Raw genomic sequence first — 54,962 nt, 5'->3', positions numbered from 1 at the left:
GATGTTTCGGGGCGGCAGTCCTCTCTCAAAGGTGCTTGTGTTTTCAAGCTGGGAGATGGTCCCCCGTATGATTGCCAGTATGCTTTCTTATGAGGCGGAACGGCTGAACTGTGTAAAAATCAATGAGAACAAAGGAAATAAGACCAAACGTTACTTCGCTGCCGACAGCCTCGAAGCTGATAGTAAGCGCAAGCGCCGTGCTGTTGTTGTGCGTCTAAGGGACTATGCGGAAAAGGTTGTTTCGTATCCCTGCAAGAAGCTGAGTGAGCTTTATGACCCTCTTGAATATCTTGGGCGCGGCCTTGATTCCGTTCAAAAGGATGTCGCTAAAAAAGTACACGCACTGCTTGGGCAGATCAAAACCAAGTATGGGCTTTCTGAGGGGCGCGGCAGCGCAAAAGACTATTTCAACGTTATGTACCACCTGTTTGATGGTTTTGAGGGAGAAATGCCGTCCGTCCTCCCCTATAATGCGGAGGCTATTTTTACCAACATAGCCATTGCTTCGCCTGCTGTATGCGCCTATCGGCTGTTTAAAAACGATGAGCAGGCCGATACCTTAGCGGAGAACTTTGTATCGCTTTTCAACAAAACCGAGTCGATGGACATTGTGGATGTTCTCTACGGAAAGAACGATGATTTTTATTATGAGGATGTCCTTCGTTACTGTGCGGAGGGAAATTTGCAGGCTGTCCTTGATGAGTGGGCGTATGTCTTGGGCGAGAAGAGTGATGACCTATTAGAATCTATGCAAGGCTCGTTTCTCGGCACAGCATCTGTTCAGGTGGATACCTACGAATCGTTTTCCAGCCAATCGGCAAAGCCGAGGATGAGAAACCATTTTGCCGTAGGCTATTTTAACGCTCGGTTGGATGATAAAAATGTCCAGCGGACGGAAAGCATACGCTTAGCTTTCAATTCACCGTTCAGGCCCTTTGTTCTTGCAACTACATCAATCGGGCAGGAGGGCTTGGACTTTCACCTGTACTGCCGGAAAATATGTCATTGGAACTTGCCCTCAAATCCTGTTGATCTGGAGCAGCGCGAGGGGCGCATCAACCGCTATCTGTGCCTTGCGATCCGTCAAAGCATTGCGAAGAAGTATGGAAGCATAGCGTTCCACACCGACGTCTGGGACGAGATGTTTCATGCGGCCAGGGAAGCAGAAAAGCAAGACCTTTCCGACTTAGTCCCCTTTTGGTGTTTGCCTGACGACGGCAGTAACACTGTGAAGATTGAACGCATCGTACCGATGTATCCGCTCAGCAAGGATCGCCTTATATACGAACGTCTGGTAAAGGTTCTTACTCTTTACCGTCTTACATTGGGGCAGCCACGCCAAGAGGAACTCCTTGACGCGATTCACGCCGCGGAGCTGGATGACGAGACCCTCGACAAACTGTTCATAAACCTCAGTCCGTATTTCAGAAACGGACAAGCTTGCGGAGAGAAAGTGGAGGCGCTGATATGAAGGGTGATTACATTACCACCTATACGAAGCTATCCTTCTCGCCGCTTGACCCAAAACCGGAGGACATACGCATTGTCGACATAGCCCATGCCCTGTCTTTGATGACACGGGCAAACGGCCATTTTAAGCGATTTTATTCCGTTGCCCAGCACTCCATTAACTGCGCCCTTGAAGCGCGAGCAATGGGATGTGCCAGAAAGGTACAGCTTGCTTGCCTTTTGCATGACGCAAGCGAGGCCTATCTATCTGACATAACGCGCCCAGTCAAAAAGCACCTGCCGTCATACCTTGAAATTGAAAACAAACTGCAAGGCACGATTCGTCAGGTATATGGACTTTCTCCAACGGATGCGGAACACGCTGTTGTAAAGCAAATTGATGATACGATGCTGTGGCATGAGTTTTTTGTGCTGATGGATGAACTGGTTTATGAGCCAAAGCCTATCATACATAGCAAGCCAGATTTTTCGGAACGTCCATTTCGGGATGTGGAAAATCAGTTTCTTTGGCTGTTTAACTCGTTGACCGGCGAGGGCAAAACGCACAAATGCGTTGGGGTTGATGGAACCAAGGGCGGTTGGCTTGCAGCGTGTATGAAGGCTGATGCAGTCAGCATTCAGTTGTATCGCACAATCCATGAACTGTGTGCGGAGTATTCCGATACCGATAGTATTCTAATCGACATTCCGATTGGGTTGCCGGAAAGCGATACGGATATTCGTCCTGACAATGTGTTGAGGAACAATCTAAAAGGTAAAGCATCAAGCGTCTTTAATACCCCTTGCAGACAGGCTGTATATGCCTCCAACTACGAAGGCGCTAACGCCATAAACAAGGATGTGATGGGAAAAGGGCTCAGCAAACAGTCCTTTGCCATTTGCGAAAAAATCAAGGAAGTGGATGCGTTTTTACAGAGCAATCCCGATTGGAAAAACAGACTTGTAGAAAGCCACCCTGAATATGGGTTTGCCCTACTCAATGTCGGCGCCCCTGTCGTGGAGAGCAAAAAGAAACAAGCCGGGGTAAGCGCCCGAATCTCTTTGCTGCGTCCGCACATCACCCACCTTGACACCCTTCTGACCAAAGTATCCGGCGATTCTGCCGTTAAAAATCGTCTCGACGATATTCTTGACGCGCTTTGTCTTGCTGTCATCGGAGAATTGGGGATGGCATATGGATTCTTTACATTGCCTGATCTGCCCCCAACAGACAGCAAGGGTTTAAAAATGCAGATTGTTGGCTCAAAAGTAGAGTAGATATTGGTTTGAATGGTGGGATAAAAATGATTGGAGCAATCATCGGCAACATTGTAGGGTCGCGGTTTGAGTTTAATAATCACATAAGCAAAAATTTTGAACTGTTCGGCAACGGCGCAGCCATGCGGGACAGTCCTGCGGGATTTACCGCCACTACGGAGCTGGAGGCGGAAGCTCTCTCAGAAACCGTGACCGCCGTAATCCACAACCACGACGAGGGAATCAAAGGCGCAAACGCAGTGACGATTGCGATTTATTTGGCTTGCCGCGGCTTACTACGGCGTTCCCGCCGACATGAAAGGAAAACCCCTCGCCTATTTAGACAAGGAGCTTTGCACGATTTATGCTGAATGGATGGCGTTTGTCCCTGTGGACGATGAAAAGTTCAAGGTGCTTACAAAGTATATCAGGAAGCTTGATGTGGCTGATTTATTCGGCAATTGGATAAAAAAGAATTGCAGAAGAATCGACATCCTGTTAGATGCTGATTTAGGGATTTTCACATTGGAGCTGATTGAGGCGACTCTCCATTATAAGTACGAGCCAAAGTATGAGGGCTTTTTGGCGCAGCGGTAAGCCGCATCATAAAAACTATCGAGGAACGGGGTGAAATGCCATGATTGGTACTACTGATCTTCAAATCGAAATCATGTCCTATGACAATTTTGAAAAATCTGTTGCGTATGACTTGGACAGGATACTCTTTGATTTGAATAATAAAATAGAGTTCTTGTCGAGCCAAGCGGATAAACTCGACTACCTGATTGCTATCGGCAGCGGAGTGCTGTGCAGTTTGCTCGACATTCTTTGGGTTGGCGATTTCAGTTTCGAGCGAGGTCGTGGCATTGCGAGCGATGAAATAGATAGCCTTGTCACAAAAACGGCGAAACTATTGGGTTGCAAAGACGATGACGTAAAGTCAGCCGTAGAATTTCTTGAAAAGAAATTTCCGATACCAAGCGATGGCAACACGCCGGGCTTTGGTGGCGGCTTGCAGCATCATCTCCGTGATTTTGCGCATCACCCTACTATTGTAGGACTGATATTTTCGCTCCTTACGCAGTTTACTTATAGGTCATACGGCACTGACGTCAACGGAGTATTTAAAATTGCAGATGTTACAGAAGTGAGCAGACAGTTCATCGGCGAGGATGTCCCATCAAAAATACTCTTTGGAACAATCACTTGGTTCTTTCACCTTGTAAGCGATGTGGCCGGTTCAAGCAGTTCTGTTGGCAAGAGCGGCGGCACCGGAATACCCGGGCCCCTACTTGCTTTGGCAAAGGAACTGTCCGCGCTTCCTTTTTTTAAGAACATAAATGTCGGCAATAATTCACTATCCGTTTTTTTATCAAAACTCTTTAACGGCACTTTGCTTGCAAAGCATGACGAATCCGGCACGATTATCAAAGATACTGTGTTGAAGTTTGATTTGCGGGGTGAACTCGGCATTGGAATCGAACTTGGCCGACAGGCGATTCCTGTTGTCGCAAATGAATGCATCGTGAGAAGTTTCTATTTCATTCGCCGCCTTGCAATGGAAATACGCGAAAACGATATTCGCTCTGTCGCAGGCTTAAAACAGATTGAATGGAGCAAAGTTAAGCCGCTGAAGAATCCTACCATAAGCAGAATGCTTACGATTTCAACAGGCGTATTTACTACCGTCGATGTCAGTGAAGCAATTATTACTCAAAAATACTGGGTGTCTATCAACTACGTTGGCATTGGACGGTTCGCCGTTGCTATCGGCGAGGATGTTACTTGGTATTTGAAGGCCAGAAATGTCCAGAAAATAAAGCAAATGTATGAGGACATCAAACGGTTTACATATGCGCAATCCGATGAAAACATTTATAAAAGAATGGGTGCCGATATGAATATAGATAAACTTGGCTTAACCGTTGAGCAAACAGAGATTCTATACAATCTCGAATACCACAAAACTCTAAACGACATACAGTCCGCCAAATTACTTGTTAACAATGAAGGCGTAAAGCGTCTAAAACAGGACTGGCTTTATGAGTGGAAAGGATACATCTCAAAGGGTTTTTCAGGCTTCTTGCAAATTGAGGATGCTGAACTTCACTGGTATACGGAGCAAGAGCTGATCCGGAAAGTTGAGAAAAATGAGCCGCAGAACACATGGTTCCGACTGGTACTTCTTGAAACAATGCTTTTCGAACCTTATTATCCTTTGGAGCTTGAAAAAGACAAAAAAGGCAATGACATACCGAGCAAAAAATTTAAAGATTTGCAGAACATCATTAACGGCTATAAAAAAGGCATCGGTGACGACTACCTTGATTCGTTTTTCTCTAGAAGTTATTATTCGAAAGGCTACATCAAGAGGCTTCGGAAGTGCTATGACAAAGTGCTGCGAGAACTGAATGAGGTTCTCAAAACAGTAATTACTTCGTTATCCATTACGGCGGTGATAGCGATTGCCGCTATTGCAACAGCAGGGGCATTCGCTCCAACGATTGCCGTTGCGTTGGTAGGTTCGAATTTTGTGGGACTTAGCGGAGCCGCCTTAACAAGCGCTTGTCTTGCCTATCTTGGCGGCGGTGCGATTGCTATCGGTGGTGCCGGAATGGCTGGCGGTACGATAGCTGTTGTCGGTGGCGGTGCGGTTTTGGGATTCGGTGTCGGTGCCGGTATCGGTGGTGCTGTCGGTGCCGTCGGCTTGCTTGGAAAGCAAAACACCATTTTACAGTCTGCAAAACTCCTCGTTTCAGTCAGAGAAATATTTCTCAATGACGAACATGATACCGTGTATTCAAACAGTGTATATGAGCAGTATGTGCAGAACATTATGGATATCGAAAAAGGTGTGGTCGAATTGAAACTTCAAGCAGATGTGGCAAGTGGCAAAGAAAAGAAAGACCTAAAGAACAGGATAAAGAAAGCCGAAGAGTCCGCTGAGGCTATGAAAATCGCAAGGAAAAGCTTAAGCAAATTCATGAGCTCATTTGAAGTTGGATTGTCCCAAGAATAAATTGAGCTACTGAATCCTTGTGAGATTGAAAGAGAGGTTTGTCTGATGAAGATTGAGATGGGAGCTAAAAAACAAAGATATCCTTGCCGATCTTTTGAAATGCTCCGATGAAGTGGCTGGCACTTCGAGGATCGAAGGAAACTCGTGAGAAATAAAAATTATACCGCTAAGCGTCACAAAGAAATTGGCAGTATTTCAACCGTTGGTAGATAAAGAGTTGGCTGAACTACAAGTATAGCAGTATAAAAAAGCAACCGCAAAGGATTTTCTCCCATGCGATTGCTTTTTTTGTATTCAGTTTGCCTTGAACCTCGGTTCACAAGTTGTCTTTATGACTACTCGTATTTTTTCCTATGGACTTCTTTTTTTGCAGCAAGTCTTATAACAGCTATTATGTAAATGATTTGCTTCCTGGCAAAGCATATGTTTTCTTTTGGTTTAAATCATGAAACCGGTTGACTTTGCCGTAATTTTAATATATATTTATTTTATTACTTATTATAACTGTTATAATAAGTAATAAAATAGCGGATAACCTTATTAAGCAGGTATCCGGCAACCTTTTGAGAGGAGGAACTATTTATGGATTTTCATATGCATTCCTGCTACAGCGAAGATGGCGAGTACACGCCCTCTGACCTCATTCAAATGTGTATTGATGCAGGTCTTACCACAATGGCTATATCAGATCATAATTGTGTAAAAGGGGCTAAGGAAGCAGTCAAAGTGAAAAGCGCAATTGAAAAAGCAAATAATACCCGTATCTATTATTACCCGGCCATAGAAATTGACTGTACCTTTGAAAATGTCAATTTTCACGTCTTAGGTTATGATATTGATCTTGAAAGCCCTGACTTTGAGGCTATTGAACAAAATGTAAGAAAACAGTGCGTTTATTCTTCAAAAGAACGGTTCCGGCTGATTAATCAAATGGGCTTTGACCTCACTGCTGCGGAGCTTAACGCGATAACTGCCGGGGCATACTGGAGTGAACATTGGACAGGAGAGGTTTTTGCCGAAGCCCTGCTGAAAAATGATAAATATAATCAAAAGGATCTTTTGCAGCCCTACAGAGAGGGCGGTAATCGAAGCGATAACCCTTATGTGAATTTCTATTGGGACTACTGCTCACAGGGAAAGCCCTGTTACGTTCCAATGACATTTCCTGATATGAGGGATGTCATTAATATAATACATAGAAACGGCGGTAAAGCTGTTTTGGCCCATCCGGGGATCAATCTAAAAGGAAATTTTGATATGATAGATCAATTAATTCCGTTAGGCTTTGATGGAATCGAGGCTTACAGCAGCTATCATTCCGCTGAAACGGCCAAGTGGTTTTCAGAAAAAGCCAGACAATTTGATTTATTTGTTACATGCGGAAGTGACTTTCACGGAAAAACGAAACCAATGGTTAAGCTGGGCCATTGCGGCTTATAGGATATTACTTAAATTTTAAGGCAGGTGATTTTATGGGTATTAACATGCTGGACATGAAGCAAAGCAATGCGCAGACTGTTCTTTGGAAGCTATGTTCCTGCAGGACCTCCACAGTGAAGGACCTGGCTCAATTAACAGGACTTAGCTATGCAACTGTAGGAAACATATTAACTGATTTTGTGAACAGCGGAGAGGTGCTGCTTGGAGAAATGCTTTCTGCCACCGGCGGAAGGCCGTCCCAATTTTATACATTCAATGCAGAACATGCTCACGTGCTTGCGCTGTCGGCACGGACACGAGAAGGAAAACATATGATTCGTGCCTGTGTAGGAAATTTATACGGCGAGTTGGTATGGCAGGCGGAACAATGTTTTGATGATATCCAGCTTGCGAGTTTTGAACATATGATTGACTCTGCTTTGCATACTTATCCGTCTATCAGAATTTTATCTTTTTCCCTGCCTGGTGTAGAACGGGACGGAGTCATTATAACCAATGATTATGCCAATCTGCGGGGAGTTTCTTTTACAAAGCATTTTCAGGAGAAATACCATTTACCAGTCATAATTGAAAACGATGTCAATGCGGCGGTATCTGGATATGGGAAAAATGTAGAAACCGATTCTGCCATTGTAGGAATTTATTTTCCCAGGTATTTCGGCCCCGGTGCAGGTATCATCATTGACGGTAAGGTTTTAAAAGGGGCTTGTGGATTCGCAGGGGAAATATCCCTGTCACCCATTGGCATTGACTGGCTTTCTATGGACTATGAAAAGCCCCGGGAAATAGGATATGCCATATCCAGGCTCATAAGTATTTTCTGCGGTATCATCAACCCCAAGCATGTAGTCTTATACGGGGATTTCTTTACGGAATCGGTAAAGGAAACGATTATGGAGGGGATTCCTACGGAAGATTTGCGCAATATTTTTCCCACGATTATTTATCAGAATGATTTGGATTTTGACATTATCACCGGATTGATTTCGCAGGCAGTATCCGTTTATCAGTCCGGGTTAAAAGGAGATTTTATATGATTTTTTTAGCATTGATTTATTTGGCATTTATTAGTTTAGGGCTTCCCGACTCCTTGCTTGGTTCCTCATGGCCTTTGATGTACGGGGACTATGGGGTTCCGGTGGGAAATGCGGGGTTTATTTCTATTATTATATCCACAGGCACAATTATTTCCAGCCTTTTTTCGCACCGGGTAATCCGGCGGTTCGGCACAGGTAAGGTGACTGTTGTCAGTGTTACCTTTACAGCCATTGCGCTGTTGGGCTTTTCGTTATCTCCCTCTTTTCTATGGCTGATGGCATGTGCCATACCCTTGGGAATTGGCGCAGGGGCGGTGGATTCAGGGTTAAATGAATTCGTTGCGGAACATTACGAAGCAAAACACATGAACTGGCTGCATTGTTCATGGGGAATCGGAGCTATGCTGGGGCCGATTTTGATATCAGCTTTAACTCAGTCCAGCTTTAGCTGGCGAAGCGGATATAAAAGCATATCTGTCATCCAGTTTATTTTAGTTGCATTGTTGTTATTTTCCCTTCCCATGTGGCGTAAGTTTGAAAATCCAGGTTTAGAGGCCCAGGAAGTTGAGAAACAGGCAAAGAATAAAACCCAGGGGGTGTTCGCTCCTCTGCAGGCAAAGGGTGCTATTTTTGCTATGCTGACCTTTTTCCTGTACACATCGGTTGAAAACTCCATGATGCTTTGGGGAGCCAGTTATTTGGTAAACATAAAGGATATCAGGCCGGAGAGTGCGGCGGGCTGGGTATCGCTGTTTTTCCTGGGTATTACGGCTGGGCGCGCACTGAGCGGTTTCATTTCCATGAAACTGAGCAATGAAGCTCTCATTCGCATTGGCAGTATTCTTTTAATCGCAGGGCTGGTTATTATGCTTCTGCCTCTGCCTGCTTCGTTTACGATGATAGGATTTATTGTTGTGGGGCTGGGTCTCGCGCCTATTTTTCCGTGTATGCTTCATCAAACACCTATTTATTTCAAGAAGGAAAATGCACAGGCAGCCATGGGGCTGCAAATGGCCTTTGCTTATTGCGGTACTACATTGATGCCTCCGTTGTTCGGCCAGATTTTTGCACACGTTTCGTTTTCTTTGATGCCTTATCTGCTTTTGTTCAGCGGCATAGCAATGTTTGCCTGTACGGCACGTCTTACTATGAGTGCAAAAAAAGGTTTTGCTGCTCAGGAATTGTAAGGCAGAGGCAGAAGCCCGACAGACCGTTTTTTTCAAGTTTTTGAAGATGAACGGTCTGTTTTCATTTTTAAATTCAATACTATATTTTTTCTCTTTTATTTGCTATAATGAATCGGATTAGATTGTGAAGTACATAGATGAACAGAGCGTATTAAAAAAATAAAATAAACAGGGGATTTTTGTTATATGAACAGTCATAAACCGATTCATGCAGTGATACCAGGCCTTGGGCAAAGGAGTTTAAAAACTGCTTTAGCGACGGCAATACTTGCCCTTATGTACCTTCCATTCAGGGGAAATCCTACCTTTGCCTGTATTGGAGTTATATTCGGAATGGGAAACGGAATTGAAGATTCTAAAAAAAGCGGCGGAAACAGGCTGGTGGGAACAATTATCGGCGGCCTTTTGGGAATAGGTATATTTTGGATAGAACACAGGATCTTTCCCAAGGGAGATTATTATCTGAGAGTTGTACTTATCTTTTTCGGGGTGATCCTCTTGGTATGCTTATCAGTTATCTTTAAGTGGCCCGGTGCGGTTCAGCCCGGAGGAGTGGTGCTTTGTATAATCCTGTTCAATACTCCGGCAGATCATATTGACTATGCTTTGCACAGAATGCTTGATACTGCTATTGGTGTTATCTTTGCCATAGCAGTCAACGCATTTTTCACAAGGGAAAGAGTTGACAAATGGCTTAAAAGAGAAGTTGCGGTGGAAAAAATGGAATAAGATTTATATTTTTGAAAGGGCTTTTATTTAGTGGATGGAAGCCTTTTTGATTTTCCCCCATACTGCAAACCCCTTTATAGCAATATAATTTCAAGTTATACGAAAGATTCTTTATTTGTATTATTGTTATACCAGCGGATGTGATAAAATGTGGCATATAACCATGAATTGAGGAGAGGTAAAGATGAGTCAAGGTAAAATCTATAAATTTCAGAATGATTTAGATACAGACCAGATTATTGGTTCACAGTATTTGTTATTGCCCAGCATTGATGAAATGAAAATCCATGCTTTTGAATCACTTGATGCAGACTTTGCAGAAAAGGTCCGCCCTGGTGATTATGTTGTAGGAAGTGAAAACTTTGGCTGCGGCTCCTCCAGGGAACAGGCTCCTGCCGTGTTAAAGGCCTTGGGAGTAAAAGCAGTGATTGCAAAGTCATTTGCCCGTATTTTTTATAGAAATGCCATTAACATCGGACTTCCGGCCATTGTCTGTAAGGAACTGCCGGACCATGTCTCCACTGGTGATCTCATGGAACTGAAATTAAGTGATGGTGTGGCCGTGGTGGGAGATCAGGAATACTCCTGCACAAAATTGCCTGAATATATGCAGAATATTTTAAATAAAGGCGGTTTGATTTCATTTCTGAACGAAGAGGAAAAGGAGGAGAACTAATTATGGGAATGACAGTTGCAGAAAAGATCATTGCAGAGGCAGCAGGAGTTTCATTTGTAAAGCCCGGAGATATCCATACCGTGAAGCTTGACCGGATGATGAGTAATGATGGAACCACCCATCTGACCATAGATATGTATCATAATAAATTGAAGAATCCCAGGATTGCGGATGTGAACAAGCTGGTTTTTATTGTGGACCACAATGTGCCGGCTGACAGCCCGAAAACAGCCGCTTCCCAAAAGAAGATGAGGGATTTTGCAAAGCAGCACAAAATCGATTTCTGGGAAGGAAAGGGTGTCTGCCATCAGATCATGATGGAAAACTATGTGAATCCAGGCGAGTTGATTTTCGGTGCGGACAGCCATACCTGTACTTACGGCGCTTTGGGTGCTTTTGGAACCGGTGTGGGCTGTACAGACTTTTTATATGGTATGGTAACAGGTACCTCATGGGTGCTGGTTCCGGAAACCATTAAATTCAATCTGGTTGGTTCTCTGCCTGAGGGCGTTTATGCCAGAGATTTGATGCTTGCCATTATCGGTGAAGTAGGCGCTAATGGATGTAATTATCAGGTTATGGAATTTACCGGCGAAGGTGCAAAGTCTTTAAATATCAATGAGCGTATGGTACTTTGTAATCTTGCGGTGGAAGCAGGAGCAAAAACTGCTATATTTGAGCCGGATGAGGTTGCCCTTGCTTACTTAAAAGACCGGGGAAGGGAAGCAAAAAAACTGTTTTTCAGTGATGAAGATGCCAATTATGTGAAGGAATATATCTTTGATTTATCAAAGATAAAGCCGGTGGTTGCAAGGCCTGATTTCGTCGACGATGTTGTGGTTGTGGATGAGGCAAAGGGCGTGAAAATTGATGAAGCATTCCTGGGCTCCTGTAATAACGGACGGATTGATGATTTACGGGTTGGTGCTCAGATTATCAAGGGCAAAAAGGTGGCAGACCATGTCAGATTTTTAGTTGTTCCCGCCAGCAATGAAGTGTATCAGCAGGCCATGGATGAAGGGCTGATCCAGACATTTATGGAGGCTGGTGCCATTGTGATGAACAGTAACTGCAGCGTATGCTGGGGAAGCTGTCAGGGAGTTATCGGAGAAAATGAAGTGTTGATCAGTACCGGAACCAGGAACTTTAAAGGCAGAGCCGGGCACCCAAGTTCCAAAGTTTATCTGGGGTCTGCGGCTACGGTAACTGCCTCCGCCATTGCGGGATACATTACAGAAAACAGGTAAATGAGAGGGCAAGTATGGATGCAATAAAAGGAAAAATCTGGACTTTAGGAAATGATATTGATACGGATATTATTATTCCTACGGAATATCTGGCATTAAAAACCATTGAAGAAATGAAAAAATATGCATTTTCACCATTGCGGACAGACCTGGCAGCAGAAATACAGCCGGGAGATGTGATTGTGGCCGGTAAAAACTTTGGCTGCGGCTCCTCCAGGGAGCAGGCTCCTGAAATCATCAAAGCTCTGGGAGTTTCCTGCGTTATTGCAAAGTCTTTTGCAAGAATATTTTACCGCAATTCCATCAACAACGGACTTTTGCTGATTGAACAGTCTGACCTTTATGACGATGTAAAAGAGGGAGATCAGCTCACTGTTTATAAAAATGAAAAGATCGAATACAAAGGAAATTCGTACCCCATTACAGCTTTACCCGATAATTTGTTGGAAATTATAGAGGCAGGCGGCCTTGTAAAGGCTATGAGAAAGAAAAATGGACTGGAGTAGGGGAAATATGGGATTAACAGCAATTGAAAAGATCATAAAACATAATGTAAAGAAAGAGTCGGTGAAAGCCGGTGACATTGTTACCGTTTCTGTAGACCGGGTCATGATTCATGATATCTTTATTCCGTTTGTAGCCAATAAATTTGAAGAAATGGGATTTGAAAAGCTATGGGACCCGGATAAGGTGGTACTGATTTACGATCACCTGGTTCCTGCAAGCCAGTTGGACGATGTTCGCCATTTTAAAATCGGAGATCAGTTTGCGGCAAAGTACGGTATGAAGAATGTCCATAGAAGCGACGGAATCTGCCATCAGTTGATGACAGAAGCCTTTTATGTGAAGCCCGGTGATGTGGTATTTGGTACTGACAGCCATACCACAACTTATGGTTGCATCGGGGCATTTTCTTCCGGAATCGGATATACGGAGATGGCCAGCATTTTAGGCACCGGAAATATGTGGGTAAAGATTCCGGAAACCATTAAGGTTGAGATTAACGGAACATTGCCGGAAGGCGTTATGTCCAAGGATATTATACTTACTTTGATTGGAGATATCGGCGCTGACGGTGCTTCTTACTGCGCGCTGGAGTTTACAGGGGATACCATTTCCCGGATGTCTGTAGCCAGCCGTATGGCTATGGCTAACATGGCGGTGGAAGCAGGTGCAAAATGTGCGGTGTTTACACCTGATGAAAAAACAGAGGAATACTGCCAGATTGAGCTGGATGAATTCCAGAGGTCTATTTACGGGGATGAGGATGCAGAATATAAGAAAGTGATCACTTATGACGCAGCGGATTTTGTTCCGGTTATGGCATGTCCGTCATCGGTTGATCTCATCAAGCCTGTTTCAGAATTAAAGGATATTTCCATTGATCAGGTGTTTATTGGTTCCTGCACCAATGGGCGATTAGAGGATTTAATGGCTGCGGCAGAGGTTTTAAAAGGACATAAGGTGGCGGAATACGTGAAACTGATTGTCACTCCGGCCAGCAGGAAAATATACCAGCAGGCTTTGGAAAATGGAACCTTGTCTGTGTTGTCGGAAGCAGGGGCTATTATCACCCATCCGGGATGCGGGCTGTGCTGCGGCAGAACCGGAGGTATATTAAGCGACGGAGAGCGAGTGGTTGCCACCAATAACAGGAATTTCCTTGGAAGAATGGGAACATCTAAGGTTGAGATATACCTTGCTTCACCGGTAAGTGCTGCCAAGTGTGCAGTGGCGGGGAAGATTGCGTTGTAAAATAGAATTGGTTCATTATAAAAATACTGTGGAGGGTTTAAAAACACCTTCACAGTATTTTTATATTTAAGCGGATTCTTGTGAAATGTATGGTTTATTTAAAAGTTAAATGATTTTATGTATGTAAAGGAATGCATGCAAAGGGCGGGTAAATAATTGACGAGCATATGTTCCAATGTTATAATTTGATTTAATAAACGGATACCCCAATCTGGTTTAGGAATGTATTTATGAAAGGACATATGACAAAAATGAAGGTTTGCATCAGGAAATGCGGTGAATGGTGCAAGTCAATGACGGAAGCTGTTGCACACAGCAAAATAGAGTAAGGTCAATGTATCAAGTTACAGGTCAATTTATTGATTCTACAAATGTGGAGGGATTAAAAAATGCGAGGAGTCGAAACAAGAATACAGGAAATACGTCATAAGATTTTTACAGAGGTTGCAAGTCTGGCATATGAGTTGGAGGGTTCTATTGATAAGAGAATTGAAGAACTTCCATATAAAATCATACCGGGAGAAGTAGGGACTTTTAGAAATAATGTATTCTGGGAAAGAGCAATTGTTGGAGAACGTCTCCGTCTTGCCCTGGGACTTCCTTACCGCAGTGCGGCTATTCACGCTCCGCTGGCGGAAGGAATAGAAGAAGCAGATAAGCCTGAGACTTACTATACTCCTCCTCTTATTAATGTGATTAAGTTTGCCTGCAACGCATGTGATGAGAAGAGAGTATTTGTTACTGATGGATGTCAGGGGTGTCTGGCACATCCTTGTGTGGAAGTCTGTCCCAAGTCTTGTGTCAGCTTAGATCATTTTAATGGCAGGGCACATATTGATCAGGATGCCTGTATTAAATGCGGCAGATGTGCGGACGTATGTGCTTATAATGCAATTATTATTCAAAAGCGTCCATGCATGGTTGCATGCGGTGTAGACGCAATCGGCAGTGATGAAAATGGAAAAGCTGATATTGATTATGATAAATGTGTTTCCTGCGGTCAGTGCCTTGTCAATTGCCCATTTGGTGCAATCGCGGATAAGTCACAGATTTTTCAGGTCATCCGGTCCATTCAATCCGGAGAGAAAGTATATGCAGCAGTAGCACCTGCCTTTGTTGGACAATTCGGTCCCAAGGTTACTCCGGGCAAGCTCAGGGCGGCTATGAAAGAACTGGGATTTGCTGATGTATTTGAAGTTGCAATCGGAGCAGATCTCTGTGCCAACCAGGAGGCAAATGACTTTCTTGCAGAAGTACCGGAACACCTTCCGTTTATGGCAACTTCCTGTTGTCCGGCCTGGTCAATGATGGCAAAAAATATGTTTCCGGAACATGAGAAATGTATTTCCATGGCATTGACACCAATGGCGTTAACTGCCCGCCTTATTAAACGTTATCATGAAAATGTCAAGGTTGTATTTATAGGCCCGTGTGCAGCTAAGAAGTTAGAGGCAATGCGGAAGTCTGTCAGAAGTGAGGTGGATTTTGTGCTCACATTTGAAGAAATGTCAGGGATTTTTGCTGCAAAGGATCTGGATTTAGAGACTATTGAAGAAGATATGAACGGCGTCAATGATGCTTCCACAGACGGCCGGAACTTTGCAGTGGCAGGCGGTGTTGCAAAAGCGGTAGAGTCCGTCATTAAAAAACAGTATCCGGACAGAGAAGTCAAGATCGCTAATGCAGAAGGCTTAAGAGAATGCAGAGACTTGTTAAAAAAGGCAGTTGCCGGAAAGTATCCTGGCTATCTGCTGGAAGGAATGGCGTGTCCGGGAGGATGTGTTGCTGGAGCAGGAACCATGCAGCCTATTAAGAAGTCACAGGCAGTTGTTAACCAATATGCTTTAAAAGCGACTCATAAGGTGGCTGATGAAACAGAGCATGTAAAGGAATTAGATAAGTTAGTTAATTAATTGGAAGAGGCTGAGCCTTTTAGGAGATATAAAACGAAATTTCATGCCAAACGGCGGTTCATTTTGAACCGCCGTCTTTTATTTGCATGACATACAAGGAAAGGAACTGTCTAAGGTGCCATTTCTTCAATCAGCTGTTGCGCCCTCCAGAGTGTTTCATTAACCGGCCGCTTTTTACCGGCTGCATCGATTACCAGCTGACCCAGTGAAACTTCAAATTTTCTCATATCCAGCCGGATTCCCTGGTTGGTATAAATACTTTTTCTGCTGCCCATCTGTAGGTTTTTTTCAAAATCCTGGAGCCAGGGATAGGTATTCAGTACTTCCACATGCTCGTAACCGGAACGGCAGGGGGAGATACCTCCCATGATCATCAGGCGGGCTGCTATTTCATCGCTGGTGGCCCACTGGATAAACCGGTAAGCATCGTCTTTGCGGGACGAACCGGAGTAAATTCCTAAAGTGCCTCCGCCGTGGAGGGGACGGGCACCGGGAACAGGGGCAAAGCCCACTTGATTGGAAGAGAGAGCATTCTGAGTCCGGATAATGCCGGAAGCGTAGTTGCTAAACAGAATAGCCATAGCGGTTTCACCATGGATGAAGTTTTCAGTCACTGCATTCCAGCTATGGATGACAGCGGGATCTGCATATTCGGCGGTTTCCAGATAGCTCTTCAATGCCTTTTTTGCCTTCTGGGTAGAGAGATATAAAAGGCCCCGCTCGTCCAGCTTATGGCCGCCCATTCCCAGAAGCCTCACCAGATATTCGCTGGCAGTGGAAGACGCTGTACCCAGGGCGATGCTGGAACCGTAAGCTGTCGGTGAATCCGGCCTGTATTTCCGGGTGAAGAACCGGGCGGTCTCGTTATATTCTTCAAATGTTTCCGGTACTTTCAGTGAGTGTTTGGTCTGTTCAAAGTAACTGCGCATCTGCATGGAATCTTCGAACAGATCTTTTCTGTAAAAGAGCATCTGGATGCTGATGTCAAAGGGCAGGGCGTACAGAGTTCCGTTCACATAGCCGTAATTATCAGTCAGTCCGGGGATAAACCGTTCCAGCTGCCGGGTAACGTCAGAATCCAGGTTATTCAGCGGCTCCAGAATACTTGGGGCCAGATAATCAAAGCTGGAGACATCCAGGCGGATAATATCGCAGTTTAAAGCTTGATTGGTATGGATGTTGTCATAAAAAGTGCTCAGCGGGTGGGTTTCCACCTCCACCGGTATTCCGGTATGGCGGGTAAATTCAGGAATCAGACATTCCAATGCCGTGGAGGTAGGAGAAGCCAGAGTCAGCAGGCGCAGTGGCGCAGAGGTTGATTTTTTGCTTTCGCTGTGCTTCGGATAAAACTGGGAGGAATAAAACTCCCGCGAGGTCAGTTCCGCTTTTTTCTCCACGGAATCAAGCAGGGCATTGGCTGCCTCAGCCCCCATATTGGAATAGTTCAGCGGAAGATTATGGTACCGGTAATCCAGTATGGCCCGCAGTGAGGTTAAGGTATAAAACGCAGGTTCCGGCTCCCTGCCCACCGTGTGGCAGGCACTATAGAGCTGATCTGCAAATTCGGCTCCCTGAACCAGAAAACTGTCAAATACAGCCCCTTCCTTAAACGGGAGATAGGCGTCTGTAGAATATTCTCCATATTTCATTTCTAATATATCTTTTGCTTTTAAATCCGGGTAAATCTGCCTGATTCCACTCAGAAAATCTTTGTTCGGTGAATAGTATTGATTTCCCGTCACGACACAGGGATTGGTACAGCCCTGTTTTCTGGCATGTTCTGCAATGATTCGTCCGGCTTCTTCGTAGTTAAATGAATAATGGGCCAAAGAGGAGGAATCGGGATTGCGGTCCAGAAATAAAATCGGTGTCTGCTCCAAACTGGGAATCCGGTAATAGGAAGATGCATATTCCAGGCTGGTGACAGCCAGAATTGCACAGGCCTTGGCGGCGATTGCGCTGTCAACGGCCTGTTTTTCCCGGTAAGGCATGTTGTCGGTCAGATACAGCCGGGCCGAGTAGCTGCGGTTTTCCAGGCTTTTTAAAATACCGACATATAAATCACAAAAGCTGTTGCTGCGGATATCCGGAAGAATCACTGCGACGGTCCGGGTAACTCCTTTGCGCAGCAGACTGGCCTGTTCGTCTATGCGATAGCCCATAGCACGTGCCGTTTCCTGCACCAGACGGATCTTTTCGCTGCTGACGCCGGATTTTTTATTCAATACGTTTGATACTGTGCTGTGGGAGACCCCGGCAGCTTTTGCAATGTCTTTAATCGTAGGCATATATGATAATCCTTTCCGTGCCTCTGACAGGCAGTTAACCTGGTTAATATTATAGGAAATATTGCTGGAAATTGCAAGGAAATACTGGTGGAATGGGGAAATGACCAGTATTTTAACACGTTTCAAAATAATATAAAATATAATAACTAAAATATTGACACGTTCTAAAATATATTATATACTAAGTGCATGAAAAGTAAAACAAAGATGTGGAATATGTGTGCAAATAGTACAAATAAAAAGGGGAGAGACTTATGGAAGCAGAATATGGATTGCAGATTGGAGTAAAATTTGATTTGAATGGGGCTCCTCTGAAGTACCCGGGAAATACGGTTATCGCTGATGTCAGAAAGGGCAATCCGGCTTATGCTGTTTTGGATCAGACCAGCAGCCGTCTGAGACAGACGGATTTTAGTGACTGTTTTATTTTTCTGCCGGAGGACAGTTATCATGTGACCATTATCCGGGGCATGAATGATCAGGTGAGAAAGCCGGGATTCTGGCCTCCCAAATTGCCGCTGGACACGCCTATGGATCAGGTCGATGATTATTTTGAGGCAGCGGCAGGGCCGGTTTCGGTTCCGGAAGGCATCCGGATGAAATTTGTCAGACTTCAGATCAATGAAGACGATGTAAGAGTATGCGTGAAGCCGGCTGATACGGAGCAGGAGCAGATTCTTAAGGACTACCGCAGCCAGGTGGCACACAGCCTGGGCTTTCAGCTGCCGGGGCATAATGAATATGTGTATCACATTACACTGGCCTATCTGCTGAAGTTACCCGGTGCAGAATATCAGCAGGAGCTTCACCGGATTGAGGAAAGTATCAATAGCTGTCTGAAAGGGCAGGACTGTTTTTATTTATCCCGTCCTTATCTGGCTTATTATAATGATATGATGCAGTTTCACCCGCAAAGGTTTCCCAGAACATAAAGGAGGTACATACCATGGGAGAAAAAATTGTCAACGGATTTTTGCTGATGCTCAGCCTGTTTTATACCGTAAATGCCAGGCAGTATTCCTTCGGCAGACCCACTGCTCCAAAGACCGGTTTTCTGCCCCAGCTGATCGGATATTGTGCGGTGGCGGTTTCTGCATACCTGTTTATCCAGTCTCTGAGGGGAAAAGGAGATGCCGGAAATGTAAAGCTGAACTGTGACGGCAGGCGTCTGGCGGGACTGATCGGGGTGATGGCCGCCTATATCCTGGTTTTTAAATCAGCGGGGTATCTTTTGAGCACCGTTATTCTTCTGTTTATCGTCATGAAAATCGGAAGAGTGAAAGGCTGGAAGGTTCCGGCGGCGGTATCTATCATTACCTCCGGTTGTTTCTATCTGATATTTAAAGTCTTTTTGTCGGTGCCGCTGCCGTCAGGAATCTTATTCTGAGAGGAGGAGAACTATGTTAGATACATTTCAGGCGTTATTTCAGGGATTTGCCGTAAGTTTCAGCCTCCAGAATATTCTGGCCTGTATTGCAGGGGTTATGGTAGGCACCCTTACGGGAGTGCTTCCGGGAATTGGTGTAACAGGTGCCATGGCATTGCTTCTACCTCTCAGCTACGGTATGGATGCGGTTCCGGCTACAATTATGTTTGCCGGTATTTACTACGGTGCCATGTACGGCGGTTCTACCACTTCTATTCTGGTGAACCTTCCCGGTGAGGCGGCATCGGTGATTACCTGCCTTGACGGCAACCAGATGGCAAAAAAGGGCAGGGCAGGAGCGGCTTTGTCCATTGCGGCAATCGGTTCCTTTATTGCAGGAACCATTGGACTTATCGGCCTGACGTTTTGTGCTCCGGTTCTGTCCCGGGCAGCGCTTCGGTTCGGTCCGCCGGAATATTTTGCCATATCGATTCTGGGGCTGGTGCTTCTGACTAATTTAACCGGAAAGAATGCGGTAAAAAGCTTCTTTATGGTGCTGGTGGGCCTGATGCTCAGTACGGTGGGCGTGGACAGCATTGCAGGAATTACCCGGATGACATTCGGCATTCCCAGCCTGATGCGGGGCTTTGAATTTGGAGTGGTAGCCATGGCAGTGTTCGGCATCAATGATTTGTTCGGAACCCTGGTAGAGCCTCAGGAAAAGATGGAGATCGGCCGTGTGAAACTCAGGGAGCTCTACCCTACGAAACAGGAAATGAAACGGTCTGTAGGGCCTATATTCAGAGGGACTTTCTTAGGCTTTTTAATCGGTCTGATGCCGGGACCGGCAGGCACCCTTGCCAGCTTCAGTTCCTATTCAGTGGAAAAAAAGCTGTCCAAGCATCCGGAAGAATTCGGACACGGTGCAATTGAAGGTGTGGCAGGTCCTGAATCTTCAAACAATGCCGCCAGCAGCGCAGCCATGGTTCCCCTGCTTTCCCTGGGACTTCCCTTTGCGCCTCCGGCAGCCATGCTGCTAACCGGTTTTATCGTTCATGGAATCACTCCGGGTCCAACTCTGATCACCCAGCATCCCAATGTGTTCTGGGGACTGGTAGCCAGCATGTATATCGGAAATATCTTTCTCGTGATCATTAACCTTCCCTTTGTAGGAGTATGGGCCTCCATGCTGCGGACTCCGGCTAATATTTTAATGCCGGTGGTCATGGTGGTCACATTTACAGGGGCGTTTGCAACAAATAACAGCATTACCGATATGGTGGTACTTTTGGTTTTAGGCATATTTGCATATTTCATTTCGAAATACGGTTATTCTATGGCTCCTCTGGCAGTGGGGATTGTTCTGGGGTCAACCATTGAAAAAGGTCTGATACAAGGCATGATCATCTGCCACGGAAGCATCTGGGAAATGCTGACCAGACCCCTTTCCGGAACAATCTTGTGGGCTGCGCTTTTGCTTTTGGCGGTTACCATTTTTAAACCGGTTAAGAAGCTGCTGTTAAACAGCAAAGAAGATTGAGAAACTATATAAATAAAACATATATTACAGGAGGAAACACTATGTTAAAGAGAAGTTATGCATTGGCAATGGCAGCAGTTCTGGCCTTATCATCCTTAACCGGATGCGCAGGAGGTACAAAAACAGCACCCCAGAAATCCGGAACAAAACAGGCTTCCCAGGAGCCCTCAGCAAAGCAGACGGAGCAGCAGAACAGCTATCCAACCAGTGAGATCAAATGGCTGGTTCCTTATACGGCGGGAGGCAGTTCAGACCAGATGGCACGCCTGATTGCCAAATATGCCAAGGATTATATAGGTCAGGATATTGTCATTGAAAATGTCGGCGGGGGAGGCGGCAATGTGGGCCTGAGCCAGTTTGTGACAACTGCAAATGTAAACGACGGATATAATATTACCAGCTTTAATACCACTGCAAATTTACAGCCCATTTACGGAACCAGCGGTTATGACTGGCTTGAAGAGCTGACGCCTCTGGCCCTGTGTGTATCCATTCCTATTGTTATTGCAGTTCCTGGAAATTCACCCTTTAATACCATTGAAGACCTGGTTGACTATGCCAAGGCCAATCCGGGAGGAGTCCAGTACGGACACGCAGGCATCGGTTCCATCACCAATGTGGCGGGAGAACAGTTCTGTCTGGAAGCCGGAATTGAGATGACAGCAGTACCCTTTGGCAGCGGCGCCGATGCCCTGACAGCAGTTATGGGTTCACAGATTGATGTGGATGTTGCGGCTTTATCTGAAGTACTTGCTTACGGACAGAGCGGAGAACTGAAAATCCTGGCTCTCTGCACCGATGCCTCTATTGAAACCATGCCAGAGGTTCCCACTCTGATTTCCAAAGGCTACAAGGTAGATCAAAAGGTAACACAGGGAATTGCAACAGCCAAGAATACAGATCAGGCTTATGTAGACGTTCTTGACGAAGGCTTGGGAAAGATCATCAACGATGAAAACTTCCAGAAAGAGCTGCGTGACTTTGGTATGGATGTGGATTATTTAAATGCTTCTGATTTCAGCAATTTCCTGAAGGAACAGAGAGAAACATTTACAAAGGTTGTGACGGATTCCGGTATTTTGGATCAGGTAAAGGAACAGACAAACTGATTATAATAGAAGAAGGCGGTTGGATATGGAGATAAAGGTTTTATTTTTGGATTTAGACGGCACAACATTGACCAATGATCAGGTTCATGTATCGGAACGGAATATGAACGCCATACAAAAAGCAATAGATAAAGGCATCCAGGTTGTGCCCTGTACCGGAAGAGTGCTTGATATGTTTCCTCCGCAGCTGCTCAATATGAAAGGAATCCGGTACTGCATTACCAGCCATGGTGCCAGGGCTTTTGACCGGGATACCGGACGAACCCTGTACGAAAATCTCATCACTCCCGCAGATTCCTTAAAAATCTGCCGTATTATAGAAGGGAATGGAATTTATGCGGAGATTGCAGCACAGAATACCATTTTCCTGGAGCGGGCTGTAGATGAGAAACTGGATGAAATGCCTGTTCCGGCTCATCACATCTGGTACATAAAAGATGAGCACTGTCAGTTAGCAGTGGACTCACCGGGGGAATATCTGCTTTCCCATGGCATCGGGATTGAAAAGGTAAATATTTATGGAATACCGGAAGCAATGCAGGAGTCCCTGTATATTCAGCTGACGGATACCGGCTGCATTAAGCACACCCGGGAGGAGGTTAAGCCGGACCTGGAGTTTTCCAGCCGGACTCTTGATAAAGAGCAGGCAGCGGCAGCGGTATTAAAGGAGTTGGGGGTATCACCGGAAGAGTGTATGATAATCGGTGATTCCAGCAGTGACCTCGACATGATTAAAAAGGTGGGCTTCGGCGTTGCCATGGGAAATGCACCGGATTTCATTAAGGACCAGGCAAAGGCAGTGGCACCCCGCAACGATGAAGACGGGGTGGCTTCAATGATTGAAGCGTATCTGCTGTAAAAGGAGGGAACATATGACAAAGACTGTTGATGGTTTTCGACCAGCCCACGATTTCCTGATGTGTATTGATTCCGATGGATGTGCCTTTGATGTGATGGAGCTGAAGCATAAGGAATGCTTTTGCCCGGCAACTGTGGATGCCTGGGATCTTCAGGCAGTATCCAGATATGCCAGGGAAGCATGGGACTTTGTCAATCTTTATTCAGTATACAGAGGGATTAACCGCTTTACGGCACTGGAGCTGGTGCTGGAACTATTGGAACAGAGAAGGGAAGTCAAGGCTTTGACCGGTTTTACCATGCCGGAGCACAAACGGCTTAAAGAGTGGATTGAAAGCGGTGAGCCTTTGAACCATCAATCTCTGGAGCGGCATCAGGATATTCCGGAACTGAAAAAGACATTGGAATGGAGCCTGGAATGCAATCATAGAATTAAAGAGATGGTCAGAGGAGTTCCTCCATTTCCTTTTGTCAGGGAAAGTCTGGAGGCACTGGCCTTGCAGGCCGATATCGTGATTGTTTCAGCCACCTCTACGGAGGCCCTGATGAGGGAATGGGAGGAACACGGGCTGCTTCCCTACGTATCCGCTGTGTGCGGACAGGAAGCCGGAAGCAAGGCAGATTGTATTGGCCGGGTTAAGGCGGACTATGCCTCGGACCGCTGCCTGATGATTGGAGATGCTCCGGGAGATAAGGCGGCAGCCAGCGACAACGGGATTTTATTTTATCCGGTTCTGCCTCTTCGGGAGGCAGAGTCATGGAAACAGTTTTATCAGCAGTATTTAACAGCTTTTATAAGCGGAACCTATGGCGGGGAGGCGGAAGATATGGTGCTGGCACAGTTTGATCAGGCACTGTGCAAAAAGCCATCGTGGGCTTAGAATCATTTGAGGTGAGGATATGGATTGGATTGTGATGAATTATCATCACCAGGCAGAACTTTTAGGACGCATGATTTTAGCTTGTTTTCTCGGCTATCTCATTGGGTATGAGCGGAAAAACAGGGACAAAAGCGCAGGAATGAGAACCCATGCCATTGTCAGTCTGGGAGCGGCTCTGATTATGATTGTGTCAAAATACGGGTTTATGGATATACCGGATTATGATGCTTCCAGGGTGGCAGCCCAGATTGTGTCGGGAATCGGTTTCCTGGGTGCAGGAGTGATCTTTGTAAAAAACAATACGGTCAGCGGTCTGACCACAGCCGCCGGTATCTGGGCGACAGCCGGAGTGGGTATGGCGGTAGGTGCAGGCGCCTACTTTGTGGGAGCCAGTGCGGGCATTATGATCGTTCTGACACAGGTTATACTGCATAAGACCACTTTCTTAACGGCCGAACCGGTGAGAGGATATTTAAAAATGGTTGTGGCAGAAGAAAATGAGGAAGTGCTTGACGAATTGCAGCAGCAGTTTTGTGAAAATAAGATTAAGCAGATCAGGATGAAGGTCAATAAAGAAAAATCAGGAACAAAACTGGAGTTTGAGCTGGTTTATCCGGCAAAATATGATAAAAATGTGCTGATTACCCAATGGTCCAAGGATTCCCGGGTCCATACAATTGTAGGGTAATATGAAGTGAAAAAACGCAGCCTGGCTCAACACACAGGCTGCGTTTTTTTGCATCCAGCCATCTTCAGCGGCAGAAATCACATATCAGGAGGAAATTTTTCGTTCTGCCTGCCACATGGCGGCATATTTTCCTCCTTTCTCTAAAAGTTCTTCATGAGTTCCGGCTTCCGCAATTTTCCCATCTGCCACCACCAGAATCTGATCCGCATTTTTTACAATTGACAGGGTATGGGCGATCATAACCACTGTCTTTTTGTTTTTCAGCAGATTGGCAATGGCCTGTTTAACAGCCAGTTCATTTTCAATATCCAGGGAGGCCGTGGCTTCATCTAAAAGCAGAATAGGACTGTCCTTTAAAATGGCCCGGGCAATGGATAAGCGCTGCCGTTCCCCGCCGGAGAGGAGATTGCCGTTTTCCCCGGTGGAAGTGTCATAGCCCTGTTCCATTTTACCAATAAATCCGTCGCAGTTTGCAGCGATGCAGGCGGCTTCAATTTCCTCATCTGATGCACTTGGGCGTGCATGGCGGATATTTTCACGGACGGTATCATCAAACAGAAATACATCCTGTTCCACCATGGATATCTGCTCCAAAACCCGTTCCGCTGCCACATGGTTGATGGGTATGCCTCCTATGGAAATGGTACCGCCATCCGCTTCATAGTACTTGGAAATCAGATTTAAAATGGTTGACTTTCCGGAACCGGAATCCCCTACAATGGCGGTCAACTTGTGCTCCGGCACGTTGAAAGAAGCCTGCTTTAATACAGACTCTCCTTTGACATAGGAAAAATCCACATCCTGAAATTCAATATCCCAGGATTTCGCCTGAAATGGCCCTATGGTTCCGGTTTCCTCTTCCTCACCCATGATACGGAGGATTTTCTCTTTGGAAATCATCAGGTTTTTATAGCTGGTTAAATCAATGAAAATGGTATTGGCAAGCTTTGCACAAAAAAGGGGCAGCATGCAGATCAACAGGTAGGAAACTGTATCAAGGGTGCCGGATTCCCATGGAGTGTAAGCCAGCCATATGGTCAGAGGGCAGGACATCCAGATTAAAATTCCCAAACCAACGCCGATGGGAATCACCTTTGCTTCATATAGAAAGCTGATATCGCAAAAGTCTTTCATTGCCTTGGTGACAGTTTTATTTTTCATTCCTCCCACCCCATAAGCGCGAAAGGTCTGTATCCCGGAAACGTATTCCACAATGCTGCTGACATTTTCCGAACAGATGTCATTTTTCTCATTTCCATATTTGCGTACCATGGAAAAGGAGAGCCAGAGGCCTGGGACCAGCAGCAGATCAGCAAAGAACAGAACCAGCCCGGCAGGTAAGTACAAGCTCATGACAAATACGATCAGCATGAGGGAGAGGGCAATGCTTTTTGCCAGATCTCCGATCTTATGGGTAAGTATTTTTTCGTAGCTGTTGACATCGCTGGTGATGGTATTGATATAGCCTCCGGTCTGCCCTTTTGTGAAGCGGGATAAAGGAATCTTTTTTATTTTATCTCCCAGAAACAGTCGGATTTCTTTGCTGACCTGGGCACCTCCGATCTGGGCTTTGGTATATCCAAAGCTGTATATCAGGATGCGGAGGGCAAAAATTCCCGCTAAAATCCCTGTAAGAAGGAGGGAACGGTTTAAGTCAAAGCTATCCGTCCACAGAGATTCTATTGTGGCATACAGAAGCATGAATAAGCTGCCTGAAAGCAGGCCTTCCAGGACGGTGCCGGTCACACCGATATAAAAGTTTTTGTTTTTCTTTAAGACTTCACTGCCTGTCATTTGGTTCCCCTTTCATTAATAAGTGATGCTTCGGGCTGCTTCATAATCAGCCCAGGCTTTGCGGTAGTATTCGTTGCTTTGGCGGATTTCCTCATGAGTGCCGACGCAGGTAATGGTGTTATTTTCCACAACAGCCACACTGTCACACATTTTCAGGGCGCTCAGACGGTGCGCCACCACAATCACAGTCTTTCCTTTGCACAGGTTCTGGATGGCCTTATCAATTTCCACCTGATTTTCCGGGTCAGAGGCAGAGGTGGCTTCGTCAAGAATCAGAATAGGAGCATTTTTCAATATGGCCCGTGCAATGGCAATACGCTGTTTTTCACCGCCGGAGAACCGGGAGCCAAAGCTTCCCACCTTTGTGTCGTAGCCGGCGGGAAGGGACATGATGAAGTCGTCAATCTGGGCTTCCTTTGCAGCGGCCCTCACGCTTTCCAGGGAGGCGTCGCTGCCCATGCGTATGTTCTCAAAGACGCTGTCACGGGTCAGAAATGTTTTTTGAAACACAATAGCTACATTTTTTAAGATTGTTTCGTAATTAAGTTCTTTTACATTCTTTCCGCCGATCAGGACTTCCCCTTTTCCTGTATCATAGAAACGGGAAATCAATTCAATGATTGTGCTTTTCCCGGCACCGGAACGTCCCACCAGGGCCATGCGCTCCCCATCTTTAATCTGAATGCTGCAGTTTTTTAAAACCTCTGTTTTTCCGTCATAAGAAAAATCCACATGTTTCAGTTCAATATGATGCTCCTTGGGAAAGTCAGTGCCTCCCTCATAAATGGGAATATCCAGGATTTCTTTGGTTTTGGTGACTGCATTCAGCACATTTGCAAGGTTTGTTCCCAGCTCCTGAAGAGGGCGGATTTCGGTCAAATACAAAGAGCCTATATAAATAAAAAGCAAAAGGGCGCTGGCACTTATAGAGCCTTTTAAGAAAAATATGCCGCCGAAAGGAACCATGAGCAGCATGCCGCACTCAATAATGACCACAAAGGCTGCATAGGGAGGCCCCATACGGCGGGACATTTCATTCCACATGTCGTTTTCTTCCTGAATGGCGCTTGAATATTTCTGAAAGGATTTGCTGCCCATGTTATAAGCTTTAATCAGCTTCATTCCGCTGATATACTCAATCATGACAGAATTGAGGGAAGCGATGGAGCGGCTTGCCCGTTCCATCAGGGCAGTTGTATTGTGAAACATCATTCCCATGACCAAGGCAGCAAGAAAAAGAGGGGCCAGGGAAATGAGGGCCAGAGGTACATTGACTGTAAGAAGATAGACGAAAATGACCACCGGGCCAGCCAGATAGCAGACCAGATCCGGAAGGCTGTGGGCAAGGAATAATTCCAGCTTTTCAATATCTTCATTAAGGACGGTTTTTATATCTCCGGTGCGTCTCTCATTTAATGCCCCTAAAGGTACCTTTGCCATGTGATCGGCGACCATGCAGCGGACTTTATACAATGCTCCGTAGGCTCCTTTGTGGGAAGCCAGGCCGGAAAGGCCAAACAGGCCAAAACGCAGGATTACTGCTGTGGCTATGAGGAAAGCTGTCTCCATGGCCATATGTTTTGTGAAAGTTTCTGTAAATACAGCTTCCATCAGCCGGTGAATTCCGATATACGGAACCATGGTGCAAAGGCCGCTTAGAAGCGATAGGAAAACGGATAGAATCAGCCAGATTCTCTGGTCTCCTGCCCAGTCAAGCAATAAGGCGGCGCGGTTTACTTTTTTTCTGTTCAAATATATTCCCTCCTGTTTATGGGCGGCGGTGATTGACAGGGCCGCCTTCTTGTGTTATTTTGAGGTTAGATTACCCTAACTGTTTTTATGCTACTATTGATTCAGGACATATGCAATACGTTCAGGGCAATTGCGTCTGATCAAGGTATAAAAACGTCTGATCAAGGCATGGAGGTGATATTTTGGCTGAAGTACATGATATTTTAGAGGATTATTATGGGCCTCTTTTAAAAGAACACGGGTTTTCCCTTGAACCGGAAAACCATGAATACGGCAGGATGGGGCTTTGCTGGCGTCTTTCTCCCAGCCTTGGACAGGGAACTTACTGGACTTACGGACAGAAGGATTTGTTTGATATTAAAATTCACAATTTTTCGTTTTATAAGGACAGCCTTCTGGAGTTTTCCTTTCCGGAATGCCTGAGCATTACAAGGTATGACTCCATTTCAGGGGAAGAACTTTCTCCATACCGCCGCCTGTCAGCGGGTTGTATCAAAACTTTTATGGGAGGGGAGGAGCCTTACAAGGTTTTGATTCACAAGAACATTCCCATTCGTTCCGTTGGAATTGAGATCATGCCTGCATATTATGAGAATTATTTGAAAAACCAGTATCCGGATGAATATGTAAATCCTCAAAATGCTTTTCGATGCATCGGACAGACGGCCGGCTTTCCTGAAATGTCAAGGCTGTTTACGGAAATCATGAATTACAGAGGCGAAGGCATTGCTGCTAAGTTATTTTATGAGGGAAAGGTGGCAGAGGCCATCTCTCTGGTCATTGAACGGCAGAAGGGAAGGAAGGGAAAGGAACTGCATGTCCGCACCCTGCCGGATCAGGATATGATGCAGATTCAGAATGTCACCGCATACTTAAACGACCATTATGCATTTGACGTGCCTATGGAGCGGCTGATGCAGATTGCCTGCATGGGAGCGACCAAGCTTAAAACAACGTTTAAGCAGGTAAATGACTGCACCATAACGGAGTATATACAGCAGAGACGGATGAGCCAGGCAGAGTATTATTTAAGCGGTACGGATTTCTCCATTGGACAGATATCCGGTCTGGTGGGGTATTCCAATGCCAGCCGGTTTGCTGAATTATTCCGGAAGAGTACGGGGCTGCTGCCGGGGGAGTACAGGAGGATGGCGCAGCAAAAGTGAGGTCATGGCTGAATTATATTTGTGATAATATTGTAGATTTTAGTATGGATTTGTTATGAGTGGTTTGCTTGTGTAGCAGAATGGCATAAGTAAGCCGGAGTATGCAATGCAGTTTAGTATCGGGAGAAAAACCTATATATGGCTTGGTGTATGGGAAAAGAATGCCAAGTCTATTGCATTTTATAAAAAGAGTGGATTTTATGAAATTGGAGCAGATTCTTTTTTTATGGGAGAAGAAGCACAAACAGATTTATTAATGCGCAAAGACTTATAATTTCTAAATATAGAAATAGAAAAATTAAATAACATAGTTTATATGCCTCCTCTACTGACTTTGAATAAATATTTCTTGTAGTTGGTATTGCTTTATAGTAGAATGTTAAATAAAAATTTATAAATTAATATACTGGGGGCAATAGGAACGTTTAATTCTATGACTTACAAGAATGTTATGATCGGTAACGATGTATGGATTGGCGGCAATGCAGCAATTAATCTCGGAATCACAATAAGAAATTTTGCTATAATCTGAATCAGAATGGAGGGATTTTCATGACTTTAGAGGAACAGAGACAGTATATTTTAACTGGAAAAATGTATAATGATTTAACATCGGAATTGGTAGAGGCGAGAGAAAAAACAGTTTTATTGACAAATCAGTACAACGCTTCATTTGGGCAGCCAGCACATGTAAGAGAGGAATTATTAAAACAGGTATTACATTCTATCGGTTCTAGCGTACATTTTGAACCTACATTCAGATGTGAGTTTGGTTTTAACATCTCCATTGGCGATAACTTTTATGCAAATTTTGATTGTATCATGTTAGATGGCGGTGGGATTGAAATTGGCAGCAATGTCTTATTTGGACCTAAAGTGGGTATTTATACGTCAAACCATGCAATTGACGCGGATGAACGTGCCGCAGGCGGCTGTTATGCAAAAAAAGTAACGATTGGAAATAAAGTTTGGATCGGAGCCGGCGTGCACATCAATCAAGGTGTTACCATCGGTGACAATTCAATTATTGGTTCCGGAAGTGTTGTAACTAAAGATATTCCTGCAAATGTTATCGCTGCGGGTGTTCCATGCAGAGTTATCCGGGAAATTACAGAGGCAGATAAAACTGGTTTCCCATATATTTAGAGCAATCGATCTGCATTAGCAAATAAATAATCAATGAAATATCTGCTTGCAATCGGTAAGCTGTTTTTCTCTTTATAGCCTACTGCCAGTGTCCGGGTAATAGGCGGCTCTGTAGGGCGAATGGCAATATTATAATTGGTGCGCTGTAAAACAAGCTCTGCTAAGATACTAATACCAAGACCGGCTTCTACCATTGTCATAATTGCGTAATCATCATGAAGCGTATATTTAATATTGGGCTTTAGACCACAGGCTTCAAATGCTTCTAATGGTTCACTGTAATGTCCTTCCTCTAACAATATAAATGAATCATTAACTATTTCATCTAAACGTATTACCTCATAAGAAGACAAGGGATGATCTTGAGGAAGAATTACCGGCATAGTTCCAGTTTTTATTGTGTGGGTTACTATTCCATTTACTGCATATGGGTTAATAAAGCCAAAATCCACAGCTTCAGTTTTTATCCACTCTTGTATTGAGCTGTAATCCCCTTGGTGCAGTATAAATTGTACATTTGGATACATAACTTGAAAATCTCTCATTAAGTTTGGCAGCCAATGGCAAGTGATACTGGAAATTGTGCCAATACGAATAATTCCAGTATCTAAGCCTTTTATCTCTTTTGCTTTTTCCTGCAATCCCTGGTATTGTAAAATCATTTTCTCAATAAACGGATATAGTTCTTCCCCTTCCTTTGTCAATTTTGCTCCGACACGGGAACGGTAGAGCAGTTTCATGGATAATTCTTCTTCTAAAGATGCAATCATTTGGCTGATAGCAGATTGGGTATACCCAAGTGCGTCGGCTGCTTTTGTGAAGCTGTTGAGTTCAATGATTTTTTCAAGTGCAATATATCTATTCATAATTGACAAATCACCTTTTCTAATAATTGGATTAGAATTATTTGTTTTACTAATTTATAAAGTCAGTATACAATAAATCCAAGAAAAACACAAGAAACGGGTGGTTAATGCCGATGACAACTATTAGGAAAAATAATCTCATTTCTATTTTGCTGGTGACAACAGCTTCCTGCCTGCTCTACGGTATAGGCTCAGGAATACGCAGTAATTACGGTATTATGCTGGGTGCTATATCGGCAAGCAGTGGTCTTGCATACTCCTCTGTCAGTTTTGTGTTAGCTGTAGGACAGCTTGTGTTTGGCATCATGCAGCCGGTATTCGGTATTGTGGCACTGAAAAAATCCAATCTTTTTGTGCTGTGCTGGGGTATTCTCTCCATGGCGGCGGGGCTTTTGATGATTCCTTTTTGCCGGTCAGCCTGGATGCTGATGATCTTTCTCGGTATCGTATTGCCTGCTGGAACCGGCGCACTGTCCTTTGGAATTGTAATGGGTGCGATTACACCAAGGATTCCCGCCAGCAGCGCTTCAACGGTTTCAGGTTTTGTCAGTGCAAGCAGCGGCATCGGCAGTATCATACTGTCCCCGGTTGCACAGGCTTTGATCGCTTCCAGTGGACTGATTGGGGCAATGATTTTTCTAAGCGTTCCGACGCTGGTGCTTCTTCCGGTGGCTCTATGGCTGTGCAGACCCAGGACAGGGCAGGAATCCTCACCAAAAGACGAGCGCCGGGAGTCCATGAAGGAACTGTTTTTTAACGCGATTCATAGCAGTACATATCGTTTTTTGCTGATTGGATTTTTTACTTGCGGATTTCACATGGCAATTATTGAAACACATCTATATACCCAGATTACCACCTATGGAGTTTCGGAAAAAACCGCTGCATATGCATTTTCCATTTACGGACTCGCTTCAATTATCGGATGCGTATTAAGCGGTGCGGCTTGCAGCCGGTTACAGATGAAACAGGTGCTTGGCTTTCTCTATGGGTTAAGATGTATCATTGTTCTGACATTTTTTCTTGTCCCCAAAACCCTGTTGACAATATACGCTTTTACAATCCTTTTGGGCATGACCGGCAATTCGACGGTTCCGCCTACCTCTGGTCTTGTCAGCCGAACCTTTGGAGCTGCAAAGCTGGCAACACTATTTGGCATTGCTTTTCTCTCTCATCAGATTGGGAGTTTCTTCAGCGCCTGGCTTGGAGGAGTAAGTATTTCAGCTACTGGCAGCTATACTTTTATATGGGGCACAAGTGTATTGCTCAGCGCACTTGCATCTTTTGTGAGCTTTCGTATCAAAGAAGCCTGAAAACAAATAAAGGAGGAACACAAAAATGAAACAATACGTAGTTGACGCATTCACAGATAAGGTATTTGGCGGAAACCCTGCAGCTATTTGCATTCTGGATACCTGGATTTCGAATGAATTAATGTTGAAAATTACAGCAGAAAATAACTTATCTGAAACCGCCTTTGCGGTGAAAAAGGGAGAAAAATATCATCTGCGCTGGTTTACACCAGGCGGTGAAATCGACCTATGCGGCCATGCAACTCTGGCTTGTGCCTATGTTGTACTAAATTATATAGAGACAACATGGGACATTGTTACATTTGAAACGCTCAGTGGAGATTTGATTGTGAAACAACAGGAAAATCTTTATGAAATGGATTTTCCCGCTTATGATCTTAGTCCTGTCACCGTAACAGAGCAAATCATTCAGGCTTTCGGTGCTGTACCGAAAGAAGCCTATATGGGCAGAGACTTGATGTGTGTGTTTGAGGACGAAGCCACGGTGAGGAATCTGAATCCCAATTTAGAGAAAGTGAAGATGTTGGATGGGTTACTCCTCCATGCGACTTCTGAGGGAAAAGATTCCGACTGTGTATCACGTACATTTGCCCCCAAATGTAATGTCTCTGAGGACCCGGTATGCGGTTCGGGCCATTGCCATATTGTGCCGTATTGGGCCAATAGACTGAAAAAGGATAAGATTGTGGCGTATCAGGCATCTGAGCGGGGCGGCATGCTTTATTGCCGGATGGAGGGCAATAGGGTAAAACTCAGCGGTAAAGCGGTGCTTTATTCTATAGCGGAACTCTATATTGATAATTAAATCGCAGAAGAGAAAGAATAGCCCCGGCTTATCGTAATCAGAATTTTTCAAAAGAAGAAATCGAAATATTATCTTCTAAATCTTAATGTCAAAAATATTTCTTCCAAACAAATTCTGGAAATTAAAAGACGAGATTGATGAATACATGGAATACTATCAAGCTTTCTTGATGGTTAAAGAATCTTGACCCCATAAGTTTTTTGACCTGTATCTGGCAGGCGATGAAATGGCGAAGGAACATTATATCCCCATGAGCAAAAATGTTAACTATAATTAACGAATAATTTAATCGCGGGGCTTGTAATCCAGATAACTATTAGGGCAAAATCATCAGGAAGTATATATGGTGATTCTGCCACTTTTTGCATTGGATTTAGCATGTTTTTTTGTGGAATACTATTTGTAAAAATTTTAACTTTGCAAAAAAAAAATGTAAAATACACAAAAAGATGTTGACAAACTATTCAAAGAGGCATATATTGAACTTACATAGATAAACCGTTCCACCAAACTTCTTATTTTTTTCACATCTTGATAAACCGGTATACTAAACCGGTATACTAAACCGATTCACTTTTTATTGATATTCTTAACTGAATCATGGTAAAATAAGGATATTATTTATTATAACAGAGGTGAAGCGATGAAGAATATAACAATATCAGATGTGGCAAAATTTTCAGGTGTTTCTAAATCTACAGTATCAAATTATTTAAATGGAAACTTTGCGAGAATGTCTGACGAGACAAATAAAAAGATAAGAAGTGCAATTGAGACTTTGGGATATACACCAAGCCTGAGTGCCAGGCGGCTGTCCTCAAAGAATCACAGTAAAACGATTTGTCTAGCTATTCCGCGGAACATTTCACAGTTGTATGATTCAATGTATTATCCGGTTGTGTTTTCCGCAATTGGAGATGAGGCAAAAAATCTTGGCTATAATATCTTGATTTATTCGATGGATACTGACAATCAGAGTCAGACCATTGAGTATCTCAAGAGTCTGGCGTCGTCACTGGTTGATGGTATTCTGCTGTTTGATCTGGAAGAAGGTAAACCAATCTTCCGGGAATTTGGACGGGCAGGAGTACCGTATGTCTGTGTCGGTAAACTCTATAATGAAGAGGACTATAACTACGTTGCGTCTGATCATGCCGGTGGACTGAAGCAGGTGCTGGATTATTTTTATACATTCGGGCACAAAAAGGCAGCCATTATTACAGAGGGGACGGCAGATGGTGTCGTAGAAATTAACAGGAATATGGCTTTTCTTGAATTTTTGGCAGAGAATAAGGAGATTGAAAAACAGTATCAGTACCTTAGAATTAACTGGAGGCATAGGGTTTCGGATATCAAGCTGCTCTTTAATGAAATGCTTAATCCAGCTAACCGCCCGACCGCTGTATGTATCAGCAGCTGCTTTATTGATATCTTTATGGATGTTGTAAAGGGGTATGGACTGCAGGTACCGGGGGATATTTCGGTAGTGATTCTTGAATATTACAAAAAATCAAAGGTAACGGAGCCCTATAGTGATTTTTCTTGTGTGGAATCGCGGGTGGAGAAGGTATCAAAGACTGCGCTGCACAAACTGATCAGATCAATTGATACGGGCAAACCGTTTAAGTCAGAATTGATTCCGTTAAAACTGCAGATCAAAAATTCCAGTATAAAGCCCAAATAATGGAGGGATTTACATGAAAAAAACCAAATGGAACTTGTTGTGTGTGGCACTTGGCGGAGTGATGCTGCTTTCCGCAGCGGGATGTTCCGTACAAAATTCAGACAATGTGGTGACAACGGCTGCGCCTACTGAGGCAACAACAAAAGCAGCAGATTCCCAGGGGACAGAAAAGCAGGATCCAAAGGAGAAACGGCAATTGGTATTCTGGGACAAATCGGAATATGTAGAAGGATATAACACTCTTATGAAAGCAAAGGTCGATGCTTATGGGGCCGAGCATAATGTGGAGGTGAATTATGTCATTGTTCCGGCGGCTGATATGAAACAAAAGCTGATGGCAGCAATTGAAGCGGGGAATGCTCCGGATTTGATTGTGGGAGACGATACTCTGGTAGGTCAATTTGTATCCATGAATCAGATTGCCGATTGTGCCGATGTTTTTGCAGACGTAGATTTTACTGATAATGCCAAGATTCTGGGAACATTCAACGGCAAAGAATTTTTAGTACCTCTGGCATTTACAGCGCCGGGGATGTATTTAAGAATGGATAAATGGCAGGAGACCGGAATGGAAATTCCTCAAACATGGGAAGAACTGAAAGCAGGAGCCAAGGTTATAAATGATCCGGCCAATGGTTTTTATGGAATGGGCTTTGCTATGGGCGCATCAGGAGGCGGCGATGCCGAAGGATTCTGCCGGACAATTATTCTTGACTGGGGCGGAGTGCCGGTTGATGAAAGCGGGAAAGTAACAATTAATTCACCGGAAACACTGGAGGCACTTAAGTTTATTGCCGGTCTTTATGAAGAAGGATTGATTCCGCCGGATGGGATTACAGGTGATGATGGCTGGAATAACAGTGCTTATCTGGCTGGAACGGTTGGTGTGATCTGTAATTCCGGTTCGGTAGTATCCAGTATGAAAACAGAGAATCCGGAATTGCTGGAGAAGACTCAGATCATTGCTTATCCGGCAGGACCTACCGGAACGGCATATACATTAGGGGGAGCCAATGTATTCGGTGTTTTTGAAACCGGCAAGAATACCGAGACAGCAAAAGAGTTTATCAAATACTATTTCAGTGATCTGGATAATTATAATAACATGATCGAAGCAATGGGAGCAATGTGGCAGCCCGTAGTGAACGGTGTTGATGATACTGAATTCTGGAAGGATCCTGTCAATGCAGGGTGGCTGGCCAACTCGAAGAATACATATAAGACTTATTATCCGGCACCTTCGGATGAGAGGGCCACGGTATCATTCTCCAATCAGTTATGTGTAAAGACGGTTCAAAAGATTGTTGTGAATAAAATGGATCCGCAGGAAGCTCTGAATCAACTGGAAGCGGAATTGAACAAGATATACAAGTAAAGTTGGCGGTCTGCAGGATGGAGAAAATCATCCTGCAGGCATCAGAGAAAGGCGAGAGAAGATGAAACCAAGAAAACATTCACAACAAATCATTGATAAGTGGCATGGTATCTTGCTGATGGTTCCAATCGTATTAATCATCTTCGGAATTACCGGTATTCCTTTTGCCCGTGCGGTGTATTTAAGCTTTACCGATAAGGTGGTGGGCTTGAAGGAGGAATTCGTCGGACTAGAGAATTACCGGATGCTTTTTACCGATAAGGTCTATTGGAAGTCGCTTAATAATACGGTGGTTTATACTGTTGGGAGTATTGCGGCGAAGTTGTTGGCGGGTCTGCTGCTGGCGGTATTGTTAAACCAGAATTTCCGGGGAAAATCTTTTTTTCGTACGGTGCTGCTGATTCCCTGGGCATTGCCAGGGATGGTTGCGGCTACCACATGGCGCTGGATGTATGACAGCACCTATGGCATTATCAACAGTATGCTGCTGAAGGCAGGGGTTATCGATCTGCCGATACCATGGCTTAGCGATCCCAATATTACCCTTCTTTCCACAATGATTGTCAATGTGTGGAGGGGAATTCCGTTTTTTATGTTTAGCCTGCTGGGGGCATTGCAGACCCTGGACAGACAGGTGTTTGAAGCGGCCTATGTTGATGGCGCAGGTTCATTTAAACAATTTATTTATATAACATTGCCGGGAATATCAAGTGTTCTGGGAATTTCAACCTTACTTTCAACGATCTGGACATTTAATGATTTTGAAAATGTTTTTTTGATCACCGGAGGTGGACCGATTTACTCATCAAGTGTGATATCCACATATACGTATGATCTGGCGTTTATCCAGAATTCCTTTGGCAGAGCACTTTCGGTAGCGGTTTCGGTTATCCCCTTGATGCTGTTGATGATTATTGTATCGCGTAAGATTATCAGCCGAGATATCAGCGAATAAATAACACTGAATTCTGGAGGTAATTATGGTAAAGGCAAAGCGAAAAAGAATTACGAATTCAGTGCTGACCTACGGAATTTTATGTCTGGCACTGATCTGGACGATTTTTCCGATCTATTGGATGGTCAAATCATCTGTGTCATTGAATTCAGAAATGTATGTGGCAAGACCGGCGCTTTTTTCAAAGGTAATTACATTTGACCACTATGTTGATTTGATTTTTAATACGACTTTTTTACACAGTGTCTGGAATAGTCTGGTAGTTGCCACGATTACGACAGTGATTTGTCTGACGATTGGCATACTGGGGGCGTACGCCATGACCAGGCTAAAATATCCGGGCCGGGAACTGTTCCGCAGCAGCATTATTGTATCGTATCTGATGCCGACGGCAGTTCTGTTTGTACCAATGTATGTGTTTGTCAGCAGTCTCGGATTTTATGATAACAAATATGCCCTGCTGATTATTTATCCTACATTTGTAGTACCGTATTGCTGCTATATGCTGATCAGTTATTTTAAGGCAATACCCTATGCTTTGGAAGAGGCTGCGTTGATTGACGGCTGCAACCGGATGCAGACCTTATGGCATATTATTATTCCGATTGCACTTCCGGGGATCGCCGTGGTGGGTACATTTGCGTTTACGATGGCGTGGAATGAATATTTATATGCAATGATTATGACTACCAGCAATGCCCAAAAAACGGCTACCGTTGCAATTTCAGCCTTTAAATTTGCAGATTCGGCCATATGGGGCAGAATTATGAGTGCATCGGTGGTATGTTCATTGCCGGTAACAATTCTCTATATTGCGGCACAGAGCCTGCTGATATCAGGAAAATACGAAGGAAGTGTAAAGTAAAGGAGATTTTTTTATGGATACAAACTATGATCACTTATTAGAACATGTACATACGGCATCATCACCATCAAATCTGCGGATTACTGATATCCGGGTGGTGGATATTGTCGGATCGCCCATGCATTGTACCCTGGTAAAGGTATATACCAATCAAGGATTGGTTGGATTCGGCGAGGTCAGAGACGGCGCTTCCAGGAATTATGTATTGGCACTGAAGAGCAGGTTGATTGGCGAGAACCCATGCCAAATAGACAAGCTGTTCCGCCGGATCAAACAGTTTGGCGGAGATGCGCGTCAGGGCGGCGGCGTTTGTGGTATTGAGATTGCCCTTTGGGATCTGGCGGGCAAAGCCTATGGCGTCCCGGTTTATCAGATGCTGGGCGGAAAGTTTCGGGACAAAATAAGGATGTACTGCGATACCGATGTTGAAGGCAAGCATACCGGTAAGGAGATGGGGGCAGCCTTAAAAGCCAGGATGGATAGCGGCTTTACATTTCTGAAAATGGATCTGGGGATCGATCTGTTGTATGACAAAAAAGGTGCTTTAAATGCTCCCTTGGGAATTGTCGAAGAACTGAAAAAATCGTCCCTTGCCTATGATGCGGTCAAACGAAAGGTTTCACCGCTGGAACGAGAGCAACGCAACCGGTATTATGATATGCAAAATATTCCCCACCCGTTTACAGGTGTTCAAGTGACCGAGCATGGTTATGAGATTTTAGAGGAGTATGTCAGAGAGGTCAGGGAAGTAATCGGGTATGATATTCCATTAGCAATTGATCATTTTGGACATATCGGTGTAGAATCTTGTATTAAGCTGGCCAGGCGTGTGGAGAAATATAATATTGCCTGGATGGAGGATATGATTCCGTGGCAGTATACGAAGCAGTACATAAGGCTCAGTAATTCGACCTGTGTGCCAATTTGCACAGGTGAAGATATTTACCTGAAAGAAAACTTCCGGCCACTGCTGGAAGGCGGCGGAGTGTCGGTGATCCATCCGGATATCCTGACCAGCGGCGGAATTCTGGAAAATAAAAAAATCGGTGATATGGCCCAGGATTACGGTGTGGCTATGGCCGTTCATATGGCGGAGAGTCCAATTGCCTGTATGGCAGCAGTCCACAGTGTGGCCGCGACTGAGAACTTTTTGGCACTGGAATTTCATTCACAGGATATTCCCTGGTGGTCTGATCTTGTTAATGGACTTCCCAAACCAATTGTTCAGGATGGTTATATCACTGTGCCGGATGCGCCGGGACTTGGGATTGAATCATTAAATGATGAGGTTATCAAAGAACATCTGCACCCGGACTATCCGGAGATGTGGCAGGAAACAGCGGAATGGGATGATGATTATTCACATGACAGAGCATGGTCATAGTATAGGAGGAATGAGATGATATATTATACAAGGGAACAGATTATAGAATTGACTCAGTTGTGGCAGGGGGAACGGCTGCCGGATGGCAGGCCAAAGGTTGCGGACCATTTACTGGAAAAGTTGAAATCAATGACTCTGGAAGAAATCTGGCTGCCCTTATATATGAAAGATTACCGGTTCCAGTTTGAGGGTGAATTAAAGCCTCTTCATGCCGGAAAAAAACTGGTCGGCAGGGCGGTGACAGCTACATTTATGCCGACTCGCCCGGATCTTATGGATGGTATTAAACGGGAAAGGGGGACCAAAGGATATTCAGGCACATGCAATCAATGGGTGGTCGATAACCTGTCAGAAGGCGACGTTGTGGTTGCCGACATGTATAATAAGATATGGAATGGAACATTTTTGGGCGGAAATCTGACTACTGCAATCAATATCAAAACAAAGAGCGGCGGTGCGGTGATCTGGGGCGGTGTCCGTGATATCGAACAGATGGAAAAGATTGATACCCAGGTTTATTTCCGGGGAACTGATCCCACACCGATCAGGGAATGCCTGATGGCATCTTATAATGGCCCGACGAGAATCGGAGCTGCGGTTTGTATGCCCGGGGACGTAGTGTTTGGTACAAAGAGCGGTGTCCTGTTTATTCCGGCACATCTGGTAGAAGATGTGGTTAACAGCGCGCAGAAGACGCAAGCCAAGGATATCTTTGGTTTCGCAATGTTAGCCCTTGGGAAATATACGGCGGCTGAGATTGACAGTACGATCTGGACATTAGATATGGTGAATGAGATGATTTTTTTCTTAGATACTGATCCGTCAGGAGAACAATATCGCGGGCTGGATTGGTCCATGGAGATTAATGCGGCACATGGAGATCAAGCGGCTATTGATGAACTGATGAAAGGATATTTGATTTGATGTTAGATTTGTTCAAACGGTTGGCGAAAAGAAGGGGCTGCCGGATCATATAGATTCTTAGCTCGTTTATCTCAAAATAAAAGCACCCCCATATGAATCATGTTTCCTAAGCATTGATAAATTCATATGAGGGTGCTTTTATGTGAACATAAAAGGAATTAGTACGATTGTTATGTATGTTCCTTTTTGAGGTTAGATTCAAGATGTTTATACTTCATATTTTATGTTGACAAGGATAAAAAAGTATAGTAAATTAAAAACATCGCAATTAGTTTAGTGACTGAATTATATAAGGAGGAAATAAGTATGGGCTATTTTAATGGTATTGGAAAAATCAACTATGAGGGACCTGAGAGCAAAAATTGTCTGGCATTTAAATATTATAATCCAGATGAGATTGTTATGGGAAAAACCATGAAAGACCAGCTTAGATTTGCCATGTCTTATTGGCACACATTTACTTACATGGGGAATGATCCTTTTGGAGGACCAAGTATGTTCCGTCCCTGGGATAATACAGAGGATACCATGGAAAAAGCAATTGAACGTGTTCATGCAGCATTTGAATTTATGGAAAAGATGCAGATTCCTTTCTTCTGTTTCCATGACAGGGACATTGCTCCCATGGGAAAGGATTTAAAAGAAACCAATGAAAGACTGGACGTAATTGTAGGTGTTATCAAAGAAGAGATGGCCAGAACGGGAATTAAGTGCTTATGGGGAACTACTAATGCATTTGGCCATGAAAGATTCGTTCATGGAGCTGGGACCTCCTGCAACGCAACAGTATTCGCTTATGCAGCAGCTCAGATTAAAAAGGCGATGGAAATCACAAAAGACCTTGGCGGCGAAAACTACGTATTCTGGGGCGGACGTGAAGGTTATGAAACCTTACTCAATACGGACACAGCATTAGAACTTGATAATCTTGCAAGATTACTTAAGATGGCAGTTGACTATGCAGAAGAAATCGGCTTTACAGGACAATTATTAATCGAACCAAAACCAAAGGAGCCAACGAAACATCAATATGATTTTGATACTGCAACAGTGCTTGCATTCTTAAGAAAATACAATTTACAAGATTATTTTAAACTTAACATTGAAGCAAACCATGCAACTCTTGCACAACATACATTCCAGCATGAATTAAACCAAAGCCGTATCAATGGTGCACTTGGAAGTGTAGATGCAAACCAGGGAGATATGTTACTTGGATGGGATACCGATCAATTCCCGACTAATGTTTATGATACCACTCTTGCCATGTATGAAATTTTATTAGATGGAGGATTTACAAAAGGCGGATTAAACTTTGACTCTAAAGTGAGAAGGGCTTCTTTTGAGGAGGATGATCTGTTTTATGCATATATAGCTGGTATGGATGCATTTGCAAGAGGCTTAAAAGTAGCGGCCAGATTAATTGAAGACAGAGTTTTTGAAGACTTTAAAGAAAATCGTTATGCAAGCTATAAAGAAGGGCTTGGAAAAGATATTGTAGAAAATAAAGTGGGATTTAAAGAATTAGAGACATATGCTTTAGAAAATGGAATTACACCTAATGTGTCGGGGCGCCAGGAACTATTGGAAAGCATCTTGAATCAGTATATTATGGAAACAAAATAGTTACTTTATACGAGGAGAAGGACTATGTTATATATTGGTGTAGATTTAGGAACATCTGCAGTTAAACTGCTCCTTATGGATGAAAAGGGAGATATTAAAAAAATTGTTTCCAAAGAGTATCCGATCTACTATCCACAACCGGGATGGTCGGAGCAGAATCCAGAGGACTGGTATGAACAGACAGCAGCAGGAATAAAAGAATTAACTAAAGATTGTGATAAGCAAGCCATTGGAGGAATCAGCTTTAGCGGACAGATGCATGGACTCGTTATTCTGGATAAGGAAGATAAAGTAATCCGCCCTGCGCTCCTGTGGAATGACGGAAGAACAGCGGCAGAGTGTGATTATCTGAACCGTGTAATAGGAAGAGAGAAGGTATCTGATTATACATCCAATATAGCGCTGACAGGTTTTACTGCTCCTAAGATTTTATGGGTAAAGAATCATGAACCGGAGAACTTTTCTAAGATACAAAAGATTATGCTCCCGAAAGATTATATTGCTTATAAATTATCAGGTGTTCATTGTACAGATGTGTCCGATGCTTCGGGGATGCTGCTTCTGGATGTAAGAAAAAGAAGATGGTCTAAGGAAATGATTGAGATTATAGGAATTACAGAAGATCATCTTCCTAAAGTATTTGAAAGTAGTCAAGTGGTAGGCACTTTAACAGAAGAGGTGGCTGCTGAACTAAATCTTCCGTCTGATATTAAGATAATCGCCGGAGGAGGAGACCAGGCTGTTGCAGCGGTTGGAACAGGAACAGTAGGCGATGGTATGTGTAATATATCCCTTGGAACTTCAGGAGTTGTTTTTGTATCCAGTAAAGACTTTGGTGTAGATGATAACAATGCTCTTCATTCCTTTGCACATGCAGATGGAAGGTATCATCTTATGGGAGTAATGCTCAGTGCAGCAGCTTCTAATAAGTGGTGGATGGATGAGATCCTGGATACAAAAGAATATCAGAAGGAACAAGAGCTTATTACGAACCTGGGGAAAAATCATGTTTTCTTTTTACCTTATCTAATGGGCGAAAGAACTCCTCATAACAATCCCAATGCGAGAGGAACCTTTATAGGAATGACTATGGACACCACGAGAGCGGATATGACTCAGGCTGTACTGGAAGGAGTTGCTTTTGCCCTTCGTGATACTTTTGAGATTGTAAAATCTCTGGGTATTGACATTAAAAGAGCCCGCATAAACGGAGGAGGGGCAAAGAGTTCCATTTGGAAAAAAATAATCGCTAATATTTTAAATGTTAAAGTGGATACGATTAATAGTGAAGAAGGCCCTGCTTTTGGAGCTGCTATATTAGCTGCCGTAGGGTGCAATGAGTATGCTACTGTAGAAGAAGCAGCTTCTGAACTTATAAAAGTAATCAATACCGTAGAACAAGAGGAAGTGCTAGTAACGGCATATGACGAACAGTATAAAAAGTTTGTGGGAATTTATCCTGATGTGAAGGACTTGTTTGACAAACTACTATAAAACGTTATTTATTTGATGATTAAAAACTGAGCAAGGGCATTCCTTATAAGCAGGAATGCCCTTATGAAATGTATGGCAGATAAATTTTTGGAGTTATGCCGATTGAGAAGGCTTTGTATTTAATTGAAGATATTTAATACCTAAAAAGTTTTTAATACAAGTACAGGTTCCTCCAAGAAGGGTTGCAATATCCTGAAGCTTAGAAGGTAAAAGAGTACAATATTTATTCATTCGGTTTGTAATAGAAGACTCTATCCTATCAATAGTATCAGGAAAATACGTAACGAAGGAACTGTTAATAACAATAACATCAGGATTAAAAGTATTTAATATGTTATTAACTCCAATCGACATATATCTAATGAATTCATTTAATATAATCTGTGCGTCCGGATCACCCTTTTTATAATAAGAAACAAAAGAATCAAAATCCATTTGGGGAAGATTTTTTAATTTGGAAAATTCCTGCATCAGAGCCTTTTCAGAAGCATATTGTTCAAAGCACCCCTTATTTCCGCAAGGACAAGGTCTTCCATCAGGAACAATAATGGTATGACCAAACTCACCGGCATAGCCATTATATCCAGTATACAGTTTGTTTTGTGAAATAATGCCAATACCAATACCCGAATGTACACTGATATTAATAATGTTAGGATAATCATAACAGAAGGTTTTTTCGCCTATTACCGATAGATTAGCTTCATTTTCTACATAAACAGGGATATGAAATATATCTTCCAGTTCCTTTTTTAAGTCAATCTGTTCTAAAGAATAATAAGGAGTAAAAACAATGGAATTTTTATAAACAACTCCGTGGATGCTAAGAGAAATTCCAATTACACCATAAACGGTAGTGGAAAGTTCAGCCAGAGTATCGTCAATGATGTTCTTAAGAAGATCTATAATACGAAAAGAAGGCACAGAATTTTTATATTGCTTTAACTTGCGGTTTTCTCCTTTTAAGTCTGATAAAAGAAGGGAGATGTGATCAACTCCTAAATCAATGGATATCACATAACCTTCCCTTTGATTAAAAGAAAGAAGAATAGGTTTCCTTCCCTTGGTAGTATCATCACTTCCTATTTCAATTACTAATTTTTTGTTAATTAAATCTTGTACGATAGCAGAAACAGTTGCTTTTGTAAGCCCTAGATTTTTTGCTAAAGTTACTCTTGAAATAGAGCTTACATTAATAATAGATTCTAATATTAGGTTAGTATTAATATCACGAATTAGTTCTTTGCTTCCAACAACCATTATAACTACCTCAATTTCTATACATAATATCAATGTATTTTATCATAGATTATTCTATACTTGCAAGTCGTAAAAACACATAGGGATAACTGTACTAGGAGTAGTTCTGTAATAGGAGCAAAAGAACATAGTTATAATGTCTGCAGATAGTTGAATTTATTGAGATGCCGCAAAAATCAGGAATTAGCCTTGCGGACCAATAAAAATACGCTCCCAGGCCATGTCACATAGCTTGGGAGCATATTTTTATGTATAATAATATCCGAGCTGGATATTTGTTTCCTAAGAATTTTCCATAAACGACGCCAACTTATATGGGAGTCTTAATTAAATGATTAACAATTAAATTCAGAGTCTTTAATTGTTAAAAATGTCACAAAAAATCGGGTAAAAAGCGGTTGACATTGTTAAAATAGTCTGATAATATCAATATTAAATAACGGAAGAAGAATCCGAGAGAGAGCACAGAAACATGCCGCCGAAGGGGAATGCGAAAACTCTCAGGCAAAAGGATCGGGTTTGGACGTAACTCTGGAGAACATTTATGTACCGAAGAAGTCAATCTTTCAGGTAAAAGGACAGAGGCAGTTAGGAATATCTCATAAGGATATTTTTTTCTGCCTCTTTTTGTTAGATAAAGGGAAGACTTTCCTATTACATGTAAATTTTAAGGAGGATTACAACATGGAACTAAAAACACCGCTTTATGAAATGCACTTGAAGTATCATGGCAAAATAGTCCCTTTTGCCGGGTATCTGCTCCCCATCCAATATGAACAGGGAATTATCAAGGAGCATATGGCAGTAAGAACGGGAGCCGGGCTTTTTGACGTTTCCCATATGGGGGAAATCATCTGCAAGGGGAAAGATGCATTAAACAACCTGCAGAAGCTCCTGACCAATGATTTCACCGGCATGGCAATCGGGCAGGCAAGGTACAGCCCTATGTGCAATGAGCACGGAGGGACGGTAGATGATCTGATTGTGTATAAAAAGCAGGATGAGGAATATTTTATTGTGGTAAATGCGTCTAATAAAGATAAAGACTACCAGTGGATGCTGGATCATCAATTTGGGGATGTTGTATTTGAAGATATTTCCAGCCAGGTCTCACAAATCGCCCTTCAGGGGCCTAAGTCCCAGGAAATACTGATGAAGCTGACCGCTGACATCCCGGAAAAATATTACTATGCTATTTTTGATGCCAAGGTAGCCGGAATTTCCTGTATCGTATCCAGAACCGGATATACGGGAGAAGATGGATTTGAACTTTATCTGGACAATGAACATGCACAAACCATTTGGGAAACTCTTTTAGAAGCTGGAAAAGAATATGGAATCATCCCCTGCGGACTGGGAGCCAGAGACACCTTAAGGCTGGAGGCCGGAATGCCCCTTTACGGCCATGAAATGAACGATGAAATAAACCCTGTGGAAATCGGACTGGGATTTGCCGTGAAGATGCAGAAGGAAGATTTTATAGGAAAAAGCCATTTGCCGGATAAGGATTCCCTGACCAGAAAGAGGGCAGGCTTAAAGGTAACGGGACGGGGAATCATACGGGAGCAGGAGGAAGTTCTTGTAAACGGGAAAAAGATCGGTTTTACCACATCGGGAACCCACTGTCCCTATTTAGGCTACCCGGCTGCAATGGCTATTTTGGATAAGGAATATACAGCAATAGGCACAAAGGTAACCGTAATGGTCAGAGGAAGAGAAGTAGAGGCAGAAGTAGTGCCCCTTCCATTTTATAAAAAGTCAAAATAAGTGATCAAAAAAAGCACCCTGCGGGCATACTTATATGCAAAAAGCAAGGGAAATCATATTGAAAAGGAGACGAAATTATGAAGGTATTAGAAAATCTGGTTTACACAAAAACACATGAATGGGTGAAGTTTGAGGATGAGACAACTGCTTTGGTGGGACTTACGGATTATGCCCAGCATACACTGGGAGAGCTTGTATTTGTGAACCTTCCGGAGGAGGGGGATGAAACAGAAGCAGGCAAGTCCTTTGCCGATGTGGAGTCTGTAAAAGCCGTTTCTGACGTGTATTGCCCGGTAACAGGAGTTGTGGCGGAAATCAATGAAGAACTTCTGGATGCGCCCCAAAACATCAATGAAGCTCCTTATGAAGCCTGGTTTGTAAAAATCACAGACATTACGGATAAGGAAGAATTCTTAAGCCCTGAGGAATACGAGGAATTTGTGAAAAACGAGATGGAATAAAAAGGAGGTTCGCATATGGGTTCATTTATACCTGCAACTGATCAAGACAGAAAAGAAATGCTGTCAGCCATCGGTGTTGAGAAAATAGAAGACCTTTTTGGACAGCTTCCCCAGGAGGTTATGCTGAAAGGAGAATTAAACCTTCCCCGGGGAATGTCTGAAATGGAAGTGTACAGAAAAATGGAAGGCATTGCATCAAAGAACAAGGTGTTTCCCGTGGTATTCCGTGGAGTAGGTGCATATAAGCACTATATTCCCTCCATTGTGAAAAGCGTGCTGTCCAAGGAAACCCTGTATACGGCTTACACTCCCTATCAGGCGGAATTGAGCCAGGGAATTTTGCGTTCCATATTTGAATACCAGACCATGATCTGTGAACTGACAGGAATGGATACGGCCAATGCTTCCGTGTATGACGGTGCGGCTGCGGCTGCAGAAGCAGTGGCTATGTGCAGGGACCGGAAAAAGGATAAGGCCTTTGTTTCGGCCGCAGTTCATCCTCAGGTTATGGAGACTATAAAAACATATTGCTTTGGAAATGGGATGGAGCTGGTTGTCATTCCTGAAAAAGACGGCCTTACAGACCTGGATTTCTTAAAGGAAAAGGCAGACGCACAGACTGCATGTGTCTATATCCAGAATCCTAATTATTACGGCAGCTTAGAACCGGCAGAGGAGATCGGAACTATAGCAAAGGAAGCCGGAGCAAAGTATATTATGGGAGTGAATCCTATTTCCCTGGCGCTCATTAAGACACCGGGAGAGTACGGTGCTGATATTGCGGTGGGAGAGGGACAGCCTCTTGGACTTCCTCTGTCATTTGGAGGACCGTATATCGGTTTTATGGCCTGCACCAAGGATATGACCAGAAAGCTGCCGGGAAGAATTGCCGGAGAAACCGTTGACTCCAACGGAAAAACGGGATACGTTCTGACCCTTCAGGCCAGGGAACAGCACATCAGGAGAGAAAAGGCATTGAGCAATATCTGTTCAAACCAGGCCCTCTGCGCTTTGGCAGTATCCGTATATCTTTCGGCAATGGGGCCGGAAGGGCTGAAAGAGGCAGCGGTCCAGTCCATGTCAAAGGCCCATTATATGGCTGACCGTTTGGAATCCATTGGATATCCGGTTATCAATGAAGGGGAGTTCTTCCATGAGTTTGTGACCATTTCCAAGGCTCCCACAGAAGATGTTCTGAGGGCCCTGGAGAACCAGGGAATTCTTGGAGGCTATCCCTTAACCGGTAAAAGAGCAGGGCAGATCCTATGGTGCTGTACGGAATTGAATGCAAAGGATGACATTGACCGTGTCATCGACATTCTGAAGGAGGTGTAAGGATATGCTGATATTTGAAAAGGGACGGGAAGGAAGAAGCTTAAGCATTCTGCCGGAGTGTGATGTTCCGGTCACCATGCCGGAAGAGGGTAGCCAGAGAAAAAGAAGTCTGCATCTGCCTCAGATGTCTGAAAATGATATAAGCAGGCATTATACAGAAACTGCAAAAATGGCATACGGCGTCAATGACGGCTTTTATCCTTTGGGCTCCTGCACCATGAAATACAACCCAAAGATCAACGAAGACACTTCCTCTCTCCCCGGTTTTACCCAGATTCATCCGCTGCAGCCGGAGCATACGGTGCAGGGGTGTCTGGAGGTGCTGAAAACAGCAGAGCAGTACCTTTGTGAAATTACGGGAATGGACCGGATGACCTTTCAGCCGGCAGCAGGCGCTCACGGAGAATTTGTGGGACTTTTGCTTATGAAGGCATACCATGAAAGCCGGGACGACAAAAAGAGAACTAAAATCATAGTTCCGGATTCCGCTCACGGAACCAATCCTGCAAGCGCATCCATGGTGGGATTTTCCGTAGTCTGCATTCCATCGTCAGAAGACGGCGGAGTGGATTTGGAAGCACTGCGAAAGGCAGTGGGAGAGGATACGGCAGGTCTGATGCTGACCAACCCCAACACCTTGGGACTTTTTGATAAAAACATACTGGAGATCACAAAAATCATCCATGATGCAGGCGGTCTGGCCTACTATGACGGAGCCAATTTAAATGCTGTTATGGGCATGGTAAGACCTGGTGATATGGGCTTTGATGTGGTTCATTTAAATCTTCATAAAACCTTTTCCACTCCTCACGGAGGCGGAGGCCCGGGAAGCGGACCTGTAGGATGCAAGAGCTTTTTAGCTGAATTTTTACCCGGCGATCTGACCGAGAAGGAAGGCCGGTATCTGCTTAAAAATCCGCCTCACAGCATGGGCCGGGTGAAGAGCTTTTACGGAAACTTCCTGACCGTAGTCAGAGCCACAACTTATCTGCTTATGCTTGGAAAAGAAGGGGTTCCAGAGGCGTCACAGCATGCTGTGTTAAATGCCAATTATATGATGGCGAAATTAAAGGATATTTACGATATGGCATACCCAGGACTCTGCATGCATGAGTTTGTCATGAGTCTGGCAATGCTTAAAAAGGAAACAGGAGTATCGGCCATGGACATTGCAAAGGGATTTTTAGACCATGGAATCCATCCGCCTACTATGTATTTCCCGCTGATTGTGCCGGAGGCATTGATGGCAGAGCCTACAGAGACAGAATCCAAGGAAACTTTAGATCATGCGATTTCTGTATTCCGCAGCCTTTATGAAACGGCAAAGTCCGATCCGGAAACCCTGCATCAGGCTCCCATACGCACACCTGTCACCAGACTTGATGAAGTGAGAGCAGCCAGAAATCCAATACTAAAATACGACTTCTCAGATAAGGAAACAGACAAAGATGATACAGGAAATTAAATACGTAGACGGAAGCGGCTATGATCCCTATTTAAATCTTGCCATTGAAGAACATTTACTGGAAACAACAGGAAAAGACGCCTGCACCTTATATCTTTGGCAGAATGAAAATACAGTTGTAATTGGAAAAAACCAGAATCCATGGAAGGAATGCAGAGTCCGGGAACTGGAACAGGCTGGCGGCCATCTTGTAAGGCGGCTTTCAGGCGGAGGTGCTGTATACCATGACCTTGGAAATCTGAATTTCACATTTCTTGTTCAGAAGGAAAATTATGATCTGGAAAAGCAGTTGGAGGTCATATTAAGCGGGGTTAAAAAGCTGGGAATCCACGCGGAAAAATCAGGACGGAACGATATTACCGTATCCGGACGGAAGTTTTCCGGCAACGCCTTTTATACCAGAGGAGATAAATGCTATCACCATGGAACTTTGATGGTCAGTGCTGATCTTGATAAGCTGTCCCAATATCTGCAGGTTTCAAAGGATAAGCTGGCATTAAAGGGAGTGGATTCCGTCAGATCCAGAGTGACCAATCTTTCGGAATATCAGCCTGATCTGACCATTGATCTGTTAAAGGAAAAGCTTCTGGAGGCATTTGAAGAAATTTATGGCTGTAAGGCGGCTTTTTGCAGGCAGGAGGAGCTGGATCAGAAAGCATTGGCAGAAGGAAGGGAGAAATTCTCTTCCTGGGATTGGCTCTATGGCCGGAACATGGATTTCCAGTATGAACTTTCAAAACGGTTTGTATGGGGAAATGTAATCTGGCAGTTTCAGGTAAATGCAGGAATGATAAAGGATTTGCAGGTGTTTTCTGATTCCATGGAACCGGACCTTATGGATATGCTTCCCGGTTATATAAAGGGATGCAAGTATGACAATGATACGATCTGCGGCAAGCTGGAACAGGTACCTGCTAAGACCCAGGCCCATAGGACTATCATTGAGGATTTAAAGGAATTTTTTGTGACTGCAGAATTGTAAAAATCAGGGGCGTTTGAAGTAAAGTTCAAACGCCCTTTAAGGAGGAATTGGATGGAGGAAATGTATGATCTGCTGATTATCGGCGCAGGCCCCGGAGGGTATGTAGCGGCCATTAAAGCAGCAAAGCTGGGAATGAAGACAGCGATCATAGAAAACCGGGAAACAGGAGGCACCTGCTTAAACCGGGGCTGCGTTCCGGCCAAGGCCATGCTCCATGCTGCAAAGCTGTATCAGGAAGTTTTGTCAGGAGAACGGTTCGGAATCATTTCAAAGGATGTAAGCTATGATTACAGCAAGGTGATGTCCTATAAAAATGAGACCTCTGAAAGCCTCAGACTTGGTGTGGAGCAGCTTTTAAAGGGAAATAAGGTGGACAGGATTCATGGAACCGGAACACTGACAAAAGATGGAAGTGTCAGGGTCACAACAGAGGACGGGGAAGTGCTTCTTCAGGGCAAACATATACTGCTTGCAACAGGGTCAAAACCTTCTTTTCCGCCTATTGAGGGAATCCGCCTTCCCGGAGTCATGACCAGCGATGAGCTGTTCCAGCTTGACCATGTGCCGGAAAGCCTGATTATTATAGGAGGCGGAGTCATAGGAGTGGAATTTGCCACCGTATTTGCTTCCTTTGGTTCCAAGGTCATGGTGCTGGAGGCGGAGGAACGGCTTCTGCCCGGACTGGATAAGGAAATTTCACAGAATTTAAAGCTGATTTTGAAAAAGAAAGGCGCCGACATTTATACCAAGGCATTTGTTCAGAAGATAGAAAAAGAGGGACAGGACTTTATCTGTACTTTTTTGGAAAAGGGAAAGAATAAGGAAACAGTCGGGGTTTTAAAAAGTCCTTACCTGCTTTCAGCAGCCGGAAGAATTCCCAATACAGAGGGGCTGATGGAGGAAGGCGTTTCTTTGGAAATGAACCGGGGCCGGATTCTGGTAAATGAGAATTTTGAGACAAGTATGCCGGGAGTATTTGCGATCGGCGATGTGACCGGAGGGACTCAGTTGGCTCACGCTGCCAGTTCTCAGGGGATCTGCGCAGTGGAGGCGATGAAGGGTGAAGAGATGTCAATTGATCTGTCAGTCATTCCATCCTGTGTTTATACTGATCCTGAAATTGCTTGTGTGGGAATAACGGAAGATGAGGCAAAGGAAAAGGGAATTGAGGTTGTTGTGGGAAAGTTTTTGACGCATGGCAACAGCAAATCCTTTATCACCAAGGAAGAGAGAGGATTTGTTAAGGTTGTAACGGATAAGGAAACCGGTGTATTGCTGGGAGCTCAAATGATGTGTGCCAGGGCTACGGATATGATAGGAGAGATGGGAACAGCTATTTCCAACAAACTGACTGCCAGACAGCTTTTAAAGGCAATGAGGGCTCATCCGACCTATAATGAATCAGTGGCAGAAGCTTTGGAGGACAGTATTGGCGGAGCCATTCATGCGCTGCCCCGGAGATAGGGAATGTCCAAAAGAATTGAGTTTTCCTCCCGACTATGCTAAAATAATAAGAACAAGTGAACAAGAGAAAAATGGTTTTGCAATCATTTAAGGAGGGAATCATTGTGAGATTTTTTGTAGATACGGCGAATTTAGAGGAAATCAAGAAAGCAAATGAAATGGGAATTATCTGCGGAGTGACAACCAATCCGTCACTGATTGCAAAAGAGGGAAGAGACACCAAAGCAGTGGTAGAAGAAATCGCAGGCTTGGTTGACGGCCCCATCAGCGGTGAAGTGAAGGCTACTACAGTTGATGCAGAGGGAATGATAGCAGAAGGACGGGAAATAGCCTCCATTCATCCCAATATGGTAGTAAAAATTCCCATGACAGTAGAAGGCTTAAAAGCTGTTAAGGTGCTGAGAGCAGAGGGGATTAAAACTAATGTGACCCTGGTTTTTTCAGCAGCTCAGGCGCTTCTGGCAGCCAGGGCAGGAGCCACTTACGTTTCTCCTTTCTTAGGAAGGCTGGATGATATTTCCATGCCGGGAATTGACCTGATCAGGGATATTGCAGAGATATTTATGGTTCATGAGATCGAAACGGAAATCATTGCTGCAAGCGTGAGAAATCCCATCCATGTAATTGACTGTGCTAAGGCAGGTGCTGATATAGCAACGGTGCCGTTCCCTGTTTTACTTCAGATGACAAAGCATCCGCTGACAGACCAGGGAATTGAAAAGTTCCAGGCTGATTATAAAAAAGTGTTCGGAGAGTAAGAAATAATTTGAAAATGCCGTAATTGCAGCCCCTGGCGGAATCCGCCTCCGGCCGCAGTTACGGCGTTTTTCTATTTGCCGTGGTCTTTGCTCTGTGGTAAAATGGTATTAATAACCAACTACGAAAAATCAGGAGGTACAGACAAATGAAAGATCCGATTCAGAAATATTTTCAGGTAGGAACCATCCAATGGATGAGCCATCCGCCTGTTCAATACGATATTCTGGATTCTGTAAAAAGAATCGCATGTGATGAATATTTTGGAGCCATTGAGCTGACTCAAATTGCAGATGAAGAAAAGAGAAAACAGGTAAAAAAGATGCTGGAGCAGTCCCATCTTACGGTGTGCTACGGAGCCCAGCCAAGACTGTTAGGCCCGAAGCTGAACCCCAATGACATTGACGAAGAGGGCAGAAAAGCGGCAGAAAAAACTCTCATGGAAGCAGTCGATGAGGCTGAGTACCTGGGAGCCAAAGGAATTGCATTCCTGGCAGGAAAATGGGAGGCATCCACAAAGGATCAGGCCTATGAGCAGCTTTTAAAGACGACCAGAAACCTGTGCGATTATGCCGCTGCAAAAGGGATGGTTGTGGAACTGGAAGTATTTGATTTTGATATGGACAAGGCGGCCCTTATGGGACCGGCTCCCTATGCGGCAAGGTTTGCAGCAGATATGCGGATGAGTCATAACAACTTTGGACTGATGGTTGACTTATCCCATTTCCCCACCACATATGAAACCAGCAAATTTGTAATTCAGACCCTTCGTCCTTATATCACCCATTTCCACATCGGAAACGCTGTGGTGAAAAAGGATTGTGAGGCTTACGGAGACCAGCACCCCAGATTCGGCTATCCAAACAGCGCCAATGATGTGGAGGAGCTGAGAGACTTCTTTACCGTTCTGAAAGAAGAGGGATTTTTCAACAGCAAAAACCCATACGTCCTCTCCTTTGAAGTAAAGCCCTGGGCAGATGAAGACGGGGATATTATCCTTGCCAATACAAAACGTGTCATTAACCGGGCATGGGCACTTCTGGAAGATTAAAGCGCAAAAAGGGTGATTTCAAACATTAGAAAGGGAGGCAGACGAAATGAAAATCGTAATATTAGACGGATATACGGAAAATCCGGGAGACTTATCCTGGAGCGGAATGGAACAGATTGGCGAGGTCACTGTATATGACAGAACGCCCCAAGAGCTGATTATCCAGCGGATCGGTGATGCAGAGGCAGTTTACACCAACAAGACACCTTTGACCAAATCCACCTTGGAAGCATGTCCCAGTATCAAATATATCGGTGTGCTTGCCACCGGCTACAACGTGGTAGATATTGAGGCGGCAAAGGAACGAGGCATTCCGGTGTCAAATATTCCCTCATATGGAACGGAAGCTGTTGCCCAGTTTACCATTGCATTGCTGCTGGAGCTTTGCCACCATATCGGAGATCATTCCCGGTCTGTCATGGCAGGAGATTGGACCAGAAGTGAGGATTTCTGCTATTGGAATTACCCTCTTACAGAACTGGCTGGAAAAACCATGGGAATCATCGGATTTGGAAGAATCGGACAGGCTGTGGCTAAGATTGCCCAGGCTTTGGGAATGAAGATTCTGGCTTATTCCAGGACAAGGGAAGAGGGATTGGAAACGGAAACCTGCCGTTATGCGGAGCTTGATGAGCTTCTGGCAAATTCTGACGTGATTTCCCTTCATTGTCCCCTTCACCCTGATACCCAGGGCATGATCAATAAAGAAACCATTGCTAAGATGAAGGATCATGTCATGATTCTCAACAGCTCCAGAGGGCCTTTAATTGTGGAAGAGGATTTAAAGGAGGCATTAAACAGCGGGAAGGTCGGGGGAGCAGCAGTTGATGTTG

48 protein-coding genes and 1 riboswitch (1 of these 49 only partly in view) are annotated in these 54,962 nt (G+C 44.1%); of the genes, 43 read left to right on the top strand and 5 right to left on the bottom strand.

Annotated elements, in window-relative coordinates:
* The 14 genes from V7M78_RS09150 to V7M78_RS09085 form a co-directional block, all read left to right on the top strand.
* A partial coding sequence (locus tag V7M78_RS09150) for a helicase C-terminal domain-containing protein (protein WP_333648671.1) occupies positions 1–1,471 on the top strand: 1,471 nt, incomplete at its 5' end.
* Entirely contained in the window at positions 1,468–2,727 is a 1,260-nt protein-coding gene (locus V7M78_RS09145; RefSeq protein ID WP_333648669.1) for a DUF429 domain-containing protein, read from the top strand. The genes V7M78_RS09150 and V7M78_RS09145, both read left to right, overlap by 4 nt.
* A 26-nt stretch (positions 2,728–2,753) precedes the next feature.
* The gene (locus V7M78_RS09140) at positions 2,754–3,077 is read left to right on the top strand and encodes an ADP-ribosylglycohydrolase family protein (RefSeq protein WP_333648667.1); all 324 of its coding nucleotides are present in this window, start codon (positions 2,754–2,756) and stop codon (positions 3,075–3,077) included.
* Positions 2,974–3,303 (top strand): hypothetical protein, encoded by a 330-nt coding sequence (locus V7M78_RS09135; RefSeq protein WP_333648763.1) that lies wholly within the window; start codon positions 2,974–2,976, stop codon positions 3,301–3,303. The genes V7M78_RS09140 and V7M78_RS09135 overlap by 104 nt, the downstream gene beginning before the upstream one ends.
* A gap of 40 nt (positions 3,304–3,343) precedes the next feature.
* Positions 3,344–5,725, top strand: coding sequence for a hypothetical protein (locus tag V7M78_RS09130; RefSeq protein ID WP_333648665.1), 2,382 nt, complete (start codon positions 3,344–3,346; stop codon positions 5,723–5,725).
* 582 nt (positions 5,726–6,307) lie between these two features.
* A complete protein-coding gene (locus V7M78_RS09125; RefSeq protein ID WP_333648663.1) occupies positions 6,308–7,165 on the top strand; it encodes a PHP domain-containing protein in 858 nt (285 codons plus the stop codon).
* Between the two features lie 32 nt (positions 7,166–7,197).
* On the top strand, positions 7,198–8,202 hold the full coding sequence (locus V7M78_RS09120; protein WP_333648661.1) for an ROK family protein: 1,005 nt from the start codon (positions 7,198–7,200) through the stop codon (positions 8,200–8,202).
* On the top strand, positions 8,199–9,389 hold the full coding sequence (locus V7M78_RS09115; RefSeq protein ID WP_333648659.1) for an MFS transporter: 1,191 nt from the start codon (positions 8,199–8,201) through the stop codon (positions 9,387–9,389). The genes V7M78_RS09120 and V7M78_RS09115 overlap by 4 nt, the downstream gene beginning before the upstream one ends.
* Before the next feature lie 186 nt (positions 9,390–9,575).
* A complete protein-coding gene (locus V7M78_RS09110; RefSeq protein WP_333648657.1) occupies positions 9,576–10,118 on the top strand; it encodes an FUSC family protein in 543 nt (180 codons plus the stop codon).
* A 184-nt stretch (positions 10,119–10,302) separates the two neighbouring features.
* Positions 10,303–10,794, top strand: a complete 492-nt coding sequence (locus V7M78_RS09105; protein ID WP_333648655.1) for a LeuD/DmdB family oxidoreductase small subunit — start codon at positions 10,303–10,305, stop codon at positions 10,792–10,794.
* A gap of 2 nt (positions 10,795–10,796) precedes the next feature.
* On the top strand, positions 10,797–12,041 hold the full coding sequence (locus V7M78_RS09100; protein WP_333648653.1) for a 3-isopropylmalate dehydratase large subunit: 1,245 nt from the start codon (positions 10,797–10,799) through the stop codon (positions 12,039–12,041).
* A 14-nt stretch (positions 12,042–12,055) separates the two neighbouring features.
* Positions 12,056–12,547, top strand: a complete 492-nt coding sequence (locus V7M78_RS09095) for a LeuD/DmdB family oxidoreductase small subunit (protein WP_333648651.1) — start codon at positions 12,056–12,058, stop codon at positions 12,545–12,547.
* Positions 12,548–12,554: 7 nt separating this feature from the next.
* Positions 12,555–13,796 carry a 3-isopropylmalate dehydratase large subunit gene (locus V7M78_RS09090; RefSeq protein ID WP_333648649.1) on the top strand — a complete coding sequence of 414 codons (1,242 nt, stop codon included), beginning with the start codon at positions 12,555–12,557 and terminating at the stop codon, positions 13,794–13,796.
* Positions 13,797–14,185: 389 nt separating this feature from the next.
* Complete coding sequence (locus V7M78_RS09085; RefSeq protein WP_333648647.1) at positions 14,186–15,709, top strand: 4Fe-4S dicluster domain-containing protein; 1,524 nt, start codon at positions 14,186–14,188, stop codon at positions 15,707–15,709.
* A 110-nt stretch (positions 15,710–15,819) separates the two neighbouring features.
* On the opposite strand, the gene V7M78_RS09080 is transcribed toward V7M78_RS09085, so the two are convergent.
* Positions 15,820–17,997, bottom strand: coding sequence for an extracellular solute-binding protein (locus tag V7M78_RS09080; protein ID WP_333648645.1), 2,178 nt, complete (start codon positions 17,995–17,997; stop codon positions 15,820–15,822).
* Between the two features lie 254 nt (positions 17,998–18,251).
* Between V7M78_RS09080 and V7M78_RS09075 the strand changes: the two genes are divergently transcribed.
* Genes V7M78_RS09075 through V7M78_RS09045 form a run of 7 tightly spaced genes read left to right on the top strand, consistent with a single transcriptional unit; the run spans position 18,252 to position 24,439 of the window.
* A complete protein-coding gene (locus V7M78_RS09075; RefSeq protein WP_333648643.1) occupies positions 18,252–18,929 on the top strand; it encodes a DUF1868 domain-containing protein in 678 nt (225 codons plus the stop codon).
* A 14-nt stretch (positions 18,930–18,943) separates the two neighbouring features.
* Positions 18,944–19,384: a tripartite tricarboxylate transporter TctB family protein gene (locus V7M78_RS09070; protein WP_333648641.1), complete on the top strand. Its 441-nt coding sequence runs from the start codon at positions 18,944–18,946 to the stop codon at positions 19,382–19,384.
* A gap of 13 nt (positions 19,385–19,397) precedes the next feature.
* Positions 19,398–20,903, top strand: coding sequence for a tripartite tricarboxylate transporter permease (locus V7M78_RS09065; RefSeq protein ID WP_333648639.1), 1,506 nt, complete (start codon positions 19,398–19,400; stop codon positions 20,901–20,903).
* Between the two features lie 41 nt (positions 20,904–20,944).
* Entirely contained in the window at positions 20,945–22,012 is a 1,068-nt protein-coding gene (locus V7M78_RS09060; RefSeq protein ID WP_333648637.1) for a tripartite tricarboxylate transporter substrate binding protein, read from the top strand.
* Positions 22,013–22,037: 25 nt separating this feature from the next.
* Entirely contained in the window at positions 22,038–22,871 is an 834-nt protein-coding gene (locus V7M78_RS09055) for an HAD-IIB family hydrolase (protein ID WP_333648635.1), read from the top strand.
* A 13-nt stretch (positions 22,872–22,884) separates the two neighbouring features.
* Positions 22,885–23,751, top strand: coding sequence for an HAD family hydrolase (locus V7M78_RS09050; RefSeq protein ID WP_333648633.1), 867 nt, complete (start codon positions 22,885–22,887; stop codon positions 23,749–23,751).
* 19 nt (positions 23,752–23,770) lie between these two features.
* Positions 23,771–24,439: an MgtC/SapB family protein gene (locus V7M78_RS09045; RefSeq protein WP_333648631.1), complete on the top strand. Its 669-nt coding sequence runs from the start codon at positions 23,771–23,773 to the stop codon at positions 24,437–24,439.
* Positions 24,440–24,523: 84 nt separating this feature from the next.
* Here the strand turns inward: V7M78_RS09045 and V7M78_RS09040 are convergent, their stop codons facing one another.
* Together V7M78_RS09040 and V7M78_RS09035 are read right to left on the bottom strand one after the other, a co-directional pair.
* The gene (locus V7M78_RS09040; protein WP_333648629.1) at positions 24,524–26,233 is read right to left on the bottom strand and encodes an ABC transporter ATP-binding protein; all 1,710 of its coding nucleotides are present in this window, start codon (positions 26,231–26,233) and stop codon (positions 24,524–24,526) included.
* A 15-nt stretch (positions 26,234–26,248) separates the two neighbouring features.
* A complete protein-coding gene (locus tag V7M78_RS09035; RefSeq protein WP_333648627.1) occupies positions 26,249–27,985 on the bottom strand; it encodes an ABC transporter ATP-binding protein in 1,737 nt (578 codons plus the stop codon).
* Positions 27,986–28,167: 182 nt separating this feature from the next.
* On the opposite strand from V7M78_RS09035, the gene V7M78_RS09030 reads away from it, so the two are divergent.
* From V7M78_RS09030 to V7M78_RS09020, 3 genes are all read left to right on the top strand, one after another.
* Positions 28,168–29,151, top strand: coding sequence for a helix-turn-helix domain-containing protein (locus tag V7M78_RS09030; protein ID WP_333648625.1), 984 nt, complete (start codon positions 28,168–28,170; stop codon positions 29,149–29,151).
* A gap of 106 nt (positions 29,152–29,257) precedes the next feature.
* A complete protein-coding gene (locus V7M78_RS09025) occupies positions 29,258–29,425 on the top strand; it encodes a GNAT family N-acetyltransferase (RefSeq protein ID WP_333648623.1) in 168 nt (55 codons plus the stop codon).
* 278 nt (positions 29,426–29,703) lie between these two features.
* Positions 29,704–30,297, top strand: a complete 594-nt coding sequence (locus V7M78_RS09020) for a sugar O-acetyltransferase (protein WP_333648621.1) — start codon at positions 29,704–29,706, stop codon at positions 30,295–30,297.
* Here the strand turns inward: V7M78_RS09020 and V7M78_RS09015 are convergent.
* Positions 30,294–31,163, bottom strand: coding sequence for a LysR family transcriptional regulator (locus tag V7M78_RS09015; RefSeq protein WP_333648619.1), 870 nt, complete (start codon positions 31,161–31,163; stop codon positions 30,294–30,296). The two genes, V7M78_RS09020 and V7M78_RS09015, sit on opposite strands and share 4 nt — an antisense overlap.
* Before the next feature lie 113 nt (positions 31,164–31,276).
* Here V7M78_RS09015 and V7M78_RS09010 point away from each other — a divergent pair, with 113 nt between their 5' ends.
* From V7M78_RS09010 to xylB, 10 genes are all read left to right on the top strand, one after another.
* Positions 31,277–32,476 carry an MFS transporter gene (locus V7M78_RS09010; protein ID WP_333648617.1) on the top strand — a complete coding sequence of 400 codons (1,200 nt, stop codon included), beginning with the start codon at positions 31,277–31,279 and terminating at the stop codon, positions 32,474–32,476.
* A 25-nt stretch (positions 32,477–32,501) separates the two neighbouring features.
* Positions 32,502–33,281, top strand: coding sequence for a PhzF family phenazine biosynthesis protein (locus tag V7M78_RS09005; RefSeq protein ID WP_333648615.1), 780 nt, complete (start codon positions 32,502–32,504; stop codon positions 33,279–33,281).
* Between the two features lie 667 nt (positions 33,282–33,948).
* Positions 33,949–34,965 carry a LacI family DNA-binding transcriptional regulator gene (locus tag V7M78_RS09000; RefSeq protein WP_333648613.1) on the top strand — a complete coding sequence of 339 codons (1,017 nt, stop codon included), beginning with the start codon at positions 33,949–33,951 and terminating at the stop codon, positions 34,963–34,965.
* 13 nt (positions 34,966–34,978) lie between these two features.
* Positions 34,979–36,340 (top strand): ABC transporter substrate-binding protein, encoded by a 1,362-nt coding sequence (locus V7M78_RS08995; RefSeq protein ID WP_333648611.1) that lies wholly within the window; start codon positions 34,979–34,981, stop codon positions 36,338–36,340.
* 61 nt (positions 36,341–36,401) lie between these two features.
* The gene (locus tag V7M78_RS08990; RefSeq protein ID WP_333648609.1) at positions 36,402–37,295 is read left to right on the top strand and encodes a carbohydrate ABC transporter permease; all 894 of its coding nucleotides are present in this window, start codon (positions 36,402–36,404) and stop codon (positions 37,293–37,295) included.
* Positions 37,296–37,320: 25 nt separating this feature from the next.
* Entirely contained in the window at positions 37,321–38,160 is an 840-nt protein-coding gene (locus V7M78_RS08985; RefSeq protein WP_333648607.1) for a carbohydrate ABC transporter permease, read from the top strand.
* Between the two features lie 13 nt (positions 38,161–38,173).
* The gene (locus tag V7M78_RS08980) at positions 38,174–39,544 is read left to right on the top strand and encodes a mandelate racemase/muconate lactonizing enzyme family protein (RefSeq protein WP_333648605.1); all 1,371 of its coding nucleotides are present in this window, start codon (positions 38,174–38,176) and stop codon (positions 39,542–39,544) included.
* Between the two features lie 15 nt (positions 39,545–39,559).
* A complete protein-coding gene (locus tag V7M78_RS08975; protein WP_333648603.1) occupies positions 39,560–40,468 on the top strand; it encodes an RraA family protein in 909 nt (302 codons plus the stop codon).
* Between the two features lie 306 nt (positions 40,469–40,774).
* A complete protein-coding gene (xylA, locus tag V7M78_RS08970) occupies positions 40,775–42,094 on the top strand; it encodes a xylose isomerase (protein WP_333648601.1) in 1,320 nt (439 codons plus the stop codon).
* A 24-nt stretch (positions 42,095–42,118) separates the two neighbouring features.
* The gene (xylB, locus tag V7M78_RS08965; protein WP_333648599.1) at positions 42,119–43,588 is read left to right on the top strand and encodes a xylulokinase; all 1,470 of its coding nucleotides are present in this window, start codon (positions 42,119–42,121) and stop codon (positions 43,586–43,588) included.
* Between the two features lie 93 nt (positions 43,589–43,681).
* Here xylB and V7M78_RS08960 read toward each other — a convergent pair whose 3' ends face one another.
* Positions 43,682–44,848 (bottom strand): ROK family transcriptional regulator, encoded by a 1,167-nt coding sequence (locus V7M78_RS08960; RefSeq protein ID WP_333648597.1) that lies wholly within the window; start codon positions 44,846–44,848, stop codon positions 43,682–43,684.
* Between the two features lie 443 nt (positions 44,849–45,291).
* Positions 45,292–45,374: riboswitch (glycine riboswitch) on the top strand.
* A gap of 158 nt (positions 45,375–45,532) precedes the next feature.
* Here V7M78_RS08960 and gcvT point away from each other — a divergent pair.
* From gcvT to V7M78_RS08915, 9 genes are all read left to right on the top strand, one after another.
* A complete protein-coding gene (gcvT, locus tag V7M78_RS08955; RefSeq protein ID WP_333648595.1) occupies positions 45,533–46,615 on the top strand; it encodes a glycine cleavage system aminomethyltransferase GcvT in 1,083 nt (360 codons plus the stop codon).
* A 77-nt stretch (positions 46,616–46,692) separates the two neighbouring features.
* Positions 46,693–47,076 (top strand): glycine cleavage system protein GcvH, encoded by a 384-nt coding sequence (gcvH, locus tag V7M78_RS08950; protein ID WP_333648593.1) that lies wholly within the window; start codon positions 46,693–46,695, stop codon positions 47,074–47,076.
* A 15-nt stretch (positions 47,077–47,091) separates the two neighbouring features.
* Positions 47,092–48,411, top strand: coding sequence for an aminomethyl-transferring glycine dehydrogenase subunit GcvPA (gcvPA, locus tag V7M78_RS08945; protein ID WP_333648591.1), 1,320 nt, complete (start codon positions 47,092–47,094; stop codon positions 48,409–48,411).
* Positions 48,412–48,415: 4 nt separating this feature from the next.
* On the top strand, positions 48,416–49,876 hold the full coding sequence (gene gcvPB, locus V7M78_RS08940; protein WP_333648589.1) for an aminomethyl-transferring glycine dehydrogenase subunit GcvPB: 1,461 nt from the start codon (positions 48,416–48,418) through the stop codon (positions 49,874–49,876).
* Positions 49,860–50,858 carry a lipoate--protein ligase gene (locus V7M78_RS08935; protein WP_333648587.1) on the top strand — a complete coding sequence of 333 codons (999 nt, stop codon included), beginning with the start codon at positions 49,860–49,862 and terminating at the stop codon, positions 50,856–50,858. The genes gcvPB and V7M78_RS08935 overlap by 17 nt, the downstream gene beginning before the upstream one ends.
* A gap of 51 nt (positions 50,859–50,909) precedes the next feature.
* Entirely contained in the window at positions 50,910–52,322 is a 1,413-nt protein-coding gene (gene lpdA / locus V7M78_RS08930) for a dihydrolipoyl dehydrogenase (protein WP_333648585.1), read from the top strand.
* Positions 52,323–52,426: 104 nt separating this feature from the next.
* Positions 52,427–53,080 carry a fructose-6-phosphate aldolase gene (fsa, locus tag V7M78_RS08925; protein ID WP_333648583.1) on the top strand — a complete coding sequence of 218 codons (654 nt, stop codon included), beginning with the start codon at positions 52,427–52,429 and terminating at the stop codon, positions 53,078–53,080.
* Between the two features lie 146 nt (positions 53,081–53,226).
* Positions 53,227–54,129 (top strand): sugar phosphate isomerase/epimerase family protein, encoded by a 903-nt coding sequence (locus V7M78_RS08920; protein ID WP_333648581.1) that lies wholly within the window; start codon positions 53,227–53,229, stop codon positions 54,127–54,129.
* Positions 54,130–54,175: 46 nt separating this feature from the next.
* Positions 54,176–54,962, top strand: partial view of a D-2-hydroxyacid dehydrogenase gene (locus tag V7M78_RS08915; RefSeq protein WP_333648579.1) — the 5' portion only. The gene runs 173 nt beyond the window's last position; only the first 787 of its 960 coding nucleotides appear in the window; its start codon is at positions 54,176–54,178; its stop codon lies off the right edge, out of view.

Source organism: Lacrimispora sp. (assembly GCF_036758025.1).
Lineage (GTDB): Bacteria > Bacillota > Clostridia > Lachnospirales > Lachnospiraceae > Lacrimispora.
This window is presented reverse-complemented; position numbering and strand designations above follow the sequence as displayed.

Excerpts from the sequence above, each read along its gene's own strand:
- V7M78_RS09145 (WP_333648669.1), top strand. The coding sequence starts at position 1,468 with ATGAAGGGTGATTACATTACCACCTATACGAAGCTATCCTTCTCGCCG.
- V7M78_RS09140 (WP_333648667.1), top strand. The coding sequence starts at position 2,754 with ATGATTGGAGCAATCATCGGCAACATTGTAGGGTCGCGGTTTGAGTTT.
- V7M78_RS09130 (WP_333648665.1), top strand. The coding sequence starts at position 3,344 with ATGATTGGTACTACTGATCTTCAAATCGAAATCATGTCCTATGACAAT.
- V7M78_RS09125 (WP_333648663.1), top strand. The coding sequence starts at position 6,308 with ATGGATTTTCATATGCATTCCTGCTACAGCGAAGATGGCGAGTACACG.
- V7M78_RS09120 (WP_333648661.1), top strand. The coding sequence starts at position 7,198 with ATGGGTATTAACATGCTGGACATGAAGCAAAGCAATGCGCAGACTGTT.
- V7M78_RS09115 (WP_333648659.1), top strand. The coding sequence starts at position 8,199 with ATGATTTTTTTAGCATTGATTTATTTGGCATTTATTAGTTTAGGGCTT.
- V7M78_RS09110 (WP_333648657.1), top strand. The coding sequence starts at position 9,576 with ATGAACAGTCATAAACCGATTCATGCAGTGATACCAGGCCTTGGGCAA.
- V7M78_RS09105 (WP_333648655.1), top strand. The coding sequence starts at position 10,303 with ATGAGTCAAGGTAAAATCTATAAATTTCAGAATGATTTAGATACAGAC.
- V7M78_RS09100 (WP_333648653.1), top strand. The coding sequence starts at position 10,797 with ATGGGAATGACAGTTGCAGAAAAGATCATTGCAGAGGCAGCAGGAGTT.
- V7M78_RS09095 (WP_333648651.1), top strand. The coding sequence starts at position 12,056 with ATGGATGCAATAAAAGGAAAAATCTGGACTTTAGGAAATGATATTGAT.
- V7M78_RS09090 (WP_333648649.1), top strand. The coding sequence starts at position 12,555 with ATGGGATTAACAGCAATTGAAAAGATCATAAAACATAATGTAAAGAAA.
- V7M78_RS09085 (WP_333648647.1), top strand. The coding sequence starts at position 14,186 with ATGCGAGGAGTCGAAACAAGAATACAGGAAATACGTCATAAGATTTTT.
- V7M78_RS09080 (WP_333648645.1), bottom strand. The coding sequence starts at position 17,997 with ATGCCTACGATTAAAGACATTGCAAAAGCTGCCGGGGTCTCCCACAGC.
- V7M78_RS09075 (WP_333648643.1), top strand. The coding sequence starts at position 18,252 with ATGGAAGCAGAATATGGATTGCAGATTGGAGTAAAATTTGATTTGAAT.
- V7M78_RS09070 (WP_333648641.1), top strand. The coding sequence starts at position 18,944 with ATGGGAGAAAAAATTGTCAACGGATTTTTGCTGATGCTCAGCCTGTTT.
- V7M78_RS09065 (WP_333648639.1), top strand. The coding sequence starts at position 19,398 with ATGTTAGATACATTTCAGGCGTTATTTCAGGGATTTGCCGTAAGTTTC.
- V7M78_RS09060 (WP_333648637.1), top strand. The coding sequence starts at position 20,945 with ATGTTAAAGAGAAGTTATGCATTGGCAATGGCAGCAGTTCTGGCCTTA.
- V7M78_RS09055 (WP_333648635.1), top strand. The coding sequence starts at position 22,038 with ATGGAGATAAAGGTTTTATTTTTGGATTTAGACGGCACAACATTGACC.
- V7M78_RS09050 (WP_333648633.1), top strand. The coding sequence starts at position 22,885 with ATGACAAAGACTGTTGATGGTTTTCGACCAGCCCACGATTTCCTGATG.
- V7M78_RS09045 (WP_333648631.1), top strand. The coding sequence starts at position 23,771 with ATGGATTGGATTGTGATGAATTATCATCACCAGGCAGAACTTTTAGGA.
- V7M78_RS09040 (WP_333648629.1), bottom strand. The coding sequence starts at position 26,233 with ATGACAGGCAGTGAAGTCTTAAAGAAAAACAAAAACTTTTATATCGGT.
- V7M78_RS09025 (WP_333648623.1), top strand. The coding sequence starts at position 29,258 with ATGCAGTTTAGTATCGGGAGAAAAACCTATATATGGCTTGGTGTATGG.
- V7M78_RS09020 (WP_333648621.1), top strand. The coding sequence starts at position 29,704 with ATGACTTTAGAGGAACAGAGACAGTATATTTTAACTGGAAAAATGTAT.
- V7M78_RS09015 (WP_333648619.1), bottom strand. The coding sequence starts at position 31,163 with ATGAATAGATATATTGCACTTGAAAAAATCATTGAACTCAACAGCTTC.
- V7M78_RS09010 (WP_333648617.1), top strand. The coding sequence starts at position 31,277 with ATGACAACTATTAGGAAAAATAATCTCATTTCTATTTTGCTGGTGACA.
- V7M78_RS09005 (WP_333648615.1), top strand. The coding sequence starts at position 32,502 with ATGAAACAATACGTAGTTGACGCATTCACAGATAAGGTATTTGGCGGA.
- V7M78_RS08995 (WP_333648611.1), top strand. The coding sequence starts at position 34,979 with ATGAAAAAAACCAAATGGAACTTGTTGTGTGTGGCACTTGGCGGAGTG.
- V7M78_RS08990 (WP_333648609.1), top strand. The coding sequence starts at position 36,402 with ATGAAACCAAGAAAACATTCACAACAAATCATTGATAAGTGGCATGGT.
- V7M78_RS08985 (WP_333648607.1), top strand. The coding sequence starts at position 37,321 with ATGGTAAAGGCAAAGCGAAAAAGAATTACGAATTCAGTGCTGACCTAC.
- V7M78_RS08980 (WP_333648605.1), top strand. The coding sequence starts at position 38,174 with ATGGATACAAACTATGATCACTTATTAGAACATGTACATACGGCATCA.
- V7M78_RS08975 (WP_333648603.1), top strand. The coding sequence starts at position 39,560 with ATGATATATTATACAAGGGAACAGATTATAGAATTGACTCAGTTGTGG.
- xylA (WP_333648601.1), top strand. The coding sequence starts at position 40,775 with ATGGGCTATTTTAATGGTATTGGAAAAATCAACTATGAGGGACCTGAG.
- xylB (WP_333648599.1), top strand. The coding sequence starts at position 42,119 with ATGTTATATATTGGTGTAGATTTAGGAACATCTGCAGTTAAACTGCTC.
- V7M78_RS08960 (WP_333648597.1), bottom strand. The coding sequence starts at position 44,848 with ATGGTTGTTGGAAGCAAAGAACTAATTCGTGATATTAATACTAACCTA.
- gcvT (WP_333648595.1), top strand. The coding sequence starts at position 45,533 with ATGGAACTAAAAACACCGCTTTATGAAATGCACTTGAAGTATCATGGC.
- gcvH (WP_333648593.1), top strand. The coding sequence starts at position 46,693 with ATGAAGGTATTAGAAAATCTGGTTTACACAAAAACACATGAATGGGTG.
- gcvPA (WP_333648591.1), top strand. The coding sequence starts at position 47,092 with ATGGGTTCATTTATACCTGCAACTGATCAAGACAGAAAAGAAATGCTG.
- gcvPB (WP_333648589.1), top strand. The coding sequence starts at position 48,416 with ATGCTGATATTTGAAAAGGGACGGGAAGGAAGAAGCTTAAGCATTCTG.
- V7M78_RS08935 (WP_333648587.1), top strand. The coding sequence starts at position 49,860 with ATGATACAGGAAATTAAATACGTAGACGGAAGCGGCTATGATCCCTAT.
- lpdA (WP_333648585.1), top strand. The coding sequence starts at position 50,910 with ATGGAGGAAATGTATGATCTGCTGATTATCGGCGCAGGCCCCGGAGGG.
- V7M78_RS08920 (WP_333648581.1), top strand. The coding sequence starts at position 53,227 with ATGAAAGATCCGATTCAGAAATATTTTCAGGTAGGAACCATCCAATGG.